Below are 56344 nucleotides of genomic sequence, written 5' to 3'. Positions count from 1 at the left end.
CCCATGACAGCCATTGCACAGCAGGGTTACCTCCTGTTTTTTGATTCCCTGGCCAGGTACACCTACTTTAGTGCAAATTTTCAAAAAGATATAGAAAAGGTATAATTTCCTTATTATAGTTCTATAGTTCTCGTACTTTTTACACTTCAAATCTAACAGGCAACGGAGAATGTGATTATGAAAAAAGTAGCAGGAATCACGCTTATGGTAGCGTTGCTAGGTTTCAATGCATACCTGTGGCCAACATTGATTAAGGAAGTAAAAGCCGATCAGAAAAACACGAATAGCGTCCCAAAAGCAACGCAAACGACTTCAAGGGACGAGGCCAACCAATGTATCAGCGTATCCGGTTGAACAACCAGTAGTTCAGTCAACCCCATCAGAGTTGGTAGGAAGCAAGCCTGGCACAAAAGCGAAAGAGCAGTCATCTACAAAGGCCGTACAGACGGCTTCAAACAAACAACCAAAGAAAACGGTCAAAAAGCCTTCCAAACCATCGAGACAATCGGATGGTCCAGACGTTCAGATGTCCTTTACAGTTGAGCCAACTAGGATACATTATGAAGAGACGACCTATACAACGACGAGCAGCTACGGCGGTGGGTCGTTCAATATGCCGCTCCAATATAATCCGTATACGGGAAAAGTCGAAGAACCATTCAAAATTACTCTAGACAACATATATCCTGATACTCCGACGTTGGACGAACACAAACAGAGACTTGGTATTCCAGTGACTGTTGAACCGTATGTACCTCCTGTAAAAAAGGATCAACAACGACTCGCACCGCAGTCTTATCCAAGATGATAGGATAATGTGGGATCAAATGAGTAGCCTATGATTGGATGGCGATTTATATGAGAGTTTTTGAAAGATGGGGAAGAACTCGGTGTTCAGATTGGTGTTCAGTCTTTGGACTCCTTGCAAAAAACCATTTCACTATATCTCTAAACAAGAGGCATTGACAGAACTGGCTTTCCGAAATGATATACCTAGTAGGGTATGATAAGTAAGGTATTCATTATTTTTTTGTTTAGTAATATACCCATGCCGGTATTCGTAAAATTGATAATTAAAATCTATAGGAGGAACAAATCATGTTGAACATTATGACAGCTGAACAGCTTGCAGAAATTGTAATGCATAAAGAAAATAAATTTACTATGAGTCATGAAAAGATTAGCGAAGTCGACTCGATCTCCGATCCTGAGCGTATAAGTCAGCTTGATCTGGCGGTATTGAACGATTGAACACAGTTGTGCAACGGTATACAATTACATTTTCCAGCCAGTTAGTTAAACCACATGCTATGTTTTTACTCTGAATACAATAGTTCGTGACTTTGATGGAATGGATGATGGTGATCCATCTGTTTCCCCTCAATTTGGTTGTGAATTTTGTGGAAATCCTATGTATCCTGAGTATTATTAATGGTTGCATAGCTATGAGTACAAAATCTCAGATATCCTCTAACGGAAAAGGGCCTGAATTTCGCTCCGGGTTTTCTTAAAAAATAGCTACCAGTCTAAGACTTTATTTTTAGGATAGACTAGTCCAAATTGCATATGTTTGTTTAAAACAGATTATAAAAAAGTTAAAAACCTTTAGTTTCTCAGGCTATCGATTAAGTCGGCAGTCTATTTGCCAGCGCGCATCAAATCCGTCATAAACGGATACATGTCAAAGAACTGCTCAAGAAAATCTGGGACAATTCAATCGTTCAGAGAAAAGTGAGGCGATCTTACGAGTAAAGATTAAATGGAACGCCGTATGCCTCGAAAGTGGCACGTAAGGTGTGAAGTGAGGGAAAAGTAGAATTTAACGGGTCGTTCTGAGGGTCATCCTTACCTATCGCTATCTTTAACGAAAATAACAAATGTAACTAATGAAGTAATATTTGAATATAAATTGAAAACTAGAGGTTTGGAGAACCGAGGGAGCGGGAAAAGTATAAGCAAATTTACTTACTTTTCTGGGAGGATACAAAATGATTAACAATGCTAACACGCGATTTACCTCCATTAAGACTAAAATCATTTTGTTTTCCCTAGCGTTAGCTTTAATCCCTTTGCTGTTCGCAACCTTCATCCTTAGTTCCCAATCATTGTCCGGATTTGAAACAGAGGCAAAAGATAATCAGTTACAAAGTGCGCGTCTTAATGCTCAAACCATCAATGTCTGGTTTGGCAAAAAAATAGATGCACTCGAGAACGTTGTAAAACAACATTCGGAATTTTTGCAAGAAGATCCTAAAGTAATAATCCCAACACTACAATTGTTGGGACAAATTGATAAAGACGTTGAGCATTTCGCTTTTATCAATTCTGAAGGAAAAGCAGTTAGTACCAATGGTGGGAGCTTTGATGCCTCACAATTCACTAATTTCAAACGTGCGAAAGAGGAAAAAACTCTTGGTGTTTCAGAAATTTTAATAGGTGCCCAGACTGGAGAAAAAATTATTATTATCGATAAACCTCTAGTTAATGAACAAGGGGAATTTCGAGGAATTGTTCAAGCTGTACTCAAACCAGAGGAAATTCTGAATATTGTAGGAAAAATTAATTTTGCGTCTAGTGGATATGGGTATCTGGTAGGTCCATCCGGTAAAATCCTGGTACATAGAGACGAGCAGCTGGTCGGTAAAAAAGTGTCTGAAGCCATTCCAGAAATGGGAACTAACTTTCAAGATCCTAGCACACTGTCAGATCGGGGAACGCTTGAGTACACTCATGCAAATGAGGATACAATGGTAGCTTACAGTAAAATTGATCGAACCAATTGGTCACTCGTTGTAACCGCCCCTGCGTCAGAAGTATTTGCTCAAGTTAATCAAATGCGAAATTCATCTATTTTGATCATAGCCATTTCTGTGATTGTTGTCGGAGCGATTGCTTATTTACTTGCTCATCAGATGATTAAGCCGATTTTGATGATCAGTATATTTATGCAAAAGGTCGCTACAGGAGACCTCACTGGACGATTAGACGAATCAAATAAAGATGAGATCGGAATGCTGAAACGGAGCATTAACCAGATGATGGAGAACGTCTCGGAGATCATTCAGCGACTATTTACTTCTATAGAACATTTGGCTTCTTCTGCCGAAGAATTAACTGCGATCTCTGGACAATCATCAGAAACTGCCGATCATATCGCTCAAGCTACCGGAGTGGTTGTGCAAAGCTCCAGAGCAACATTTGAAAGCTCAGAGCAAACGTCACTGGCGATGGAGGAGATGGCGGTCGGGGTTCAACGAATTGCACATTCATCGTCAATTGTATCTGAGTTTACACAAGTTGTAGTAGCTGATGTGAATCAGGGAAACAACAATACGAAAAAATCAATTCAACAAATGAATAATGCGAAGAATACAGTAGAAGAATCGGCGATCGTCGTACATTCCTTAGTAGAAAAGTCTCATGAAATCCAGAATATTGCTCAGTTAATTTCAGAAATTGCCAATCAAACCAACTTACTTGCATTGAATGCTTCTATAGAGGCTGCTAGGGCTGGTGAGCACGGAAGGGGATTCTCTGTTGTAGCTGATCAAGTGAAAAAGCTTGCAGATCAAACGAGCGTGGCCACAATCAATATTACCAAAATCATTAAAGAGATCTTGGGAGCCACACAGTCAGCTTCTCAAACGTTGAACAAAGGATTGGCGGAGGTTGGCATCGGTGTAGAGCAAGTACAACAAGTGGGTAGAATTTTTGATGCGATCTTAAAATCGATCCAGGATGTAAATGATCAGATCCAAGAGGTTTCGGCAGCTTCCGAGGAAATCTCAGCTGGCACCCAAGAGGTATCTGCATCAATGGGTGAAATCGTCTCTGTAGCCAATAGTTCACTTCAGCGCCTCCAGGGCGTGTCACAGGGTACTGAACAGCAACGACATTCCATACAGGAAATCAGTGCAGCAGCAGAAAGTTTATCTGTGATGTCTAATGAGTTATATGAGGTGTCAAGTGCTTTTCGAATTAAAAAGTAGCGGTTTAACTGAAAAATAATCACCAGTAATTCGCCTTTAAATGATTTACTAGGAACCTATAGCAGACTCGTATTGTAATTTCTGACGTTCTCCTTCATTTTGATGTAAGGAGAACGTTTGTTTTTTTTACAAAGGTTGTTGAGATAATGGTATGCTCCCCTTCAGTAGTAGGTTTATTATTATGGCCTGTGTATTCAAGTACGGAGACTTTCACAAACAGTTTTACGTGCAATTGGGGTTGAGACAGACCTCCATTCGATATGACTTTTTTTGGAACGGATGAAGTTAAGGACAATACTCGTAGGTTTCTGTTCCCCTTCTTCGAGGATGTTCAGTTTCATATTGGTTTGCTTGGTGTTGTGGTGCATAGTGGATAGAATGATTCCTTCTTGAGGCGAAATCAAATCAATCATTTAGTCTTTTTTAAAATGGCTACGTGAGAGATCTTGATTTTATCTTCGACTTTCTCGAGATAAGGTATGATCGGATCAGCGACATCCTCCGTTAAACTGAACATTAGGTCATGAATGGTGGTAAATGCAAGAATACGGAATCGCATCAGGGTGAAGCAAATTGTTCAAGTACTTATTGATCTCACTTTTTGGCTGAAACTTATCGGGTTGAAGCAAGTCTGATACTTTTCCTTTAACGGTTGCGACAAGAACGGTATCACCGACGGAAGGGTCGCGGTAGAGGATTTTGATCAAGGTAAATATTCCGGCTTTCCGGGCAAGCGTTTCACTGATCAGAACAACACGCAGTTAGGTGGTACTCAGTGTGCGGTCTGATTCAGTGGTCAGCTTTTAGATGGATTCATGTACAGAAGAAGTTGTTGTCTTAAAGTACTCGTTTTTCTGCTTGGCCGTGTTTTCGGGGCGAGGGGCTGTAGCGATTACCTTGAATTGGAGTATTCCCAGCGTTCCTTTATAATCATCCGTCAGTTACACTAATATCATAAGGGCTAAGGGATTAGACCCTAGCTTAAGATGTGCCACTTTTAGGGATTCGCTTCTTACAAAACAAATAAGCCGACACTTCCTTGTGGAAAGGGGTGTCGGCTTTTCGTATGCTGTTACTTGACCATCCATTGATAAAAATGAACATCGTGCCATTCTCCGAATTTAAACCCCACCTCTTGAAACCTCCCTGCCAATGAAAACCCGAACTTCTCATGCAGCTTCACGCTGGCGTCATTGCCCCCTACGATTCCGCTCACGATCGTATGGTATTCGAGTTGTCTGGCACGCTCCAAAATCGCACTCATCAAGGTCGTGCCGACACCTTTCCCGCTTTGATCGGGGGCGATATAAATAGACAGTTCCGTTGATTTTTGATAGGCGGGCTTCTCACGGAAAACGGACAAACTGCAATAGCCGATCACGTTCCCTTCGTATTCGGCGACGATGATCGGATGTCTGTCACCGTGCTTGTGAAACCACACTTCGCGCTGGGCCAAGGTCTGTGGCTCCAAGTCAAATGTCGCAACCAGATTTTCCACCGCGTAGTTGTAAATAGCGAGCATAGCGGGCAGGTCACTCAGAACTGCGTCTCTGATCTGTAGCATGATATTCTCTCCTCAAGTTGGTTGGTAGGACGTGTTGCACTTGTTCGATCTACTTCTAGCGTACGGCCTCGTAAACCTGCCGCAGGTTTGTAAAGCCTTGGGATTGTGCTTTCACCAAATACTTCGCCCAGAGCGTACCAGCGGCAACAGCGTCACAGTAAGCGTGATGCCTGCGTGAGATCGGGATGTCGTGTGCCGCACAGAGGGCGTCCAGCGAGCCGTTGCCAATCGGATTACTCAACAATCGGATGAGTAGCATCGTATCCAGCATACGGTGGGTAAACGGACGTCGGCTCGTTTTCCAGAGTCCAGATCGTAAAAATTCACGCTCATGGCGAGAGTGATGGGCAACGAGCGGACGATCTCCAACGAATTGAAAAAAACGGGACAAAGCTTCTAGCAGCTCGGGAGCATCGGCAACCATATCATCGGTAATCCCGGTGAGAGAGCGGATGTGTGGAGGAATCGCCCGGCCGGGATTGACCAGCGTATAAAAAGAATCGCCGAGGAGGAGGTGCTCTCCTCTCATGGCGACGGCTCCCATCGATATAATCGCGTCTCCGTGATCGGGATAAAAACCGGTCGTTTCCAGATCGACGACGACAACCTCCAGATCGTGTAGAGGAATATCGGCACTGGAATCGATTGGTTTATTCGTTTTGGAAATGGAGCGCAAATAAGCGATGTGTTGTTTGTCATCTGCTATACCTGGTATAGCCCGGCTCATATGCCAAATGCGACCGAATAAGTCCCATTTTGCCACGCGATCTCCTCCTATCCCCCAAAAACGGACGGGAGCTTTTCTGTCATTTTTTGCAGGCGGATCGCCAGCTTCATCGACTGTCGTACCATCACTTGGGTGTCAGGAGAAAGCTCTCCTAGCTTGATATAGCTATTGCTCGTGTATTGCCCATCTTCCCAATGGAGGGGAGCGATCAGGCGCAAACCTTGAATTTGCCGGAAGTATGCGGCCACCTCGTCACAAAGGCCTTTGCTCCAGACTCCTTTTTCACCGAGTAGATCCAATCGTTCCAAGGTAGAGCTGGCAAAGATGCCATGCGCCAAGGCGAAATGCCGTACGCAATTCACTAGTGGCAAATAAATGCCGTACTTCACATTGATGGCGCCGCGGAAGCGTCCATGGACTTCGGGTAAAACTCTGCCGAATATTCCGAGTGGCACCCGATAATGCAACGTATTGCTTACCAGTCGATTCAGCAAGAAGACATTCCCTGCAAGCAGTTGACGGAAGCGGTCATGGACGGGAGTAAAAATGGCCGATTCGCCCCATAAGACACGCACATCACTTGCGAGCAGTAAATAACGGGCGTTCTCCCAGATGGGGTGAGAGACCCATCTGTCTATTTGGTCCAGCCATTGTTCGGTGCTGCCTCGCCATTTTGGGGAGAGGCAAGTGACATTCCCTTGGCAGGGAGGATAGCCGGCTACCTCCAGACCAGCAACGATCGTCGCCCCCAGCAAATGAAAGTAGCCATGTATCTTTTCTGTTTCCTGTTCGCACAGGTGATCTGGCAGTTGATAGACGAGGCCGTTATCCTGATCGCTGATGAGTGCTTGCTCTGACCGTCCGCCACTGCCGAATTGCAGAAAGGCAAAGGGGACGGGAGGGGTACCCAAGCCCCTTTTGGCAAGGTCGTTCACTGCGAGGAGTACCCCTTGTCGGATAAGATTGTCGTGAATCAGATTGACGACGATGGAAAAAGGGGCCAATTCCCCTGCGCGATTCAATGAACGCAACGGAGAAGGGTCCAACAATTCTCGTCGCAATAAGGCCAGCTCGTCAAAGGAGTCAACATTCCGTATTTTTTCCACTTGTTCAGGTGAGAGAGTGAGAGGTGCTGCTTTGGGTAGATGTAGCCGGTCGTACGCGTTCAGGCTGGAGTAGTTCGGGATAGCCGTATCCCCCATGTTCGCTAAGGTCAAGACCAACCACCTCTTCCTCTTCAGTGACTCGCAGGCCAATGGTTACTTTTAACACATACAAGATGATGAAGGCTACTACGAAAACGTAGAGCGCGGAGCCAGCCAAGCCCAACACCTGAACCCCTAACTGATGCAGGCCGCCGCCATAAAACAGCCCAGGACCGCCTACGCCGACCTTTTCGGCAAGCTCCGGAGTAGCGAATAAACCCGTGGACAACGTTCCCCAAATACCAGCCACCCCATGCACGGAAAAAGCGAAGACAGGATCATCAATCCCCATACGATCAAACCAAATGGATGTATAAAATGTAAGAATACCTGACACAGCACCGATCACAACAGCTGCCCACGGATCGACGAAGGCGCAGGATGCTGTAATCGCGACGAGAGCAGCGAGGACGCCGTTGAGCATGCTTGGAATATCTGCTTTTCCCATGACGATCCAGGAGATAGCAAGAGCGGCGACAGCGCCTGCTGCGGTAGCGAGATTGGTTGTGACGGCGATATAGCCGAAAAATCCAGATGTACTGCCGAGCGTGGAGCCGGCGTTAAAGCCGAACCAGCCGATCCAAAGAAACAGGACACCTAAGACAGAGTAGACTTGGTTGTGACCAGGAATCAGATTGGAGCTGCCGTCGCGATTGTATTTTCCAATGCGAGGCTTCAAAAGGATAGTGGCGACAAGTGCGACGATGGCACCTTGGAGATGGACAACTGTAGAACCAGCGAAGTCTTGCATCCCGAGCTGTGCCAACCAACCGCCGCCCCACACCCAGTGGCCGACGACAGGATAGATGAGGACAGTAAACAGTACGCTGAAAATAAAATAAATGGACAGCTTGGCACGTTCGGCGAAACCACCCCAGGCGATCGCGAGTGAAACGGCTGCAAAAGCGAGCTGAAAGAGGAAGAGTATCGAGATAGGCACAGTTGCAGCGGAAAAAGCGGAGAAAGCGTCTTTTTGCATGCCATCAAAAAAGAATCCGGAAAGTCCGACGAAAGAGTTGCCGTTTCCAAACGTCAGACCAAAGCCAAACGCCCAAAAGGCAATCGAGCAGATGCCGAAGGTAAGGACCGTTTTGCCTGCGACGTGACCAGCGTTTTTCATGCGAGTAGAACCAGCTTCCAGTAGGGCAAATCCAACCTGCATGAGAATGACCAGAATGGCCGAGACCATGACCCATGTGGCGTCAATGGCAGACGAGAGACTTGCGACAGTAGGTTCCATCCATCCACCTCTTCTCTGTGTCATATAACCTGACACAAATTTATTTATGTCAGATTATATGACATGAAAATACCGGTTGCAATTGTTTTTTTGCAAATAATGAGAAAATAACGATGGTAGGTATCACCAGAGTCTCGATACTGAATGATATAATATTTTCTTGAAATCATCACAAAGGGGAAGGGAGACATATGTACACAATCAGCAGATTTTCTCAGCTTTGCAAAATGAGTCCGCGCATGTTGCGACACTATGACAAGGAAGAACTTTTGAAGCCCTTGCATGTCGATGAAACGAATGGATACTGATACTATGAAAAGAGTCAATTAGAAACGGCATTACTTATCAATAAGTTGAAAGAATATAGATTTTCTCTACCGGAGATTAAAACGATCCTTCAGACATCAGACAGGAAATTTTTTATCGAATTATCCACTCGAAAATGAATGAATTGTCCAATGAGGTGAATTGTTATAGACAAAACATTGCAGAAATGCAGGAGATGATTGAAAAAAAGGAAGATATCATTCGATATATTGCTCGGAATGAGAAATGAAGTAAGTATCATCAGTCAAAGCTTGCAAATTCATATTGCGGACATGGACAAGTACATTGATTCTATATACGTGCAGGCGGAAGAAAATCATATTCAGTTACTTGGTGCGCCGTCTGTCTTGTTTTTAGATGAAGAATTCAACCCTGACAACAGTAATATTGAGTTGATGATCCCAAAATAGAAATCCAAATTTTCAGAAGCAGATGTTGAGAAGTATATGAAAGAATATCTTGGGGCGACGAATTTTATTTGGCTAGATGGTGTACCAGGCCTCGATATTACAGATTTTCATATTGATGGTTTTGCCAAATTTTATGATCAGTCAACGATTATTACGATGAAGGAAAATGATTTAGAGGAATGGGGTGTCCCGAATAAGGATATCCAAACATTGCTGAAGGCGAAGATGCCTTGGGCAAGCCGTATAAGTACGTGAATTTACCAATCAGTAAGCACAATGTCATTTTAGAGAATGGAAAGGACTTGGGATACAAAGCCTCCTATGTGAATTTCAATATTGGGAATACCGTTGTCCTTGTGCCGAATTATCATGATCCGAATGACAAAATCGCAAACGAGATCATCCAAAAGCTATACCCTGACCGTGAAGTGATTGGCATTGATGTCAGAGAGCTTTATAAACATGGTGGGATGATTCATTGTGTGACACAACAGCAGTCAGTTGAAATGTAGGAAAACAAAAAGCCGTTGATTCCTTGAAGGAGGAAAAAACGGCTTTTTGGTATGAAAAAAGCTACTTATGCAGACGAGGATTGGTGTTGTTCCGTTGGTTTTCGTTTTTCAATCAGGAAGCCTGCGAAGCTCATGACAGCGAGGAATAGTCCACTAACGAGGAAAAGCTGCTCAACGGGCCATTTGCCCATCCAGATTGCACCGAGGCTGCTGGACAATGTGCAAAAGAAAGTGAACATGAGCATGTTGATCGCAAAAATTTTGCCTGTACTGTTGCTGGATGCTTTGATTTGAATGGCAGTCACGGTCGGGATACCAATGAGCGGCCCTCCGATCCCTGCCACGGCTGCTCCGAGGAAGGCAATCCAGTGAGCGGTACCTCCTGCCGTAAGCAACAGGAATCCGACTGCCTGAAACACCCAACCAATCATAATCACAAACAAATAGCGAATGTAGAACGATCGCGCCATGTACAGGCTTCCTAGCAAGTTCCCGATCCCGTAAAAGCCCAACAAGACAGCTAATGTACTTCCGTTTCCTTGCTGCATGCGTTCGGCCATGAATGGGAAGCCCACCGTGTAAGTGACCTGCCAGACGAGAAAGCCCATATTGCTAAAGAGAAGAATCAAGAACAGAGCACGATTTTGTTTTAGCTCCTGTAAACCTGCGGCAATATCCCGGGCGTACTGCCTGGGTGTCATTTTCGTAGGAGATACTTGTTGTTGATCGGTCAACGAAATACGGATGGCATAAAGGAACAAGACGGAAATCAAATAGCTGCCTGCGTTCACAAAAAACAAAGTAGACAGCGGCATAATCGAAGCGACCAGTCCAATCGACATTGGCGCAATAATCCGAATCGTTCGGAAAGTCGTATCCAAGATGGCATTTGCTCGCCCTAGCTGCTCTTGGGGAACCACTGATTTGAGTGCAACGGTTCGCGCTGGCTGAAACAGACTGGAGAACAACCCCAACAAGAATTGGGCTGCCAGAAAAAAAGCAAACTCTTCTACACCCATGTAGACCAGGATGCCAACCGTGATCGCGACAACAATTCGCGCAACATCCGCACCCACCATGAGCATACGCGGGCTGTACCGGTCAGCCATGACTCCGCCGACGAGGTAAAATAGGAGACCCGCCACCATTTCCGGGATTGCGAGCAGGCTGAGCACCGTACCCGATTTGGTTGCTTGGAGCAAATACCAGAGTAATGCGAAGCTGTAGCAATGATCACCGATGCTTGCTGTCATTTGCGCAAGCCAAAGCTTGAGGAACGAACTGTTTTTCCATAAAGATGGGGATGAATCCACGTTGACCCTCTCCGTCCTGCTGACTGCGATAAAATGAATGTGACCATAGCGTAGCAAGGCGAAGAGGGAAAGTAAAGAACTCAAGCTTGAGAGGTTACATTTAATTTACCCGTCCTCAAAACAAAGAGAAGATAGGCGATAAGAAAAGTGAAGGTGGCGAAGGTGCTGACCCCCACGAATCCAAAAATAGAATACAAATTGCCTGCGAAAGAAGAGGCAATGAAAGTTCCGATGTACATACAGGCGTTGGCCAAGCTCGATATAGTACCGCGCGAGGTGTCGGACAATGATTGCAAGTACCCCATCAGGACAGGCACGAGTACACCGCCGAAGCAGTACATGAAGAAGAGGACAACCTGCAAAAAGCCGACTCCCGGTATGTAAGGCAAAACAAGATAGAGCAGGGCGCTGCCCAGAAACCCAACGGTCAAAATCGTATTTGTCTTCAAACGCTCGAGTAACCAACCGCTGAGTAAGCTGCCAACGGTGTTGCCAAGCCCGATAACGAAAGTGATCAAGCCAATTTGGGTAACGGATTGCTGATATTGATCGGAAAGCCATACGCCATAGAATGAAAAGACTGCATAGACACCCGTCATGAAAACGAAATAGCCGATAAAGCTTCGTGAAGCTTGAGGCAGTCGCAACAGATCCATGTAACGTGCAAAAATAGCCACCCGGGCGTTGTTTGTTCCAAGTCCGGCTATGGCGGTAGGAGGCAATAAATCGGGAAGTTTTCGGATGATGAGTACAAAAGCTCCGAGAGAAGCAATTCCTACAGCCAAAAAAGGAAACGACCAATGATAAGCGGACAAAAAACTGCCTATAGGTACACCGATCACTTGGGAAACCGAAAGACCTGCCATGACAATCCCCATAGCTTTTCCGATACGAGCAGGGGGAAACAAAACAGGAATGGCAGCCCACACTTGAGGACCGATAAAGGCAGAGAAGGTCCCGGCAAGAAAGCGAAAGAAGAGCATCGCGGCGAAACTAGGTGCAAAGGCGCATGCAAGTGTGGAAAGTGCAAATCCGAGCATACCGAATGCCATCACATGTTTCCTGTTTCGATTATCGGATAGCGGACCGGCGACTAAAGCGGTCAATGCAAATCCGAGAGCATACGTTCCGATCAGCCAGGCTGCCTGGTTAGTGGATACGTGATATAACTCTCGCAAGGTTGGCAGCAGTGGGCTAATGATAAATGTATTCGTACCGATCAAACTCATTTACAAATTTGTTTTTAAATGTAATAATTTACAATATAACGTGTTTGAAAAGTGTGAGTTTTTTGAAAAGTTTAGTTTCAACCATTCTGTCAATATGTTTAGTTCTAACATTAAGTATTGATTCTGTTGGAGCACAGTCATCAAATATTGAAAAAGATGAAGTGAAAGTTCAAAAATTCACCGAAAATGAACTTAAGAAGATTGAACAGGAAATGGAAAAATGGTCCAAATTAATAGATGAGAATAAGCGTTATGAATTGCTAGATAAACTACGGAATGGAGAAGTTTGGGATTCAATAAACCATGAGAAGAAAATGAAATCTCTTGTACAACCGGAGGAGAAAAAATTTGAATTTACTGAAGCTGATGGAAGTGTAACTGCAGGCACGATGTTTACATACCCAGATGGATCAATTACGATCACCTCGGTTTCAGGTGGAACATCAACCTGCGGCACTGGATATTGTAACTACAAGGGTAGAAAAGTACTTGAAACTGATTTTACTCAAAGCGGAGAGTTCAAAGCAAACTATACAACTGTACAAGATGACGATGACTACATCTCAAAGGTATACGATTATGTAATTGTTGCTGGGAATGACAGTTATTCTGATGCAGAACTGAGTATTGATACAAAATATGAATCCTATGGTGATCCAGCCTACGCATATTTAAGATGGCAAGCAAGCGGTTATACGCATTATGTTAAATTATATGTTGGGGACGATATAGCCTGGTCGGAAGCTGAGTTTTAATATTTTCTTTAATTAATAATATGTTATCGAAAGGTGCCAATGTATTTGTTGGCACCTTTCGCCACATTTAGAAGGGGATGGGATATTTATGATAAAGAAGAATATTTTAGCAATACTAGCGATTGTATTTATAATTGTTGTAATTATAATAGGATACTCATATTACAATGATAGGTACCCCGATATGGGCTCGAATGTGTTAACTGAATTAGATAATAATGTGAAATTATCATTCGTTAAAATAGAGCAGGGAAATAATGAGGTAGTATATGCTTACCAAATTACAAACAACACCCCTTACCTAATCAAACAAAACAATGTTTATCTTAGTTTTAACATAAAAGAAGAAGACGTGATTAAGCAGAACAATTTTAAAGTTGAAGGTAGGGGAAATAAATTAAATATCACTCCCAAAGAGACAATAAACCTAACATTCTCCGTCCCAAAAAAGATTTTTGATACTAGCAAATCTATGCTGTCAGAGAAGCCTACATTAGAAATGAAATTATATCTTAACGAAGTTGAACAAAATAAGTTTTTTCACATTACACTCTTGGATAAGGCCAACCAATAGGAAATAAAGTTGATCAAAAACATGGTGAAGAAAAAGATCATCAAAAATAGGAGCTCTATTTTATGATTCTATAATTAAATAACTTTTTAACTAATGAGCAAAAAAAGATACCAATCACAAGGTATCTAAAAAGCCAGGCAATATTTGATCGAAGGTTTCTTTATATATGCTCATGTACCGTGCTTGCCCATCCTTTCTGACTTTGATCAGTCCTGCCTCTCGAAGTGTCTTGAAATGATAGGAGGCATTGGACTTGGAGGTGTCGCAGGTAAAGCCCACTTCTGTACAATTTAGCTCGTTGCCGGAATGATACAAGGTCTTTAAAATGGCTAGCCTTGTCTCATCTGCCAACGCTTTAAAAATCTTGATTCGCTTTTCGGCTAGTTCAAGTTGTTCAATATTCATAAAACTATCTTACTAAGGAAACTCTATCCAGGCAACCATTTCATTCCTTTTATTTTTGATTCTTCCTATTTTCGTTGTTGTGTTGATGCAGATAGGAAGATCCTTGGTTGTCTTCGGTATGTGTATCATCCGCAACCGTACTACTGGTTAGCCCTGCTACGGCTAATCCTTTTTGATTCAGGTTTTTGGCACTTTTGAATTTGGACATGTTACTACCCCCTGTTTGTTAATGGATGCTTTCTTAAGATGTCTTGTTTCGAAAGGGAGTAGTCATCCTCATTTTCCTAGGTGAGAGTTGAGGTATACTATAAAAAAACGTGCGTGCGTCAGGAGGATGGGAACGGATGGCAGGGTGTGTCATGATCGTGGAGGGGAAGACAGACAAAGAACGCTTGCTTCGGGTGCTGGCTGAGCCTGTCACTATTCTTTGTACATACGGTTCCTACAGCTTGGAAAAGGGGGAGAAGTTGCTGGCTCAAACAGAAGCAGCAGATGCAGATGAGGTATACCTATTTACCGATGAAGATGACAGCGGGAAAAAATTGCGAACCCATTTAAGTGAAGACTTTCCTGATGCGATCCATCTGCATACGCCGAAAATGTACAGAGAGGTTGCCGACACGCCTCTTTTCGTACTGGCAGAAATTCTGGAGCAAGCAGGCTTTGCGGTTATTGTGCCTCATCCTGATCTTGGAGAGCGGTAAGGGGATAAAACACCGTTTCATCGGCTATAACAGTAGTAAATGGAATGGTGGAGGTGCGAGGTAATTGCGTAGTTTGATGACGTTTTTTAATCGAATGAACATTATGGTGTGGCTGGTAGGTATCTTTGTTGCTCATGCCGCACTTTATCTGGTGCTGGGGACGGCGACGTGGCTGGCTACTTCGCTTTTGGCAACAGCGTTCTATGGCATCATTTTATTGGTAGGCAAATTAATTGCCAGCCGTTATCCAGACAAGGAAGAAAGTAGATGAAAGCCGGCGAGCAAGCAGCCGGCTTTTTTCGCATTACCAGCCCACGAGCTGCATGAGTAAAATTAACCCGCCCAATACCCAGACGTAGATAGCGAAGCCTTTCATCGAGCCTGTACTGATGATGGTAAGCATCCAGCGAATGGCTACATAGCCAGCTAGTCCGGCAAACATGGTGCCCACGAGCATCGGGATCAATAAAGCTGTTTCAAGCGGTGTTTCTACGAGCTTGACTGTTTGCAAGACACAAGCACCCAGAATCGCGGGCAAGGATATTAAAAAAGAAAAGCGCGCAGCATCAGCACGGTCGATTCCGCGCAGGAGAGCACCGGCAATCGTCAGCCCTGAGCGGGAAATAGCAGGCAGGATCGCTGCACCTTGCAGTGTTCCGATGAGGAGGGCGTCCTTGTAGTTGATTTCCTGGAATCTCCGATTTCCACGGCGCATGGACTCCACTGCCCAGAGGATCGCCCCTGTCGCGAGAAATTCCCAGCCGATCGTAATGCCTGTCTGGGAGATTTCTTCAAAATAATCTTCAAAGGCGAGTCCGATCACTGCGGTAGGGATCGTGCCTACGACCAATAGCTTTGTCAGCTTGCTCATCGGATTCATGATGATAAAACGAACTTGTGGCCAAAAGACGATAACGACAGCGATCAGCGTACCGAAATGAAGCATCGTGTCAAATAAAAGGCCTACCTCCTGCATACCAAACATTTTGCGAAACAGGACGAGATGACCCGTGCTTGATATCGGTAAAAATTCAGTCAAGCCTTGTACAATGCCGAGAAAAATATGTTCAAGCAACAACAGCATAGGCAAGAGTCACTCCAGTCTTGGAAAAGTAGGGCCAAGCCAGTCTTACTGTCATATGTATGTCCGTGAATGGAAGACTTGCCTATTTCGTTTCGCATCGTTATTTTGTTAGAAAAAAGTTGTGGTATTTTCTTGCGGGGGATGGGTATAGTTAGTGTGCACAATGGTAGAGAGCGAGGAAAAAATAAATATGTACAAAAGACAAATGCGTGAAAAGCGTGAGCCCCAAATCATTCAGAACGGCAATTTGGAGGCAGGGATGACGCTTACCATGACGGTAGCGCGAAAAACGGAAATCGGCTATTTTTTGCGCGATGGCAAAGATGAAGTGTTTCTCCATGCCAATGAAGCGCACGAGCGTTTACATATCGATGATGAGGTCGAAGTGTTTTTGTACCATGATCACGAAAACCGACTGGCTGCGACCATGGACATGCCTCATGTCGGCATGGGTGAATACGGCTGGCTGGAAGTCGTGGACATTTCTCCGCGCATGGGCGTATTCCTGGACAACGGCATTAACAAGGATCTGCTCTTGTTCATCGATGACCTGCCCAAGCATACTGATGAATGGCCGCGTCCCAAGGATCAAATGCTGGTAGCGCTGAAGCAGGACAAGCTCGGCAGACTCTTGGCAAAGCCAGTCACTGAAAACGAAATTGTCAAGATCGCAGCAATGGCAGATCAGAGTATGAAAAACCAGTCTGTAGAAGGTACGGTCTACAAAGTGATTCAAGCAGGTGCATTCCTGTTGACGGAGGACGAGCATATCCTTTTCATTCATCGTGATGAAATGGTAGGGCGTCTGCGCCTCGGACAAACTGTGCGCTGCCGAATTAGCTTTGTACGTGAGGATGGCCGTCTGAACGGTTCTATGAAAGAGCGCAAAGAAGTGCAGTATGGCGAAGATGCGGACAAGCTGCTGCGCTATATGATCAATCGTGACGGGGCCATGCCTTATACCGATTCGACAGAAGCAGAAGTCATCCGAGAAAAATTCCAAATGAGCAAGTCCAGCTTCAAGCGGGCACTCGGCAAGCTGATGAAGGAACGCCGCGTGGAGCAAGTAGACGGCTGGACCAAAATGATTCGAAGCGAACAAGAAGAATAAAAGAAGAAAACCCTCCTAAGCAAAAGAGCTTCCTGGCAAAAGGAAACGAATGCTTGGGAGGGTTTTTGCTTGTTTTCTTATATTGTCGTTTGCACAGATTGTTTTTGTTTGCGAGCTTTGTAATACGATAAGGAAAAAACGAGCCCTAGCAAAATAAAACCGGCGATATCCGTTTCGATCCCAGGGATGACCGCGAGCACGCCACCTGCAACTGCAAGGATACGCTCCAAGACGTTTAGCTTGGACATCCAATAGCCGATCAACCCTGCTCCCACCCCGATCATCCCAAGCGTTGAAGTCAGCATAACCCAAATCGATTCGAGCAAGGTGGTATTAATCAGCAGCAAGGCTGGTGAAACGACGAAGATATAGGGAGCCATAAAGGCGGCAATCGAAAGCCGCGTGGATTCTACACCTGTTTTGATCGGCTTTGACTTGGCGATGCCTGATGCAGCGAAGGCAGCAAGCGCAACTGGCGGTGTAATGTCTGCAACGATTCCAAAGTAGAACGTAAACATGTGAGCAGCGATAGCTGGTACACCCAATTGAATGAGTGCCGGGGCAGCGATGGTAGAAGTGATGATGTAGTTCGCCGTCGTAGGTGTTCCCATGCCCAAGATAAGCGATGCGATCATCGTGAAAAACAGCGTAAGGAAAAGCTGACCGCCAGCCAAATCAATCAAGCCATTTGCCAGCTTCAATCCGATCCCAGTCAACGTAATCGTACCGACGATAATTCCGGCACACGCAGTTGCGGCCACGACACCGAGAGCCATTCTGGCACCTGAGGCAAGTGCTTCTAAAATATCAGCAATAGACATGCGGGTTTCTTTTCGGAAGGCGCCCACGATAATGGTGGAGATGATGCCGATAATCGCGGAGCGCTCGGCTGATATGTTCATCATCAGAGCGGTAATAATGATCACGATGGGGAGGAGCAAGTACATTTTTTTCAAAACTTCTTTTTTGTTCGGTAGTTCTTCCTTAGAGAGTCCGCGTAACCCGAGGCGCTTTGCTTCGAAGTGCGTCATAATCCAGATGCCCACGAAAAATAAAATCGCAGGAAGGATTGCAGATTTGGCGATTTCCAAGTAAGGAACGCCGATGAATTCCGCCATCAAAAAGGCAGCAGCCCCCATGACAGGCGGCATGATTTGTCCACCAGTAGAGGACGAGGCTTCCACCGCCGCGGCAAATTCGGAACGATAGCCGAGCCGTTTCATCATCGGGATGGTAAAGGCGCCGGAGGTAACGACATTGGCAACGGAGCTGCCGCTAATCGTCCCTTGCAGGGCGCTGGAAAATACGGCCACCTTCGCAGGGCCTCCGATTCGTTTGCCTGCAATGACCAGCGACAAATCGTTAAAATACTCACCGACCCCTGTTTTTTCGAGAAACGCGCCAAACAGCACAAACAAAAAGATGAAGGTAGAGGAAACGGCGAGCGGAGTACCGAGAATACCCTCTAGTGTGTAGTAGCTGTGCCCGATAATCCGTTCGACATCACTGCCGCGATGCTCCAAAAAGCCTGGCATGTAAGGTCCGAAGTAGGTGTATAAAAGAAAAATAGTGGCGATGAGAGCGATTGGAATTCCGACGACTCGTCGTGCAGCCTCTAGGACGAGCACGATGGCAATACCGCCGACCACCATATCCATCGTCGTATAGTTACCTGTTCGGGTTACGAGTCCTTCGTAGTCAATGACCCAATACAGCGATACGAAGACACCCAACAAGGCGAGAATCATGTTCACGAGTCCGATTTTGTTATGGTTGCCTTTGGGTGTTCCTGCATATAACAGATAGACAAGTGCCAGACCGAAGGCCAAGTGGATCGGACGATGAATCTGGGGAGGCAGCGTGAAGAAAAGCGTGCTGGATAACTGGTACAGGGAGAAGAGGACAAGTAAACCAAAAGAAATCCACTTCATGGGACCCGCAAGCTGGCGTGTGGCTGATTCCTTGTCGTATTGCGCGATCAGCTTATCCATCTCTTGCTGGTTCATATTCGTTGTTGTACTCATCTAGTAACCTCCTAACTCGCTCAGAATGGATCGCTTTTCTGCCTGAATCGTGATGGCTTCTCCCGGCTTGTAGATCAAGCTCAACGGAATATCCTGTCCAGCGAAAAGCAACGTATGATTAGCCCGTACTTGCCCGATAAAAAGCCGTAGGGCAGGAAAAGAGCGCTGCATATTGCGAACGTGGAATCGTCCATCGGCCAGAATCAGCTCCTCGCCAGGAGCCAATTCATTTTCCATGCCGATACCGTAGTCGTGAAAGCTCATCTCTGACAAAATAATTTGACCATCGACAATCCGGTATTGCTCCTCGATTGTCGACCGATGAATGGAATGAGTCCAGCGGATGCCAAAGGCTGCTTCATTGTGTATGTTTGCACGCCAAACTACCTGATTCGACTGTGTATCCCGGATAACCAGAGCGGGAATCAGTGGAGTGGCGATGCCCACATAAATGACAATGACGAGAAGAAAGAAGGAGAAAAGGCGGAACAACGTCCGCCCTCTTCGCTTTGATACTTCCTGGATAAAAACCATCTGGCTTTACTTCACGCCTTTTTCGTCAAAGTACTTTTGGGCGCCCGGGTGAACAGGGATGCTGACGCCGTTCTTCACGTTCTCCAGCTTGATTTCTTTGGCTTTGGCGTGACCGAGCTTGTCGCTGTTCTCAAAGATCGCCTTTGTTACTTTGTACACGAGGCCTTCACTGAGATCGGAGCGAATCAAAAGCATTGATTTGACGGAGACGGTGGTCACTTCTTCCGGAACGGTTTGGTACGTATTGGCGGGGACATTCGTTTTCACGTAGTAAGGGTATTTGGCGATGATCGCATCGATTTTGTCCGCGTCAATGGGAATGATTTTTACGCCAGTTGTCGCTGCCAGCTCCGTGATTGCTGCGGTAGGCGTACCAGCAGTTTGGAAGGCAGCATCCAATTGGCCGTCCTGAATGGCTTTGGCCGAGTCAGCAAAGGAGAGGCGCTGGAGCTTGGTGTCTTCAAAGGTCATGCCATATGCTTCTAAAATTTGCTGAGCGTTCACTTCAGTGCCGCTTCCCGGAGCGCCTACGGATACGCGCTTATCTTTCAAATCGCCAACGCTTTTAATATTGCTGTCAGCAGAGACGACGATTTGGATGGTCTCATCGTAGAGAGCGCCCAATGCTTGGAAGGAATCAATTTTACCGTCTTGCTGGAACATGTTCGTTCCCTTTGACGCATACTCGGCAATGTCGTTTTGCGTGAAGGCGATGTCTGCCTTTTTATCACGAAGGAGGCGAATGTTTTCTGCTGAAGCGCCTGTGGCTTGTGCTGTAGCAGTGAGGCCAGCGTTTTTCGTTATATGGTCAGCCATGCCGCCACCGAGTGGGAAATAAGTGCCGCCTGTACCGCCTGTTGCAATAATTAATTGGGAGGGATCGGCGCCTCCACCTGCACCTCCTTGTGAAGAGTTGCCGCCACCACATGCCGTGATGAGCGACATGGACAGAAGCAGTGTGAGCGAGAGAAGAAAATGACGCTTCTTCAAGATAATTCCCCCTAGTCTAAATGTTCTGTTTATATGGCTTTCTTCGGCATTGTAAGGGGAGGTCTATAAAAAACTACAAAAATCTATAGAAAAATATAGTAAACTAAGAAATAAACAGGAAGTGCGGGCAACATTTTATGAGAGAGACCCTTTCGATCCTGCTGCTTATGCTCATTGCTGTCCCGATTGCCGGGGAGCTCAAATTCCACCCGTTTCAAGATGATTTCCGTATTAGCTTTGGTACAACGGCTTTTTTCTTTTTTTTATTGTGGCTGCGTCCTTCTTTCTTGGCAGGGATAGTAACTGGATTAATTGTTGTTCTATTTCGAATAATCTTAGATTTCTTGTATGGAGATGTCTTTTCGTTTCTGCCTTCTCTTCAGATGCATTTCCCTGCCTTTTGCTATTACGCTACCTTTGCTTGTCTATTCTCGCTTTTTCGCGTTAATACACTACATCATCGACCGCTTTGGGTGGGACTGTTGGGGACAGTCTCAGAAATAGCTGCCAATTTGGTAGAGCTGTCCTTTCGTGCTGTATCCTGGGAGGGAGTCTTTCAGCTGGAGGTCGTAGGGCCGATTGCCGTCATTGCTTTGATACGCAGTTTTTTTGTCCTTAGTTTTTTCAATATGATTCAGCTGCGTCAGGCGAAATGGATGGAAAAGCAACAGCGCAATCGAAACGAGCAGATGTTGATGCTCATTTCCAACTTGTACGAGGAATCTGTTCATCTAAAAAAGACATTGCATCAGGTTGAGGAAATCACGCGCAGCTGCTATGAGTTGTATCGCGAGATGAACGAGGTGGAGCACAAGGATGGGACGAGCAAGCGATATGCAAAGCGGCTGCTGTCCCTTGCCGGACAAGTGCATGAAGTGAAAAAGGACAATCAACGCATATATGCAGGCCTTTCCAAGCTGATTTCTGACGAGAACGAACGAGATTATATGCCACTGGGCGAATTGATTGCTATTATAGTTCAGGTGCAACGAAAGTACGCGAGACTGTTGGAGAAGGACATTCAGTTTGAAACGAATGTGGAGGTGCCCTATCTCGCTTGCCACATTTACACGACACTCTCACTCATCAACAATCTGGTCGGCAACAGTGTCGAAGCAATCCGCGACCGGGGGATGATCTCGATCATTGCCTCGATTGACGAGAGTCAGGAGTGGATTCATTTTGATGTGACCGATGATGGGCCAGGCATAGTGGTAGAGGACAAGGAGCTCTTGTTCATGCCTGGATTCACGACCAAATACGATGTATCAGGCAGGCCTTCCACGGGGATAGGACTTTCATACGTAAAGGAAGTGACAGACAATCTCCAAGGAAGGATTGATATAGCCGAGGCCTCGTGCGGACAAACCACACAATTTTGCATTCGCCTGCCAATCGCAACTCTGATTCAGAAAGGGTGACCTAATGCGCTACTTCATCGTGGACGACGACCCGGCGATTCGATTCATGCTCGCTCAGATCATTGAGGATGCTGATTTGGGAGAGGTAAGTGGGGAAGCAGAGGATGGTTTACAGATTGACCACGATTTTTTGAATTGGAAGCAAGTAGACATCTTGTTGATTGATCTTTTGATGCCGAATCGAGATGGCATTGAAACAGTGCGCCAACTGAGGCGTTTTACAGGCAAGATTGTCATGATCTCGCAAATCGAAACGAAGGAGATAATCGCAGAGGCGTATGCGACAGGGATCGAATACTACGTGACCAAACCGGTGAATCGACTGGAGGTCATCAGTGTTCTGCAAAAGGTACGGGAACGCATATTGCTGCAGCAATCCATCGAGGGTATTCAGCGGTCGCTTTCCGTTTTGTCCGGCAGTATGAACGTAACGGCAGCTCTTTCAAAAGAAATAACGTATCATGAAAAGGGCATCTTGTCTTCCGCACGGTTTCTCTTAACCGAACTGGGGATGATTAGCGAAAAAGGCAGCAAAGATTTACTCGACATGATGGAGTGGCTGTATCACTGGGAGAAGGAAAGGGATGGGGAAGTGAATCTCCCACCTTTACGCGATATTTTTTGGGCGATTGCTGCCCGCAAGTTGGGGAAGGGAGTGACTGTCTTGATCCAAAAGGAAACGAAGGCCGCTGAACAACGGGTTCGCAGATCCATTTATCAGGCATTAACCCATCTGGCTTCCCTTGGGCTTACCGATTACAGCAATCCCAAATTCGAGAGCTACGCGACCACATTCTTCGATTTTACCGAGGTGCGAAAACGCATGCTAGAGCTGGAGAATCAGATGGAAATGACGATCTCTTCTACTCGTATCAATGCCAAAAAATTTATTTTTGTACTCTATATGGAGTCAAAAAGGCGAATTGGTGTATTTCAGGGCTGACTTTTGGAGTGGGCATCCAAATGTGATAAGATATTTCTATTGGTCATGAGCGAGGGCTTCGATGTAAGCTGATAAAAGCTTGGGAATGCCTCCGTTTTACATTTGTTTTGGGAGGGAAGTAAGTGAGCGAACTACGTAATCCATGGCAGCTACTTTACCGAGTCTATCGTCATGTGCAACCTGTTCTGGAGCGAGAGTTTGCGGCCTGGTACAAAAGAGCACAGGCGATTCCCAATCCCGAGCTGAGAAAACAGGCACAAGACAGCATGAACTCCAAAAAGTTTCACTGCCAGGGGGGATGTGTTTATGCTGCACAGGTCATCCCACATGTAGAGACAATTGTCCCGCTGATTGTCGCCTACCAAACGATCAGTGACTACTTGGATAATCTGTGTGATCGCAGCACGTCATTAGACCCGCAAGACTTCCGTCAGCTTCACGTGTCGATGCAGGATGCACTGACACCAGGCGCGCCATTGCGCGACTATTATTTGTACCGCGAGGATAAGGATGACGGCGGCTTTTTGGCTGGGCTGGTTCAGAACTGTCAACAACATGTCGTACAATTGCCAGCCTATGAAAAAATCCAGGCAAAGATACTCGAGTTTTCTTGTTTGTATAGCGATTTGCAAGTATACAAGCACATTGCTCCCCATTTGCGTGAGGATCACTTGTTGACGTGGTGGGATCAGTATAAGGAACGCTATCATGATTTGTACTGGCAAGAATTTGCGGCTGTCACAGGCTCGACCATCGGGATATTCGCTCTTTTTTGCTTGTCGACTGATCCAGATGTAGGGGAAGAGCAAATTCAAATGGTAAGTGAAGCTTACTTTCCATGGCTGTGCGGGTTACATATTTTATTAGACTATTTAATTGACCTGGAAGAAGATAAAATGGGTGGAGATTTAAACTTTGTGAGCTATTACGATTCAGAACGGATAGCGACTGAACGCTTGAAGCTTTTCATAGAACAAGCAAAGGCAAGCGTTAAACGCTTGCCAAATCCTGCATTTCACCGTATGATCGTGGACGGGCTAGTCGCGTTTTATCTCGCGGATCGCAAGGTGAATCGGAGCCAGCCACACATTTATACTATCGCTAGACAACTACTGAAGCAGGCAAAGGGCTTGCCCTCTGTCCTGTTTTATGTGAACAGTTTACTTGTACGGCGATAACGGAGAAGAGGTTAGCGCATATGCTTGCGCTTGTACGAAAAGCCAAATCCCATCAACGAGAAGGCAACAACGATACAGCCAAGGATACCGAGGGGGCTTTTTTCCCCAATGGCAATGCCAACTCCGATGAGACAGGCGGTTACCAAAAATGCCAAAGCCAGTGTTACCAATTGATAACGATTCATCGGTCTGTAACCTCCTATCTGTCAATGTTCCCATTATACCTTATTTTCCGCGAAAAGCATCCAGGTAAAGATTTCGGAAATCCCGGTAATATATTTGTGCGAAGTGGTGGAGAACGCAGATGGAAAGCATAATACAAATTAGAAAAGGGAATCGAGTGATAGAAGGTCATGTTACCTATGAAGAAGGAGACTTGATCGAAGCCGTATTTCCCAGCCCATTGGATGTCACTGTAGGGGATCAGATCCCTTGTCTATTGACGGCTGATTATGAAACGATCAATACGTTTGAAGCCGTAGTCGTGGCTAAAGACAAAAATCGCTTGTTTTTGTTCCACTCTCCAACAGCTACTGAGTTTCGGGAACAGCGCAGACGCTATCCCCGTTTCGACATGGAGGTTAAGGGCTGGATCCAGTATCCGACGCAGGAGCCAGACTCATTTTTTTCCGTTTATAGTCAAATGGTGTACTTGGTGAATTTGAGCCTGGGAGGCTTGGCATTCCGCTCAGACAAACATATTCCTGCGGATCAGCAAATTGTTTTTTCCTTTGAATTGTATGGTCGAAATCGCCCGGATGGGGTAGTGAAAACTGACCTGGTTATCATTCATGAACGAATAGAAGGTCCGAACTATTTTTACGGCTGTACGATCAAAGGAATCAATGCACGTCATTTTCACAATTTGCGAAAGTACATTTTGCATCGGCAAATCGAGGAACGAAGACAAGTGAATATCGAGTAGGTCTTTTCGTGAATTGGTTCAATGGGGACCAATTTTTTTTTTGCTCTTTTTTGATCTGCGGCTGTCCGCCTCAGAATAATAGGCGGGAGCGCTTCAAAAGTAGAGGTTCGACGAAGGAATTCAGAGGTTGAAGCTGAAAACCCCCGCCAATTATTCTGAAGCTGAGATGGGCTCCAGAGGCGCTTGGACTGGAAATCCGCTTCTTCCTACGCGGCTTCAGTCAACATTTTAAAGGCATAAAAGAGGAAAAAAAGATAAAGAAAAACGGAAAGACTTCTCTGATTAACTACACAAATGTTCTAAAAAGCTGGACGCCCAACCTCAGCTGTGGAAGCACGGTGATATGTTTGGAAGGAGACCGCCCGAACGGAGAGAGGATACAGGCGACTGGAAAACATGTCACCGGGCTTCGGCCCCGGCACAACTGCTGGAGGATATCCAAACAGATTTTTTGCACAACGAAAAGAGGAACATAAGCGTACATAAGCGAAACTTTGTCTAAATGCTTCCTGGTTCCTACTGGACAAATCGCACAGGGAGGAAAACGTGAGATGTGGAAAAAATGGATGGTGTGTGTCCTTACCTTGATCTTGAGTATGCCGGTTGTGGCCTGCGAGGCGAATCCTGCTCCAGAGTCGCAGCCAGCTCAACAGTCTCTTCCCTATCGGATGGAGGTACTGGCTGATCAATTGGATGTGCCTTGGGCGATGGATATAGCCTCGGATGGTCGAATCTTTTTCACAGAGCGACCAGGAAGAGTGCGAGTGATCCAGTCAGGCAAGCTGTTGCCGGAGCCGCTCATCTCATTCCCTGCCCCGTTCATCAGCGAGGGAGAAGGCGGGCTGTTGGGCCTTGTGCTCGATCCTGATTTTGCGAATAACCACTACTTCTACGTTTACCATACATACAAAGAGGGAGAGGCTACTTTTAATCGTGTTCTGCGACTGCGAGAAGCAAACCATGCAGCACAGATTGACAAGGTACTCCTCGATAAAATCCCGGGAAGCTCGATCCACAACGGAGGACGGATCAAAATCGGTCCGGATCAGCGTCTTTATATTACGACAGGCGATGCGCATGAGCCGATGCTTGCGCAAGATCGGGCAAGTCTCGCCGGAAAAATTTTGCGTATCAATCTGGATGGAACCATTCCTGCCGACAATCCTTTTTCTGGCTCACCAGTATACAGCTATGGACATCGTAATCCGCAAGGCATCGCATGGCATCCGGATACAGGAATACTCTACAGCTCGGAGCACGGCCAGACTGCACATGATGAGATTAATCGGATCGAGCCAGGCGCAAATTACGGCTGGCCGGTCATTTCTGGTGAACAGCAAAAAGAGGGGATGAAACCCCCCCTCCTGCAAAGCGGTGATACGACATGGGCTCCTTCTGGCATGACGTTTGTATCCAAAGTGCCGTGGAAAGGACAACTGCTCGTAGCGAACCTCAGGGGAACGCAGCTTCAGAAAATTAGCTTAGACGCTACTCGACCTCATACGGTATTGGAGGCTGCTACTTTGTTCCAAGACGAGTTCGGACGATTGCGCGATGTGGTCGAAGGAAAAGACGACACACTCTATTTGTTGACCAACAACCGCGATGGTCGTGGAAATCCGAGAGAAGGGGACGATAAAATTATCCGACTCGTTCCGATCCAGCCGTAGCGGTAGCAACAGCCACGTCTTTTGTTCGTTTCCCCCAAATCCATTGTTGTAAGAGAACAGCGGCTCCGCCAATCGTAGCGATTAACATTCCGACCCATAAAAAGGCAGTGTTTGGACCCCAGATGGTCATAATGACGCCACCGAGCAACGGAGCAATAATGAAAGTGGCGCTCGTCAATGAATCGATAATTCCCCTCACACGGCCCAGTGCTTGCGGGGGGCTTTCTTTTTGTACCAGATAATTGACGCCGACCGAAGTCAGACCTGTTCCGATTCCTGCCAATAAAGCGGGAATCAGCAGCCAATACATGCCAGCACCAGCCTGGAAAAATCCAATCCACGAAAAGCTAATTCCGATGAGCAAAACGCCACCGCCCAGCACCCACCCATAGGAACGCATCTCTTTTAAACGATGTAGCCAGGTGACGGTGACAAGTGCGCCTAATCCAATGACACTGACTGTAAACCCGAGCATTTCCGGATTGTCGGGCAGCTTCTCGCGGAAGATCACGGGAAACTGTGTATCCGCCAATTGAATCGCCAACGAGGTAACGGTTGCGAAGATCGTGCTGAACAACAGGACACGGTTTTGCAAAAAGATCCGCCAGCCCTCTTGCCATGCTTGACGGTAAGGGAGAGGCTGCTCTTCTACGGAGGTACGAGACAACGTATTCTCCACTTTCCGAATCGTGAACAGAAATCCAGTAGAGAGAAGGAAGGTCGAAGCATTAATCATCAGACAAATGGCAGGTGCAAAAACGGCCGCTACCAATCCTCCGGCAAGTGGACCAATCAATTTCCCCATCTGATATACGGCTCCATTCAAAGCAGAGGCTTGTAACAATTGATTCTCAGGTACGATTTGACGCGTCAAGGTCTGTTGCGCTGGATCATTGAAGACAGAGGCACCTGAACGCAGGGCAATGACTAGCAGGAACCAGAGTGGAGTAGGCATGGCAAGTAGGAGCAGAGTGAGAGCAGCCTGAATGATATTCATGGTCATGATCATACGTACCTTGTTCACGCGGTCTGCAAGCACCCCGGCAAACTGCCCGAGCAAAATGCTTGGAGCCGCATAGGCAACCGGCAGGAGAGCCATGGTCATCGGATCAACCTTCCACACAAACCCTAACAGGATGGATACCGCAATAAAATCAAACCAATCGCCAAGCGTAGACAGTCCGTAAGAGATGAACAGTGTGCGAAACGTTCTATTTTCCTTTAACAAAAAAATCCCTCCATCGATCTGTTAACTCGATGATAAAAGGGATTTGTCAGAGGAATATCAGATAGTCGATGGGATGATGGCACGAATCTTTTTCTGCAAGTAGTCGAACTTGTACTCTTCGGATAATTCCGCCCACATTTTCTGGTATTTGCGCTCCCATTCCGCATCGTAGCCGAAGTTCTTTAAGAACAACAAGATCATTTGTACGCCATAAATCAGATGGGGGACGAACTTGGTGTTACGTACTACTTCCAGACCTTCATCGACCAATCGGCGCGCCTTGGTTATCTCCTGCCGATGGTACAGACAAAGACCGCGCGCAATGGTAAAGCTGCCGAGCTCACGCTGCATAGGGAGTTCTTGCAAGATTTCCTCAGAGCGTTGAATGACTTTCTCAGCTTCGTCACTCTCACCCATGAGTAGATACAGGAGGGCTTCTTCTGCTTGAAAAAAGAGTCGAAAGCCGGGTGAATTGACTCGGTCGACAACCTCTCTAGCAGGTATTAGCTGTTTTTTGGCTCGCTCCCACTCTTTGGCTTGGGCGTAGACACTGATTGCGGTGATCTGTAGCTCATCCTGATAATTTTCAGGCATACTTTTCGCGTTTTTCAGAGCCCATTGTAAAATTTCTAATGTTTTTTGCGAGTCAAGTTCCGTCATATGGTACAAATGGAACATATAAAACAGCTTGTCGGAAATGGGTGTAGCTTTATCCTCTACAAACCAGTTGAAGTCACCGACAACAAATCGCAAAAAGGTAGCGTAAAATGGGTCCATCTGAATGCCCAGTACCTTCTGATGAGTATAAAGGGTCTGCAACGCGGCCCCCATTCCCATACCGTGATAGGTGCTCAGCATTTTATTGATGGTTTCTGAGAAGTTGCTGTTCAATATCGTTGGACTAGGTGATTGCTGCTCTTTTAGCGTAAGCCGATAGCCGACTCCTCGGACCGTATCAATCGTGAGCAGATGCGACCACTTTTGTAATTTTTTCCGCAAGCGGTAAATGTGATCGTCGACAGTACGGTCAGTAGGCTCTTCCAGCGGCCAGACGCGATCCAGCAAATCACTCCTTGAAAAGGACCGATTTTTCCACGTGTACAGAAATTGAAACAAGGCGTATTCCTTCGGCAAAAGGACAATCGTTTCCCCGGCATAATGGATTTGATACGTATTATCATCCGACCATGTGATCAATCCCATTTGAAAGACTCCTCGTTTATATTGAACTTCTTCATTTTATTGTAAAGGGTTCCGCGAGATACGCCGAGCAGCTCGGCTGCTGCCTTTTTGTTGCCATACGTGCGCTCCAATGCTGCCAGAATGCGCTCTTTTTCGTTCACAGGTGGAGCAGTGTACGCAATCGACGGACGTAGGATTGACGGCGGCGTCGGAGTCGGCGGCGCATACGTTCCCCCAATCGGTGTGTGCACAGAAACATGGGTGGGTTCTGCGTGACTGCGAATGACAGTCGGCAGATGCTCAGGCAATATAACACCGTTTTCTTGCAGGATCGACAGACGTTCGATGACGTTGCGAAGCTGTCGGATGTTCCCAGGCCAATTGTACTCGAACAACGCTTGCATGACCTCGGGAGAGATGCGTGGTACGGAGTGGTCATGGGCCACGGAATACTCATGAATGAAAATTTGCACGAGCTCTGGCAAATCTTCGCGTCGTTCACGCAGCGGCGGGATTTCCAGAGAAAAGACGTTCAGCCGATAATACAAATCCTCGCGAAAACGACCGTCTGCAACCATTTGCTCCAGCTGTCTGTTTGTCGCTGCTACGATCCGTGTGTTAACGGTGATCGGCTCTGTTCCGCCTACACGGTAAAACTGCCGTTCCTGTAAGGCACGAAGCAGCTTGACCTGCAATTCTAGCGGCAGCTCCCCAATTTCATCGAGGAAAAGCGTCCCGCCATGCGCCAGCTCCAGCTTGCCAGGCTTGCCTTTTTTCTCGGCTCCAGTAAAAGCACCGCCCTGATAGCCAAACAGCTCACTTTCGAACAGCGCAGCAGGAATGGCACCGCAGTTGATCGCGATAAAAGGCTTCTCATGTCGGCGACTTGCCTGATGAATCGCTTTGGCAAACAGTTCTTTCCCGACGCCGCTTTCTCCATAAATCAGTACAGTCGCATCCGTCTGCGCCACTTTTTTTGCGGAACCAATAGCGGATTGTATCGAGGCGGAATGCCCCTTAATTGCATAAAAAGGATCGTCTGCTGCCTGAAACCGACTCATCTCTTGCTGCAAATTGTGGAGATGGGCCGTCGTATGTGCTAATTCTTCATTGAGACGAACCAGCTCAGTAATATCCTGTTCAATGGAAATCGCGCCGATAATTTCACCCTCGCGGCGAATCGGTGCCGCATTAATGAGTACATGACTATCAGGACGAGGAATGTGATAGACACGTTGAACAGATGTCCCTTGACGCAGGGCATCGAGCAGGCGGATCGATTCACTGGCGAAGTGCTCATCGAGAGAAGTTCCGACGACTTGCTCGCGATCGATTTCATAAATTATTTCTGCTGCCCGATTCCAGTGTTGGACAACATTGCGAGAGTCCACGATAGTGACGGCCTCACTCATCGTACCCATCAACGTACTGAGCAGGGCAGACTGGTTTTGGGTCAACACGGCAAAGGCAGTCATGAGCTGGTATGGCTCAACCATTCCCGTTGGAGTCCCTTGTTCATCCACGATGACGAGTGTAGGCAGATCGGAAACGCCTGGGCTAGCGAGAATGTGGCTGATGGTTTGTTCGAGCGTAGTTGTAGGAGAGACGATGACGACTCTGCCTTTTTGTTCTTTATCAACCCATTCACCTAGGTTTTCACCTGCGCGTATTTTGACCATATCAGGTGGAATCGGAATCGCAAAGGAAGAGAGTGTACTGTCCAACGAAAATAACGGTTTCAAATTGTCACCTCTTATCCAAACTAACAGGAAAAGGGATCGTCCCTGTTGTACATCTAATCAAAAGTGTACAAGAATAAACACGCAATGTACATATGTGTTGAAAGTGACGTAGAGACTTCAGGATAGCGCTTACGAGAATAAGTTGGCACGATTCATGCTAGTAGAAGTGGACAGAGTACGTTGAGGAGGAGACAGTCAACGATGGAACAAGCTATGAAGGATTTCTTTCTATTTTTATCTAAAAACAAAACCTTAAATTCTGCCGCGAAAAAGTGGGGTCTGCGCTTTGGAGCGAGTCGCTTTGTATCCGGTCAAACCATTGCGGAGGCAATTAGCGCCGTACGTAAGCTGAATCAGCAAGGTCTCGTGTGCACGCTGGATCATCTGGGCGAATTCGTGTTCAGTGTAGAGGAAGCAAACGAGTCTGCTGACTATTGCATCAAAACGCTGGAAGCGATCCACCAATCCGGTGTCGATTGCAATCTCTCGTTGAAAATGACTTCGCTCGGTCTGGACATCAGTCGTGAGCTCTGCATGAACAACATGAGACGCATTTTGGATTCGGCTAAGAAAAACGGAAACATTTTCGTTCGTATCGACATGGAGGACTATGCACACAATCACGTGACCATGGAGATTCTGAACGAATTACTGCAAGAGTACGACAACGTAGGAACCGTTATTCAGGCGTATCTCTACAAAGCAGCGGATGATATCGACAGCCTGAAGGACAAAAAAGTGAACTTCCGTCTCGTAAAAGGAGCTTACAAGGAGTCTCCTGAAGTCGCTTACCCGAACAAGCCAGATGTAGATGAGAACTACAAGAAAATCATCAAGCAGCATCTGTTGAACGGTGGGTACGCTGCTGTGGCAACCCATGATGACAACATCATTGATTTTGTGAAAAAGCTGGAAAAGGAACACAACATCCCGCGCACACAGTTTGAATTCCAAATGCTGTATGGCATTCGTACGCAGTCCCAAATTGACTTGGCTCGCGAAGGCTATAAAATGCGTGTTTATGTACCGTATGGAAACGACTGGTATGGATATTTCATGCGCCGTTTGGCAGAAAGTCCGGCTAACGTAAAATTTGTTCTCAAAGGGATGTTTACGAAATAAGCTTTGCGAAGTATACTTGACACCTTCGGAGGATTCTCCGGAGGTTTTTATTTTATCTGGAAAGGTGAGAGTCTTGTGAATTATTCGATTATTTCGCTTACTCCCCCGTATTCTTTTGACCGGTTGCTTCGGCGTCTTGAGACACATCCAGATACGCAGATACGTGTGAATAAAGAAAAAAATAGCCTAGAGCGCGTCTTTCGTATCGGCATACGGCCTGTTCTGGTCCAGATGCAATTTGTGGGCAGCTTGGAAGAACCCGCATTGCGCTACGAGACACAGGCGATTTTGTCCACGACAGACCAGCAGCTGCTAGAAAAAATGATCCGCCGTACTTTTAGTGCCGATTTGGATCTATCCGTTATTTACGAGCAAATGAGGGCGGAAAAGGAACTCGCCATTCTGACCGAGCGGTTTCGCGGTCTTCGTCTTATGCTGGATGCAGATTTATTTCAGTGTATGGTCAAGACCATTGTCGGGCAGCAGATCAATCTGACCTTTGCAGCCAATTTGACCGAGAGGCTGGTGACACTGGCAGGTGACCCAGTAGAAAAACCAAACGGCGAGGGCATCATCGCTTTTCCGACTCCTGACGCGGTAGCGAGATTGACTGTAGAGGATTTGCGTACACTGCAATTTAGTCAGCGAAAAGCAGAGTATATTATCGATTTCGCCCGTGCCATTGTGAATGAAACGGTAGATTTGGAAAGACTATGGACAATGGGTGACGAGGAAATCATTACGTACCTCACTTCGCTGCGAGGAATTGGACGGTGGACAGTAGAGTGCCTTCTCATGTTTGGGATGGGGCGTCCAGACTTGTTGCCGGCTGCTGACATCGGTTTGCGAAATGGAATTGTTCACCTCTATGGAATGAATTCGAAGCCAAATGAAAACGATATTCGCAAGATAGGGGAAAAGTGGGCTCCATGGCGTAGTATCTATTGTCTCTACGTATGGGAAGCAGTGGGGGCGATCAAGAGAAAAGAGGTATTTGACCTGTAAAAACTTTCATTTTTAACAAAAGTTCAATAATTTTAAAAAATTAAAGGTTGAATAGTGAGTTAATTTTAAGTTATACTAATGAAAATTTTATTTTATTAAACAATATTGAGAGGATTCATATGAAAGAACTTTCAACGAAAGAAACAATTACAATTGGTTTGATGCTGTTTGCCCTATTCTTTGGAGCAGGGAACATGATTTTTCCGCCAGCTCTAGGACAAGCTGCAGGAGATAATGTTTGGGTCGCGATGGCCGGCTTTTTGATTACCGGTGTAGGTCTGCCTTTACTGGGAATCATTGCGGTAGGCTTGGCTGGTGGTAATTTGCAGACGATGGCGTCAAGAGTCCATCCAATGTTTGCAGCTGTGTTCACCTTTATTGTGTATCTGTCGATTGGTCCATTCATGGCGATTCCGCGGACAGGTACAGTAACCTTTGAGATGGGCGTGTTGCCGTATTTGCCTGAATCCATGAAAGGCAGTTGGGTACCGCTTTTTGTGACCACGATCGTCTATTTTACCATCACCTTCTGGTTGAGTCTGAACCCGAGCAAGCTGGTGGATCGAATCGGTAAAATCTTAACACCTGCTCTTTTGATCATCATTGGTCTGATGTTTGTCAAATCACTCATTTCGCCTTTGGGTGAGGTAGGACAGCCGACAGGCGCCTATCAGGATACAGCATTTTTCAAAGGATTTATCGAAGGCTATCTGACACTCGATGCGTTGGCTGCGATGGTATTTGGTCTGGTAGTAACATCGGCTGTTCAGGATAGAGGTATCATCGATCGCAAAAAAGTGATGTGGTCTACGATCAAAGCCGGAATTCTCGCCGCTACGGGTCTCGGACTCGTATACCTTGCCCTCAGCTATCTGGGAGCGACGAGTGTTTCGATTGCGAAATCAGCAAACGGCGGTCAGATCTTAACTGGGGTTGTGCTGCAACTGTTCGGTCCATTAGGCTCACTCCTGCTGGGAGCAGCTGTTACGCTTGCTTGCCTCACGACTTCTGTTGGACTCGTCACAGCGTGCAGTCAATTTTTCTCGAGTCGTATTCCTAGCATCTCCTACAAGAAAATGGCTGTGATCCTGTGTGTGTTCAGTGCTGCGGTAGCAAACGTAGGCTTGACGCAGCTGATTACCTTCTCAGTGCCTGTCTTGATGGCGATTTATCCGCTGGCGATTGTGCTGATGCTGCTGACGTTTTGTGATCGGATGTTTAATGGACATCGTGCCGTATACGTAGGCGCGATCACGGCAACGGCTGTCATCAGTCTGTTGGATGGAGCATCTCAGCTTGGATTGTCTATCGACTCTCTGACGCCAATCTTGGAACAATTGCCACTGTACAAAGTAGGAATTGGTTGGCTGGTGCCAGCCTTTGCAGGCGCACTGTTAGGGTTGTTGTGGGCTAGCCTCACACGCAGTGTCCCGATTGTAAGAGAAACGAAGTAAAGAATAAAGAGCGAGTGGGCTTTAGGTCCACTCGCTTTTTTCATGTCGCAAACAATTCTTGTCCTGCTTTTACCAGCTGGATAGGACTTCTATCCGTCCACAACACGGGTGATCTATGTTACCATGGAAAAACGTAAATTGTCTGAACGACATGTTTCATTCTATGTCGTTTTGAAAGAAGGGAGGTTATTGGCTATGTCCACGATGAAAGTCTTGGTTGCCGATGACGATCCAAACGTACGCGAAATTATTCGCCTTTATTTTGAAAAACAACAAATCGAGCTTATCTCAGCAACAGATGGAAGAGAAGCTCTTGAGATGATGGAAAAGGAACAGCCGGATGTGGTGATTCTCGATGTCATGATGCCACAGGTGGACGGCTTTGAAGCATGTCGGGAAATCCGCAAGAAGTGGGATACGCCGATTATTATGCTGACGGCAAAGGATGAGGAGTTTGATCGTGTACTCGGCTTGGAGCTCGGAGCGGATGATTACGTAACGAAGCCGTTTAGTCCACGTGAGATCGTTGCTCGTATCCGCGCGATTATGCGCAGATTGCAGCCAAAGCCAAGAGTAGAAGATGAGGCAGTGCTTCGGACATTTGCTTTTGATCAATTGACGATTGACCTGGATAAACGAGAAGTGATCGTTGCCGGGGAAAAAGTGAGCTTTCGCCCGAAGGAGTTTGATCTGCTCGTTCAACTTGTCAAATCTCCGGGAAGTGTATGGTCACGGGAGCAATTGCTGGAACAAGTGTGGGGCTTCGATTATTTTGGCGATGTTCGAACGATCGATGTTCATATTAAAAAGATCAGACAGCGATTAGATAAGCTCCCTTATGAATGCATTCAAACAGTTTGGGGGATCGGCTACAAGTTTGGGGTGGATAACTGATGCTAGGCATGTCGAAAAGTATCTATCGCAGACTGCTGGTCAGCTTTTTGGCTACCGTTTTGGTGGGGCTGGGGATTACCGGTATTGTTCTCTCCTTTTTTACGAAGGAGTACATCTACAATGCCAAGGAAGAAGAGCTTTTGCGGATGGCGAAAAAAGTGAATGCCGCTATCCATAACAGTAATGAAGTAAACAAACAGCTCTTGGACAAGCTGGCGATGCTGGACGAGTCATTTGATACCCGCATCTGGTTATTTGATACGAAAGGAAAAATCGTCGCGACTTCGATGAAGGATGAGATGCTTACGGGCAAGTCCGTGGCAGTTTCCATCGCGAGTAACGTGCTTCACGGAAAAAGCGCGGTAACCGAGCTGCAAATCGAAGGTCTGGATGACCCGATGTTGTCGGTCTCCGTCCCGTGGGGCGAGGGCGAAAACGTCTATGGCGGAATTATTTTGCACGCGCCGATTGAAGGAATTGAGAAAACCTTTGGTCAAATGCGCGAGTCGATTCTGTGGGCGACATTGTTTGGGGTGCTTCTTTCTACGATCATGGTTTCGTATTTGTCATGGTCAATCTCCCGCCCATTGCGAACCATTGAGAGAACAGCGGCTGAAATTGGTCGCGGGAATTATGCAGAGCGCGTTCAGGTCGATACGTCTGACGAGATCAGCGACTTGGCGCAGACGATCAATACAATGGCACAGAAGCTGGAGAAGGTAGAGCAGGAGCGTCATCATCTGGAGCAAGTGCGCAATGATTTTTTGGCGAATGTCTCCCATGAATTGCGGACGCCTCTCACCGCGATCCAAGGTTTTCTCGAGGCGTTGCAAGACGGCTTGGTAGAAGAAGAAGAGGCGCGACAGAAGTATTACGCTGTGATGTACACCGAAACGATGCAAGTGAATCGCTTGGTGGATGACCTGATGGACTTGATGAAGCTGGAGAACAACGAAGTAAATCTGGCCAAGTTCCCTGTCGATGTGGCAGATGTCATGAATCGGGTTGCTTTTTCCTTCCATCAAGAAGCAGAGGAAAAAGGGCTTCGCATGGGAGTAGAGGTAGAGGACGAGCTTCCGCGAATTTATGCTGACAAGGACCGGATCGCGCAAATTCTGAAAAATCTGGTGAAGAATGCGCTCAAGTTTACGACTACAGGTGAAATTCGCATGCGTGCTTCGCTGGAAGAGGAATACGTACAGATTCAAGTGATCGATACAGGGATGGGGATTGCCGCAGATGACCTGGATCGCATCTGGGAACGTTTTTTCAAAGTAGATCGGGGACGTTCCAAGAACAATAAAGGGACAGGACTTGGTCTCGCCATTGTAAAAGAGCTGGTAGAACTGCATGATGGCAAATGTAGAGTAGAGAGTACGCCTGGGAAAGGCAGTACTTTTACGATATGGCTTCCAAGGATTAAGCCGGAGAACTAAAGCATGATCCACTCCAAATGATCATGGTCATACTTTTTTCATATTTTGAACATCGTTTTTTCCCACTTTCCTTACAGAATGGTTATCTTTGCCCGTTACGATATAGGTGTGACAGCGAGAAGGTCACGAAGCCAAGGAATGAAAGGGGAATGAACATGAACAAAAAATGGTTCTCCATTGCCACTGTCGCATTACTCCTGTCTGGCAGCTTGGTTGCCTGCTCTGACACAACAGGAACACCTGAACCGGCGACACAACCAGAGGGCACGACAAGCGAAACCGCTCCGGGCTCCTCCACTACTGATAGCGGACAATCGACCGATAGCTCGGTTTCGCAAGATCAGTCTACAACGGATGCCTCTGCGGACAAAGGTTCGTCTACGGAAGCACCTGCGACAGATGCCAATTCTGATGCAGGTACCAGCACTGGATCGCCTGGTGCTGCGGGAACTGACAACAGCGGTTCCACTGGACAGGCTGCAACGACTGACGCCAGCAAGAAGTAATCATTCACGAACTCAAAACACGTTCGTTTGAACTCCTCTACTTCCCTCCCGTTTTATATAACTTGATGACGGCCATAGGTCGTCTTTTTTTTGTCTAAGAAAAGTAGTCGTAGTGATGAGAGCCTGGAAGATACTTTGGTGGTATGTGGTATGATTATCCAAAATCATACAGAGCGAGCGGGAGGGAGAAGCATGATCACGTATCCATCGTTAAAAAAGGGCGCTACTATAGGGGTAACTGCGCCATCATCTGGTGTACCAGCGTATTTGCATGAACTAATCAGACTGGCATGTAGTCGTATGGAGAGCAGGGGGTATTCCATCGTTTGCAAAGATACAGTCTGGACACAGGAAAAAGCCAAGTCAGCTCCTGCCACAAAACGCGCAGCCGAATGGAACTCCCTGATGCAAGAGGAAGACGTCGATATCATCATCCCTCCCTGGGGTGGCGAGCTGCTGATTGAGATTTTAGACAAGCTTGATTTTCAGTCCATGCAACCAAAATGGGTGTTAGGCTATTCAGATGTGAGTGTGCTGTTGCTCGCGATTACATTAAAAACGGGGATGGCTACTGCCCATGGGACGAATCTGGTGGATTTGCGTGGAGCAGATATGGATGAGACGACCGCCATGTGGGAAACGGTTCTGTCAACGAAAGAGGGCGAATCTGTGTTGCAGTACTCTTCCCCGATGTATCAAAAGGAATGGCAGCATACGAATCCTTCGCCGCATATCTTTCACCTGACAGAACCGACTGTATGGAAAACCACAGAGACTACTCCCCACGTAAACATGCAGGGCCGGCTACTTGGCGGCTGTATCGATACCATTCGGCATGTGATCGGCACACCGTATGGGGACGTGCAAACGTTTCAAAAAGAACAGATCGGGAATGAAGCGATCATCTGGTATTTGGAAAACTGTGAGCTTTCTACGACCGATCTGCGCAGATCTTTGGTACAGATGAAGCTGGCCGGATGGTTCGATCATTGTGCGGGGATCATGTTTGGGCGCAGTCCAGCGAATCAGGCGGTCGACGGCTATACCGTGGAAGACGTCTATCAGGAGTTGGCTGCTGAGCTGCAAGTTCCTGTCCTCTACGATGTAGATTGCGGGCATATACCGCCACAAATCACGTTTATTAATGGAGCATTTGCTGAAGTGGAGCTATCTTTCGAAAAAGGAAGCGTCCGACAATATTTTCGTCCATAAGCATAAGAAAACGAGGGCTTCCCAACGAATGGGAAGTCCTCGTAGCATGTAAGCATACATGATTTTTAGCCTTGCTTCTCGTTGTAATGGGGGAGAGGATGTTCCTTCGTCGATTCACGTGTTCGCAGAGTGGACAAGGCGACACCAAGGAAAATAAATGCGCCGCCAGCGAAAAAGCCAACACCCAAATGTTCATGTAGCAACAGCCAGCCTAAACATGCACCGACAATGGGCTGAACAAAAAAGAACCCAGCCCCACTCCCTGCGGGTATCAGCTCGAAGCCTTTGTTCCACAAATAAAAAGCACCTGCGGTAGAAATCACCCCGATATAGAGGACGCCTGCCCAGATGTCCCAACCAAATTGCCAGGAGACAGGCGTGGCAGACAGCTCCCAAAACATGAGCGGACTCGTAAAGATGATGCCAAACAATGCAACGTAGGTAGTGACTAGCAGGGACGAATAGCGCAGCGTTGCCTTTTTGCTGAGAACGGTATACAATCCCCAGCTAATCGCTGCTACGAGCAAAATCAGGTTGCCTGTCAGGGAAGACTGGGCGTCAGCTTGATCTGGAACACCGATGACGATGATCACACCAATCGTCGCTAACAAAATACCCGCTGCCTGCTTCAGATGGATGCGCTCCTTTAGTAGCCAGACCGCAAAAATGGCAATAAAGGCAGGCGATGCGGAGGTAATCAATGCACCCATGTGGGCAGTAGACAGCTTGGTACCAAGAAATTGCGCGGCGATTGAGATCGTGACCCCGACGAATGCGATGGCCATCAGTAGAGGATAATCCTTTTTCGCGACACGCTCCTTGTGAGCAACGGTAAATGTCCCCAACACGACTAAAGCAATGAAAAAGCGCAAAATCAATAGTGTGAACGGTGGAATTACTTCCAACACGACCTTGCTGACTACATAAACACCGCCCCAGATCGCTGCCGCGAGCGTTAGGCAGACAGCACCCAAAAACATTTGCTTCCATTGTGATTGTGACATAACAAGTCCCTCCCGGAATAATGAATCAATCATTCGAGCGTTATTCCGTAGCCGGGAGGCAGTAAGAGAACCGCTTCCTCACCGACTAGGAGAGGAGGCAGGGCACATCATTTTCAAAAAGGCGACGGTTCATATATTTCACCTCCTTACTTTGTAGGGGTTAGCCACTTGGCTACCAGCAGCACCGGTTGTGTCAGACGACCGACTGGTGCCTTCACCTGACGATACTGCTCATAGCCAAGCCGCCCCCAGAAAAGAAGAGCGGGTTCATTATGCGCAATGACACCGTGATGAACATGCTGACTGCCATGTTGGATGCAGTAGTCTTCTATGAGCGCCACTGCCTCTTTTCCAAAGCCCTGCTGCTGATAGTCGGCATGCAGTAGCAAGAGACTAATCCAGCTTTTTGGATCGTTTTCACTGGAGAGGACGATATGGATGACTCCGATGATCGTACCTTCACGAGTAATGGCGAGCCAATGTCCGGAAGGTATGCGTATGGTGGCGTCATATTCGGCTTCCAGTTCAGCAAGACTTACTGTACTCATGCCGTTTCGAAGCTGATTGTACTTTGGATTACTGTTGTAGGTGGCGAGTAAGTCGGGTAAGTCCTCGCGCAGCAATTCGCGAATGATGAGCCGCTCACCTGTCAGAATGAGACTCATTGAGGTCCTCCGTACTTGCGGATAAGTCCAATCTGCCCGCCGTGGTAGCCCATATGATAGATCAGACGACCAAGTGCCTGACGGGGAGTCAACGTGGCAATCGGTGCTTCACAGGGGATGTCCCACGCGTCTTTTGGCAGGGTAGCCAGAGAATCCAGCAAGTGATGGTAGGCAGCCTCTTTGAAAGCAAGCAAGGCAGACAAGTCGGTAAAATTTCCTTCATCCTTTACAGGTCCAATTGTAGTGAGGGTGATTTCGGACGGGATTGCTCTGCCGAAAAACATCATACAGAATCGATATTCAACTTCCGCGATGTGATGAATCAAAAATCCGATGGAATTGGAGCCCGGGGCCAGCTTCCAGCCAAGCTCGGCTTCATTCAAATGGACGAGTGCATCCTGATACCGGGAGCGAGCTGTTTGCAAGGTCGGCAATAGTTCTTGTTCGAACATCCAATCTTCCTTTCTGGTGTTTATTTTTATTATAGGAAAAAGATCAGGAAAGAACAGCATGATCATTCGGAATATTTTGAATGAATGTTCACTCAGGTAGCTGAATTCGTTATACTGAAGAAAAACAAGGAGTGAGAACGATGGCTCATCGCTATAATTTAACTGTGCGTTCTACTGATATTGATGTAATCGGACATGTGAACAATGCTAAGTATTTAGAGTACATGGAGTGGGCGCGTTTTGAGTGGATATGGGAGCAAGGATTTACACTGGATGAATTGAGGCGACGGGCCATCATGCCGGTAGTGGTCAATATAAATATTAACTACCGCAAAGAGTTGAAGATGCGTGAAGAGGTAACGGCGCTTACTACGGTGATCAAGGTGGGTGAAAAAAGCTTCGTCATCCGCCAAGAGCTGTACAACGCTGCAGAGGTATTAGTGGCGGACGCCGATGTGACAATGGTCATGATCGATGCGAATACACGCCAGTCTATTTCTTTGCCAGTTGAGTTAAAAGAGACACTGCTTGTAGAATTGCCTAAAAGCTAAAGGCATCAGGATGACTTGCGAATGAAATCTCGGCGGAAATTATTCCATTCGAGAGCGCGCAGCGCCAATGTCTCCAAGATACGCTCATGGCGATCTTGACCTTCCTTTAACTCAGCAACATCCTGCTTTAACGCAGCAACATCCTGCTTTAGTTCGGCAACATCGTTTTTTAACTGGTGAACGTCCATAGTCAAAGCTTCCATCTTGGCATCCAATTCGTCCTGCCGATCCATAAGAGCATGAGCAACCAAACGCAACTCATTCATACCCTCTATCAAAATATCCAGTTTTTCGTTAGACATGTTTCCACCTCCTTTTTCCGTTACAATGATCATAACAAAAGACAGAGTCATATGCACAATGAAACAGCAAGAAAAAGGGAAGGGGACGCAACTCAGCCATGTCCAAATTTACAACAATCCTATTTGATCTCGACGACACTCTCTTCGATTTTTCAGCTTGCTGGGAGAAAGGGATGCAGCAGACGATCGCGGCCCATGCACTTACAGCAGAACTAGACCAAGAGAAATTCCTTGAGGCTCTGCGGCGCCACGGAGATGATTTGTGGGTCGATGTGATTGCCAAACGCTACGATTTTACGCAATACAGAAGGTTACGTTTTCAGCGAGCCATGGCTGATTGTAACCGACAGATTGAAGTGGAGCAGGTCGACGATTTTCAACGCGCCTATCAGGCGGCATGTATGGATGCAGTCCAGCCAGATGTCACTGTTCAGTCTACCATTGCGAAGTTGGCAGAAGAGCATACGCTAGGGATTGTCACCAATGGCCCTGTCGATATGGCTCTTATCAAAGTGGAGCGGTTGGGTTTGTCTGCGTATTTTCCTCGGGAGCGGGTGTTTATCTCCGAAATCATCGGACATCATAAGCCTGATCTACGCATATATGAACATGTTCGTGAAAAACTCGGTGTTGAGAGCAAACAGGTGCTGTTCGTTGGAGATACGTGGGAGGCAGATGTAGCAGGCGCGATGGACGCAGGCTTCTCAGCGGTTTGGATCAATCCAGGTGGGAAGAAGCCTACTTCCGAGCATCAGCCATTCGCTGTCATTGAACGACTGGATCAACTTCTCGCAATCTTGTAGAAAAAAGCAGCCCGTTGCCCCATAGCTGTTTTCGGTGGCAATCAAGCTGCTTTTTTCTAAGTATTTTCTTGCTTCTTTTGTTCCTCACGTTTTGCGTACTGCTTTCTCATGAAAAGGATGAGAGTAACAATAATCAGCCCAATTAAAATCCCAATAGCTCCCGGTGTAAGATTTCCCCAAAAGATTTTATACAGTAACATCCCTGTCAGGATAACGGCAAACTCCAGATATCTACTGGCCATGCGAATCTTCCCCCATTTACATGAGCCTGATTATCGATGGTTTCTACTAACCTGATCTTTCATTTTTTCATGCTGACTCTTCCTGTACTTTGTGATGAAAAAGATGAGATTGAGGACAATCAGGCCAATCGTGATTGACATACTTCCGGTGGTCACGCTTTTTCCTATCGAGATGTTGAAAAGCAGCATCCCGGATAGAAGCAGGGCAAAAACGAGATTAAGCATCATGAGCTTCTTCCCCCATAAAGATTCGTTCGAGCGAAGGTACTTCAACGTTCACGCCATAAATATCCACGCGTCCCTGAACAAGAGCACGAACGAGGGTTGCCACTTTTTGATCATCATCGACCTGGATCGAGAGACGCCCGTCTTCCCAAATCGTATTGCGCCCGAGTGACTCAATAAAGGTGCGCAGGTTTCCAGAATCCTCTGTAGCAAAAGCCGAGTGGCGCACATGCACAGATCGCCATGCCTGATGGGCAGCTTGCAACTCATCGAGAGTGCCGAGTGAACTGATATTTCCGCTTTTCATGATGGCGATGCGGGTACAGATTTTCTCGACTTCATTCAAATTGTGCGAGGTCATGAAGATCGTTTTACCTTTTTGATGGAGCTTGCGCAGCAAATTTTGAATATGCAGGGCTGATTCGACGTCTACGCCAGAAGTAGGTTCATCAAGGAAGATGAGCTCTGGGTCTCCGACTAATGCTTGGGCAATACCCAGCTTCTTTTTCATCCCGAAGGAAAAGGTTTTGGCTTTGCGGGATGCATGCTCCTCAAGCTCAACGGCTGTCAGGATACGCATGCATTCTTCCTTTGTCAGTGTGACGCCTTTTACCTGAGCGAAATAGTGCAGGTGCTCCGCAGGAGAGAGATGGTCGTAGAAGGTGGAGTAATCCGGCAGTACGCCAATTCGTTTTTTCCATCCCTCTGTATGGGCATCTTCTCCAAACATGCGAATGGTGCCTGCTGTCGGAATCAGAATACCTGTCAGCATATTGATAAAGGTCGATTTTCCTGCGCCGTTTCGACCGAGGAATCCGAAAATCTCCCCGCTGTGCACAGTAAGACTGACGTCATTCACGACCGTGCGATTGCCAAAGCGCTTGTTCAACTGTATGGTCTCGATTATTGCCATTAACAATCCCTCCGTCGGAATAAGTACATAGAAGCGATTAGGAAAGCTGCTGCATAGAGCCATATGAAGCTGGTCCAGGCGCCACCTTTTTCCATAAATGAAAAGGGTGTCAAATATTTAATCCATGGTGCTGCTGGGTGACTGGAGAAGGTGCTCCACAGACCGAGACCTGGCATAATCAGTGCGATCACAATTCCCAAAAACATTGTGTAGCTGGGGCGAGGTATCACGAGCGAGAGCAGCAGTGCCAGCGAGATGCAATAGATAAGCAGGGATACGCAGAGGTAAAAGGTCTTGGCGTCAAACGTTTGCACGGTGGCTAAAACTACGCCAAACGTAATAAACATGCAGGTTAGCCAGAAGAACGCCACTCCGAGAAATTTCCCTAAAATGATCTGATTGCGTGAAGTCCGGGTAACGAGAAAGCGAATCGTCCTGCCCGCTAGCTCACGATTTATGACATCATGGGACAGGCTGAATACAAACAACGGCCCAAACAGCATGATAAGTACAAAGATACCAAGCGCATGTCCCTGCGCCAGCTCCTGTTGTGGCAGAAAGCTTGCTGCCTGATTGACGAGGTCAGAAACCAAGTACGAGATGCCTACGATAAAGGCAACGGTAATTAACGATTTGATACTTTTAAACAACCGAAAAAATTCGTGTTGGCAAATAGCCCACATAGGTGAATCCGCTCCTTTCTCCTTCATCATAATGGCCAGACCTTTCCCCTACTAAAACGCTACCTTACCATTTCCTTATCTTTTTTGTTGGCGTCGTTTCTCATGGTAGAATGAATGACAGCAGGGGAGGGAACGGATATGGAGAAAGAAGCAAGAATCTTGCTGGTAGATGATGAAGAAGCGATTTTGCAGATGCTCCAAACAGTGCTGAAAAAGGAAGGCTTTGTCAAGATCGATACATGTACGACAGCAGCAGAGGCGATTCGTCTTGTGGAGGAGAAGACATACGACTTGTTGATTCTGGATGTGATGCTGCCTGATAAAAATGGATTTGAGCTGTGCGGAGCAGTGCGCCAGAGAACAAAGGCACCGATCTTTTTTCTGACAGCAAAGGGCACAGATTTTGATAAATTAAGCGGATTCGCTTATGGAGCGGACGATTATATTACGAAGCCGTTTCATCCGTTAGAGGTCGTGGCCCGGATGAAGGCTCATCTGCGCAGAACCTTGGGGGGATCTGTTCCATCGACGGAAGAAAAACGCTTTGATTTTGGACGTTTTCACGTAAATGTGGAGGCAGCCGAACTATTCGTGAACGGAGAGCGAGTAGACTGCCCGGCGCAAGTATTTTCCTTGCTCGTCTTCTTCTGCCAGAATCCAAACCGAGTATTTACGAAAGAACAAATATACGATCATGTATGGAAAGACGAGTACGGAATGTTTGATGAAAATACTGTCATGGTGCACATTCACAAGCTGCGCCAGCGCATAGAAGAAAATCCGGGACAGCCAAAGCTCCTGGTCACGGTGAGAGGGCTGGGCTACAAGCTGGTTAGCCCGGCAAGACAGTCATGAATTTGCGGAATAAGCTGATCTTTCAATATGTCCGGCAGCTGTTCGGATTTCTCCTCGTTTTACTGCTATTTCTGATTATCGCGATGCTGGGGTTAGGCTGGCGGATCATGAACGAGCAATTGTCCATCGATTTGTCCAGGCTGGATGCGTCTGATTTGACGTTGAAGATTGATTATGAGGGGGAGCGTATTCACGTCGAGCCGGAAATCGAGAAAAGCGTGGCGAGACATCAAGGCTGGTTGCAGATCATCGACAAGCACGGCAAAATTCTGTACAACTATCGGACACCTGCTGATGTTCCCAGTCAATTTGGGCCAGGGGAGTGGATCGCTTATGTAGAAAATCGTGATGCTTCTCGTTATCACATTACAAATTGGGTCATTAACCAATCTGACGAGAACATTATTATCCTCTATGGAACACCCGCTCCCGAAAAAGAAATGATGAAGCGCCTGATCGCAGCAAAAACGGGAAAGAGCAAGGAGACATGGGATGAGTTGAACGAAAGCTTTTCCCAAGAAAAGGCATGGTACTTGGTATACGATCGTGCGGGGAAACTCATCCATCAATGGAATCACCCGAACGCTTCCGCCCAGTTAGATATGACGGAAGTTCTTCAGAATGGTGAGACAGCCAAAAATGTTCCTGTTCATATCACTAGCAGATATGACAAAAATAGCGATTTGACATACGTAGTGGGCATTCCGAATCCAACCTATCAGTCTGGTGTCCAAGAGACGTCTGAGGATGCCATGGTCAAGGAAACGTTCCTTCAGATCGGTATTGTTTTGATCCTGGTCGTTTTATTCGCAGGTAGCTGGTATGCGTGGCGGGTAGGTAAGCCGCTCTTGCATATGGTGAATTGGCTGGAAAGACTGGCCCAAGGTCGCTATGAGGAGCCCATCGGGAAAAAAGGAAAACCAATCGGAAGGAATTGGCGTGGGAAAGAAAAGAAGTCATTTCGTGTGTTCAAGGATGTGTTTGACGCTCTCCGGCATCTGAGTGAAACCTTGCGTTCCAATGAAAAGCTTCAACGAGAGATCGAGCAGACGCGAGAGGAATGGATTACCGGGCTCTCCCATGATCTCAAGACACCTCTGAGCTCGATTTACGGTTATGCTACCTTTTTGGAGTCCGACCAGTACGAGTGGGACAGAAAAGAAGTCAGCGAATTTGGGAAAACGATACGGGAAAAGTCAGACTACATGAACGGGCTGATTGAGGATTTGAATTTGACCTATCGACTTAAGAACCAAGCTTTGCCGATGGTCAAACAACCTGTCGCGATCGTAGAAACCATTCGCAGGATTGTGGTGGATATGGTGAACGATCCGAGCTCTTCTTTGCATGACATCGAATTTTCGGCGAATGTCCAATCGATAACAGCCGAGGTCGATCCAATCTGGTTTCGCCGCATCATCGTCAACATTTTGACAAACGCGATCAAGTATACCCCGACAGGTACACACGTGCTCGTAGAGGTGCAGTCGATTGCAGCAGATCAATTTATGGTCAAAATTGCGGACGATGGTCCGGGTATGGATGAGACGACGCTGGCCAATCTGTTCGAAAGATACTATCGAGGTGGGCATACAGGAGAGAATACTAGTGGAACGGGGCTGGGCATGGCGATAGCCAAGCAGCTGGTCTTGGCTCACGGGGGAGAGATTACGGTGGACAGCAAGCTGGGTAGCGGAACTGTTGTCGTAATGACGTTTCCTGCGGTCACCAGCTAGCTGGTTTCTATAAGGAAAGCCAAGGGATTCGCATTGTCCCTTGGCTTTTTCTAGTATTACGGTTTCGAAATAAACGTTTGAATGACTTTGCCATCCTCTTGACGCTCTTGATAGTGATTGGCTGTGTAATCTCGGATGCTGGCACGCCAAAAGCCGATAGCAGGCATGTTGTTTTCCAATTGAAAGACTTCCCAGGCACCCGGGAACATTTTGAAGATTTGATGGGAGGCCGTTTTTCCGATCCCCAGCCGACGGTAGCGTTTCATGATAAAAAACTCGGCAATGGAGTGGATCGATGGCAAATTTGGACCAGAGCTTGTGAGCATGCGGACAAGGACAAACCCGGCCAGCTTACCATTTACCTTGATAAAAAAGGGATGGCGTTCTGGTTCTACCCAATACTTCTCAAAGTAGTCATAGCCAAACAAGCCGTTGTCATCTACTTCGAAAGGCTCAAACTCAGTGAAATCGTACGTATACAGCTCCAACAGTTGCTTGAGAGCGTGCTTCTGTTCAAAAGGAACTCGTTCTATCGAGAATGCGTGATTCACTGAGAAAACCTCCTTCATCCATGAGTGATACGAATATCGTACTCTATTTATCAGCTTGTGGAAACAAATGGTAGACATTTCTTTACAGAACGTAATTACAAAAATACCCTATAGAACGACTTTTTCAAAAGTCTGCTCTATAGGGTACACTTTTTTCCCTCTAATGAATCGCATTCTTCTTAAACTGCCCGCCGCGCACATCGTGAATATTGCCGACAGCCAAGAAGGCATTCTCGTCAACTTCTTCCACGATCAGCTTCAGCTTGGCTTCTTCTAATCGTGTAATAATGCAGAAAATTACTTTCTTGTCGTCTCCAGTATAGCCGCCTTCACCATTCAAATAGGTCACACCACGTCCCAGACGAGCAACAATCGCATCTCCCAAATCCTTGTGATTGTCGCTAATGATCCATACCGCTTTCGACTCCTGGAAGCCTTCGATGGTCAGATCGATCATTTTGAATGCAATGTAGTAGGCGATCAGCGAGTACATCGCGCGATCCCAACCGAATACAAATCCGGCACTGCTCAAAATGAATAAGTTCATGAACATAACGATCTCACCAACGGAGAACGGAGATTTCTTGTTAAGTAGTACAGCGACGATCTCTGTACCATCCAGAGAGCCTCCATAGCGAAGAACAAGTCCTACACCAATCCCGAGAAGTATGCCGCCAAATACAGCTGCAAGCAGGGGATCATCCGTTAGCCCTGGGACAGGGTGAAGGAGTGTCGTTCCAATTGACATGATCGTAACCCCAAAGAGGGTCGAGAGTGCAAACGTTTTTCCGATTTGCTTGTACCCTATGATTAAGAAGGGCAAGTTAAGCACGAAAAGGAAAACGCCAAGAGGCAATCCAGACAGATGCGAGGTAATAATCGAGATACCTACGATTCCACCGTCGATAATATTGTTCGGTACGAGAAAAATCTCGAGTGCTACCGAGAACAGGGAAGCACCAATCAGGATACCGAAGACCCTCTTGAGCAATTTTCCAATGGGTAATTTCTGATGAGTCGATTTTGCAAGTGGTTGTTCCATCGTTCCTCTCCCCATTGTGAAATTTTTTACTTACTTAGTTATTATAGCATTCATTCTTATGCGATTACTGCACAATTACACTTTTTAGTAAAAAATATTCCATTCAGACTTGTTCAGACTCATTTATACGCTTAAAATCTCGTTCAGGCATGAAATTGGAGATAGCGAGTGTTTGTATTGACTGGATATACAGAAATTGCTATTTTCAAACTGTTAGGAAAATAGTTGGGGGGAAGTTTAATGGGTTTCCTCAAAGCGGAGATAGAAGTATCATCATCCATAGAGCTGGTTTGGTGGGCATGGACACGAAAGGAACGGCTTGTTCAGTGGTTTGCGCCTGATGCAACGATTGAGCCGTATCTGGGCGGAACGTACGAATTATACTTCAATCCAGTCAATCGCGACCAAATGGGGACGAAAGGGTGCATCATTACCCATTTTGAACCGAAGGAGCGTTTGGGCTTTACATGGAAGGGACCGGATGAATTCGCAGATACCATGAATCACGAGGATGCCTTGACTTACGTGCTTGTCACCTTGTCTGAAGCAGAGGGGAAAACGCAAGTATTGGTCGAGCATTTCGGTTGGAAAGAGGGAGAGGAGTGGGAAAAGGCTCGGGGCTGGCACGAAATGACTTGGTCTCATGTTTTGGGGAGCCTGAAATCTGCACTTGAATCGGGAAAGGAGATCTGTGCTGCTCTCCACAGGCTGCCCATCAAGGGTAGATTTTGAAGATTCGTCCGTCATGGCGAGCCAATGTGATGATTACATATACAGACTATGAGGGACAATCAGATAATAGACGTGATCTTTGCACTTACTCGTTTTGATAGGAAAAGAGGAAACATGGATGACGGTATCGATACTATTGTTTATTTTAGCGGGATTGGCCGAAATCGGCGGGGGATATTTGGTATGGCTTTGGCTAAAGGAGTCCAAGCCATACTGGTACGGTATCGTCGGGGCGCTGATCCTGGTGTTGTACGGAATCATTCCTACGCTTCAAAGCTTCCCTTCCTTCGGGCGGGTATATGCCGCCTATGGAGGGGTCTTTATCATTCTTGCTGTTTTTTGGGGATGGCTGGTGGATAAAAAGACACCTGATTTGTATGACTGGGTAGGCGCTATTATCTGCCTGATCGGAGTGAGCGTCATCTTATGGGCGCCGCGCCAATAACTTTGGAGTGGAGGCTGAAACGAAAAGCTTCGAGGAATTGTACTGCGAAAAGGATTCAGCGATCGAAGAGATAAAAAAATGGCAGTCAGCATCAGACCGAAAGATTACCCTTCTTCCATCTGAACAGGAGAAAGGGGAAAAACAGCTTGTTGATTTACAAGTAACGACGAGGTCAACTCTAGGGGCTGTTGCTTTTGAAACAGGCGGGATTCTGATTCACCAAGGCTGGCTGAGGATTCTAGGGTCAGGTCATCCGAATTTACCCCGTTCCATCACTTCTTGGAATCAGCAATGTGCCATGAATCAGATGCTGTTGGTAGCAGACGATGTCATAGGGGGATTCTTTGCGATCAATGGTGGAATGTTTCCAGATTCGGTAGGCGGTATATGGTATTTTGCTCCGGACAGTCTCGCGTGGGAGGATCTTGAGATTGGCTATACCGACTTTTTGCACTGGGCAATGACGGGGGATATCCACACGTTTTATGCGACATTTTTCTGGAAGGATTGGGAGATGGACGTTTCCAAGCTAAAAGGGGATGAAATGTTCGCGATCTATCCTTTTTTGTGGTCAAAAGAAGCTCGTGAATTAACGATGGAGGGGTGCTCAAAAAAGCCAGTACCTGCATGGGAAATTTGGGAGATGAACCAGAAGGTTGTGTAAAGGAAAAAAGAGCGGCCCACGAAGGACCGCTCTTTTGCTTTTATTGTTTGGTTGCTGCAACTTCAGCTTGAGCGCTATTATGATGATCCAAGTACTCATCTGGACCGATAATTCCTGCAGCACGATCTTGTTTTTCTAGTTCAAGTGCTTTCGGAACGGAGAGCCAGTAAGCAAAAGCAATCCCGATGATACCTGCACCCAATTTACCAATCATAACCGGCAAGATAATGTTCGGTTGGAAGTTTGCCGAGAAGGACAAGTGGTCACCCAGCAAGAAAGCGGAACAAACCCCGAAGGAAATGTTGATAACTTTGTCTTTTGGCGGCATGGAACGAATGAGACGGAACATAGCCAGGATGTTCGCGCTAGTTGCGAGCAAGCCTGCACTACCAGAAGGGCTCATGCCCAGCTTATTACCCAATGCTTCGAGTGGCTTCGCTGCATATTTACGCAGCATGTAAACCATTGGGAACGCACCTGCGAGCATGATACCGATGTAACCAGCGGTCTCCAACGCACGGTATTGATCGGTTGGATCGGCGATGATTGGATCGAAGCCCCAAGCTCCGAAAATCTTTGTAAAGATGCCAGTAAAGTGTTGCACGATCGAGAATACGAGAACGAGCTTGATAGCTGCATCCATTGTCTTCCCGAAAATCATGAAGCCTTTAATCATCAAGTCTGGCAGGAAACGCAGACCAGCAGCAATCGCTAGTACGAAGAACAAAATCGGTGAAAGGTTCAGAAGTACCTGTCCGAAGCCAATGGCAAAAGCATAAGTCGATTCAGCGTTCGTCGAGATTTCAGCACGAACCTCTGCATTTGTCAAAACAAGAATGGCACTAGAGATAAAAGCACCAATCGGAACAGTCAAAATACCGGACATTACGCCAAGCGCCATGTATTTATGGTCGCGCTTGTCCAACATAGCAAGTCCCATTGGGATGGAGAACACGATCGTAGCACCGGCCATCAGACCGACGATCATCGCCATAACCCATCCTTCTGTGGAGGTCTTCAGGAGGTTTGCCAACTGATAGCCACCCATGTCAGATGCGAGAATCGCAGTTGCCGCAATCGCAGGATCTGCTCCAATTTTGTTGAAGATGGGTGATACCGCTTTTTCTACGAACCAAGAGATGTACGGTAGGGATGCCATAATACCGGCAGCAGGAACGAAGATGTAACCTGTTGAGTGAATCCCTTCCATGAACTCCTTACCGAGACCCTCATCGGCGTTGCGAATCGCGGCAATGGCACCAATCACTGCACATAACATGATGATGTAAATAATGACGCTTCCAATGTGCTCCATGGATATCCCACCTTTTTGCGGATGTAAACAATAAAAGCACTTAGGATCTCATCAATGAATGAGATAGATCCTAAGCGCCTTTGCTTACTTTGTATGAACTTGTTTACAGGTAATGGCAATAACAACCAGCTGGAACCGCTTTCATAGCTCGCTAAAAATAAACAAAAAATACAAATGGCGTTTATTTTATTGTGTCATTTTAGAAACTTATGCTAGAAAGCGCCGTTGCTTTACTCTGCATTATAAAGTGATTATATGGGGAGGCATGGCTATTGTCAACTGCTCTTTAGGAACAAAGAACGAATTTTGCGAAGAAAAAAAGTTGGAAAAAAAAGCCGCCCTTGTTATTCGCAAGGGCAGCTTTATGTTTAATTTACAGTTTTGTTACGTTCTCAGCTTGTGGTCCACGGTTGCCTTCAACCACGTTGAATTCAACGCGTTGGCCTTCTTCGAGGGTTTTGAAACCGTCGCCTTGGATTGCGCTGAAGTGAACGAATACATCGTTTCCGCCTTCAACTGCGATGAAGCCATAACCTTTTTCTGCATTGAACCATTTAACTGTACCTGTTTGCATGGGTGTTACCTCCAACAAAATAAAATGAATATGTAACTTTTATTTATGGATAAAATAAAATTCACACATTGTAAAAGGTTCAAACATAAGTGTAAACCCTTTACAATATGTGAACGCTTTAAATAGGAATCTTTTGTTTAAGCTAATACTATCACAGAAGAAAGAGGAAAGCAATCGCTCAATAAACGAAAAGACGGCCCGAGTACGAAATAATCAGAGCCGTCCATTACGAACATTGAACAAAATGTTACTTAGGAAAAGAACTTCACTCTCTCATCCAAAGGCTGGAATTGTTTTTCACCTGGTTGAGCGGTTGGTTTGCCAAAAGGCATTTGTGCTCGCAGCTTCCATTCGCTCGGGAGGTTCCACGTTTGTTGGACTTCTTCATCGATGAGTGGATTGTAATGCTGCAAGGAAGCACCGAAGCCCTCGATTTCCAGCGCAGTCCACACAACATATTGAAGCATACCGGAAGATTGCTCGGACCAAATCGGGAAATTATCTTTGTACGCTGCGAATTGCTGCATGAGGTTTTCGACGACGCTCTGGTCTTCAAAGAAAAGAACAGTGCCGTAGCCGCTACCGAAAGCGTTCATTTTTTCTTCCGTGGCCCCGAAATTTTCAGCGGGAACGATTTTACGCAGTGTTTCTTTGGTAATGTTCCACAGCTTATCGTGCTCCGCACCCAAGAGGACAACAACGCGAGCGCTTTGGGAGTTGAATGAGGATGGTGTGTACTTTACTGCTTCCTGCACGATTTCTTTAATACGCTCGTCAGATACAACATTTTCCTTGCTGATCCCATAGTACGTTCTTCTGTCTTTTACGGCTGCAATAAAATCCTTACCCACTCTGCATTCCTCCTGCAACTTGATTTTACACTAACATGATGCATTGAAAGGGAGAAGGTTATTCAATGCATGGTTCCTTACATTTCGTAATTAAATATAAATTCTTATGAAACTGATGTCAACATTTGGGTGTGCTGATAGCGATAAGTAAACTTTTTTTCGGTTAGAATGGGATGATAAGGTTCGAGTTAGTAAGGAGGAAATGATGATTACCAAAATGGCAACGGTAGCTGTTTACGTAGAAGATCAACAACGCGCAAAAGTGTTCTGGACAGAAAAGGTTGGATTTGAAGTCAAGCAAGAGCACCCGATGGGACCAAACAGCAGTTGGCTGGAGGTAGGACCAGCAGGTGCACAGACTGCTTTGGTACTCTATCCGAAAAGTATGATGAGCAACTGGCAGGAACAAAAAGCCTCGATCGTTTTTGAATGTACAGAAATTGAAAAGACGTACGAAACGATGCGCACAAACGGTGTTGTTTTTCAAGGAGAACTGAACAAGATGCAGTGGGGGACCTATGCGACTTTTCAGGATGAAGATGCCAACAGCTATTTGCTAAAAGGATAAGCGGAGTGAAGACCTCTGGCCAAATGCGGCTGGAGGTTTTTTTATAGGACGAATCAAACAATCGTGCGAACGAGGTAATACATGTGCGTAGTTGGTAGACCATCAGACGTCGCATAGTGGTCAAAAATCGGCATAACACTCTCCATGTGCTGTTCGATGGCGGACGAGAGAATAGTGGGACTTTGTCCGAAGCAACGCATGCGAATGACATCGAGCGGGGTCTGAAGATACTCGGTGGCGATCACCGTCTGAATATCCACTCGCTGAAAAGCAGCTTGTCTGAGTCTCTCTTGCAAATTTTGCAGGATCGGAGTGTCCACTGGACGTGAACCAAATAAATGAGGAAACCATTCGAATAATTCGGCGGACAACTGATCGCCCGGATGTAATCCGATGAAGGAGCCTCCTCTTTTAACGACGCGTGCTATATCTGGATAGGCGGAGGTAGGTCCCTTGCGATTGTAGGCGCAATCGAACGTATCGTCATGGAAGGGGAGAGTATATTTCGTATTGGTGACAACGAAGGAGACGTTTTCGGGTGTTTGCGTGCGGGCCTTTTGCACAAAGTTTTCTGTCACATCCAAGCCGACAATTTCTTTGACAGAACGGGTCCAGTGCAGTGTGAATGCACCATGTCCGCAGCCGATGTCGAGAACGGATTGATTCGGAACCATGCGACTAATTTCTTCCATAAAAAGCGACTCGCCATTCGGTTCCGTAATGGTAGAGCGCCACGGGTATACGTGTTCACCAGTCATTTCGCCCAGCTGAGTGTACCAGGCCAAAGAGTGGGGGGCGAGCCAGTCGGGATGGGTGTTTGGATTCGGTGGATGAAGCATGATCGGTCACCTCTCATCTAACGAAAATGCACAACAGGTATCATTGTAATAATTTCCCTGTCTTTTGACAAACTCTTTAAACGGCTTTACACGAACGAAAAGTAGCGATAACGTGGAAGATGGAAAGCGGTTGAAAGGAGCCAGGGCAAATGATTTTGTCACAACAATATAGAAGCATTCTGATCGTGACCTCCGTTGACGCAGAACGGGATGCAGTAATGCGCGGCATTCAAGGGGATGAGCGTTTCACAGTCATCGCTGGGGGAGTAGGGCCAGCGGCAGCCGCAGCGAGTACAGCCAGAGCGCTTGCTTGCGCGGACTACGATCTGGTCATTTGTGCAGGAATATGCGGTGGATTTGTGGGAGAAGCAGAGATTGGGTCGCTGGTTGTCGCGACAGAGATTATTTGTGCGGATTTGGGGGCAGAAACGCCTGAGGGTTTTTGCAGTGTGGACGAGCTGGGATTTGGATCAGCTCGGGTAAGTGTCGATCAAGAGATGGTCGAACGGGTCACGGAAGCAATGAAGGTGGCAGGCTTGGTCGCCAAAAAAGGCATTGTACTCACACTATCAACCGTGACGGGAACAGCGGAAACAGCGGCGGCTTTGGCACAGCGGATGCCAGACGCGCTAGCTGAAGCGATGGAGGGGTATGGGGTTGCGACTGCTGCCCAGGCTGCCAGACGACCTGTTCTGGAAATTCGCACGGTATCGAATGCAATTGGACCGCGGGATAAATCCGCTTGGCGGATAAAAGATGCGTTGGAATCTCTGGAAAAGGGAAGCTCTGTACTACGGGAGGTACTATCATGAAAATTGCGTTTTCACCATGTCCGAATGACACTTTTGTTTTTCATGCCTGGGCACATGATTTAATTCCGGGAGCGCCAAAGCTCGATATTATGTACGCAGATATCGATATTACGAATACGCTTGCTGCACAGGGGGAAGGCCCAGAAGTAATGAAAATCTCCTATGCGGCATTGCCTTGGGTGATGGACAACTACTCGTTGCTTTCTTGCGGCGGTGCACTGGGCAGAGGATGCGGGCCACTTGTTTTGACCCAAGGAAATTCTGGCGAGAGTGCGAACGCTCCTGCACGCCTGTCCAACAAACGTGTAGCAGTTCCGAGTGAGCGCTCCACAGCTTATTTACTGTTCCGGCTCTGGGCTGCACAAAATGTCCCGGGTGGTGTAGGGGAGATCGTCGTCATGCCGTTTCATGAGATTATGCCTGCTGTACGTGACGGCAAGATCGATGCGGGACTCGTGATCCACGAGGCGCGTTTCACGTATCAAAACTACGGGCTGTCTCTTATGACTGACTTGGGCAACTGGTGGGAGTCTGATACGAATTTGCCGATTCCGTTGGGGGCCATCATCGCGAAAAAATCAATGGACATCGAGGCTCTGACCAATTGGACGCGCTCCTCTGTGGAATATGCTTGGGCGAATCCGACCGCATCACAACAATATGTCATGTCCCATGCCCAAGAGCTGTCCCTGGAGGTAGCGCAAGCACATATTAACTTGTACGTGAATGAGTTTACAAGAAATTTGGGTAACGATGGTTATGCAGCAGTCGAGGCTTTGCTCGGTCGTGCAGCCGAGGAAGGGCTTGTACCAGCATTTGATTTGTCGACATTACGGCGATAACTGATTTAATAATCGGAGGGGGCAGCTTGCAGAGTTGCCCCCTTTTCCGTGCGCCCAGCATGG

General features: G+C 46.7%; 63 protein-coding genes and 2 pseudogenes (1 of these 65 cut by a window edge). 33 read left to right on the top strand and 32 right to left on the bottom strand.

Annotation, left to right across the window (positions count from 1 at the left end):
• A protein-coding gene (locus C7R92_RS07185; protein WP_106833716.1) for an MDR family MFS transporter crosses the window boundary here: on the bottom strand, positions 1 to 19 show its start. 1235 nt of this gene lie to the left of the window's left edge; 19 of the gene's 1254 nt are visible here — the first part of the coding sequence; the start codon lies at positions 17 to 19; its stop codon lies beyond the left edge, outside the window.
• A 158-nt stretch (positions 20 to 177) separates the two neighbouring features.
• Between C7R92_RS07185 and C7R92_RS31970 the strand changes: the two genes are divergently transcribed.
• From C7R92_RS31970 to C7R92_RS07170, 3 genes are all read left to right on the top strand, one after another.
• The gene (locus tag C7R92_RS31970; protein WP_158265727.1) at positions 178 to 354 is read left to right on the top strand and encodes a hypothetical protein; all 177 of its coding nucleotides are present in this window, start codon (positions 178 to 180) and stop codon (positions 352 to 354) included.
• Positions 355 to 1098: 744 nt separating this feature from the next.
• Positions 1099 to 1251: a hypothetical protein gene (locus C7R92_RS32765; RefSeq protein ID WP_244195679.1), complete on the top strand. Its 153-nt coding sequence runs from the start codon at positions 1099 to 1101 to the stop codon at positions 1249 to 1251.
• A gap of 737 nt (positions 1252 to 1988) precedes the next feature.
• Positions 1989 to 3989: a methyl-accepting chemotaxis protein gene (locus tag C7R92_RS07170; protein ID WP_106833714.1), complete on the top strand. Its 2001-nt coding sequence runs from the start codon at positions 1989 to 1991 to the stop codon at positions 3987 to 3989.
• 521 nt (positions 3990 to 4510) lie between these two features.
• Here the strand turns inward: C7R92_RS07170 and C7R92_RS33495 are convergent.
• The 5 genes from C7R92_RS33495 to C7R92_RS07150 form a co-directional block, all read right to left on the bottom strand.
• Positions 4511 to 4738 carry a Ger(x)C family spore germination protein gene (locus C7R92_RS33495; RefSeq protein WP_459553864.1) on the bottom strand — a complete coding sequence of 76 codons (228 nt, stop codon included), beginning with the start codon at positions 4736 to 4738 and terminating at the stop codon, positions 4511 to 4513.
• A 323-nt stretch (positions 4739 to 5061) separates the two neighbouring features.
• Complete coding sequence (locus C7R92_RS07165; RefSeq protein WP_106833713.1) at positions 5062 to 5553, bottom strand: GNAT family N-acetyltransferase; 492 nt, start codon at positions 5551 to 5553, stop codon at positions 5062 to 5064.
• A gap of 55 nt (positions 5554 to 5608) precedes the next feature.
• Positions 5609 to 6316: a 3'-5' exonuclease gene (locus tag C7R92_RS07160; RefSeq protein WP_106833712.1), complete on the bottom strand. Its 708-nt coding sequence runs from the start codon at positions 6314 to 6316 to the stop codon at positions 5609 to 5611.
• Between the two features lie 11 nt (positions 6317 to 6327).
• Entirely contained in the window at positions 6328 to 7497 is a 1170-nt protein-coding gene (locus C7R92_RS07155; protein WP_244195678.1) for a DUF294 nucleotidyltransferase-like domain-containing protein, read from the bottom strand.
• A complete protein-coding gene (locus tag C7R92_RS07150; protein ID WP_106833711.1) occupies positions 7391 to 8725 on the bottom strand; it encodes an ammonium transporter in 1335 nt (444 codons plus the stop codon). Before C7R92_RS07150 ends, C7R92_RS07155 begins: the two co-directional genes overlap by 107 nt.
• A 191-nt stretch (positions 8726 to 8916) precedes the next feature.
• Between C7R92_RS07150 and C7R92_RS33255 the strand changes: the two are divergent.
• From C7R92_RS33255 to C7R92_RS07140, 3 genes and pseudogenes are all read left to right on the top strand, one after another.
• A pseudogene (locus C7R92_RS33255) lies at positions 8917 to 9233 on the top strand (MerR family transcriptional regulator); the annotation flags it as partial.
• Positions 9232 to 9462: a hypothetical protein gene (locus tag C7R92_RS32755; protein WP_244195677.1), complete on the top strand. Its 231-nt coding sequence runs from the start codon at positions 9232 to 9234 to the stop codon at positions 9460 to 9462. The pseudogene C7R92_RS33255 and the gene C7R92_RS32755, both read left to right, overlap by 2 nt.
• Positions 9452 to 9974, top strand: a pseudogene (locus tag C7R92_RS07140) (agmatine deiminase family protein); the annotation flags it as partial. The gene C7R92_RS32755 and the pseudogene C7R92_RS07140, both read left to right, overlap by 11 nt.
• 65 nt (positions 9975 to 10039) lie before the next feature.
• Here C7R92_RS07140 and C7R92_RS07135 read toward each other — a convergent pair.
• Both C7R92_RS07135 and C7R92_RS07130 read right to left on the bottom strand, forming a co-directional pair.
• Entirely contained in the window at positions 10040 to 11287 is a 1248-nt protein-coding gene (locus C7R92_RS07135) for an MFS transporter (protein ID WP_106833710.1), read from the bottom strand.
• Positions 11288 to 11367: 80 nt separating this feature from the next.
• Entirely contained in the window at positions 11368 to 12516 is a 1149-nt protein-coding gene (locus tag C7R92_RS07130) for an MFS transporter (RefSeq protein ID WP_106833709.1), read from the bottom strand.
• A gap of 62 nt (positions 12517 to 12578) precedes the next feature.
• Here C7R92_RS07130 and C7R92_RS07125 point away from each other — a divergent pair, with 62 nt between their 5' ends.
• Entirely contained in the window at positions 12579 to 13271 is a 693-nt protein-coding gene (locus tag C7R92_RS07125) for a hypothetical protein (RefSeq protein ID WP_106833708.1), read from the top strand.
• A gap of 88 nt (positions 13272 to 13359) precedes the next feature.
• Positions 13360 to 13845, top strand: coding sequence for a hypothetical protein (locus tag C7R92_RS07120; RefSeq protein ID WP_106833707.1), 486 nt, complete (start codon positions 13360 to 13362; stop codon positions 13843 to 13845).
• 114 nt (positions 13846 to 13959) lie between these two features.
• On the opposite strand, the gene C7R92_RS07115 is transcribed toward C7R92_RS07120, so the two are convergent.
• Positions 13960 to 14250, bottom strand: coding sequence for an ArsR/SmtB family transcription factor (locus C7R92_RS07115; RefSeq protein WP_106833706.1), 291 nt, complete (start codon positions 14248 to 14250; stop codon positions 13960 to 13962).
• Positions 14251 to 14299: 49 nt separating this feature from the next.
• Entirely contained in the window at positions 14300 to 14458 is a 159-nt protein-coding gene (locus C7R92_RS32270; RefSeq protein ID WP_167403191.1) for a hypothetical protein, read from the bottom strand.
• A 136-nt stretch (positions 14459 to 14594) separates the two neighbouring features.
• On the opposite strand from C7R92_RS32270, the gene C7R92_RS07110 reads away from it, so the two are divergent.
• Both C7R92_RS07110 and C7R92_RS07105 read left to right on the top strand, forming a co-directional pair.
• A complete protein-coding gene (locus C7R92_RS07110; protein ID WP_017250026.1) occupies positions 14595 to 14954 on the top strand; it encodes a toprim domain-containing protein in 360 nt (119 codons plus the stop codon).
• Between the two features lie 64 nt (positions 14955 to 15018).
• Complete coding sequence (locus C7R92_RS07105) at positions 15019 to 15225, top strand: hypothetical protein (RefSeq protein ID WP_017250027.1); 207 nt, start codon at positions 15019 to 15021, stop codon at positions 15223 to 15225.
• A gap of 33 nt (positions 15226 to 15258) precedes the next feature.
• Here the strand turns inward: C7R92_RS07105 and C7R92_RS07100 are convergent, their stop codons facing one another.
• Complete coding sequence (locus C7R92_RS07100) at positions 15259 to 16038, bottom strand: undecaprenyl-diphosphate phosphatase (RefSeq protein WP_167403190.1); 780 nt, start codon at positions 16036 to 16038, stop codon at positions 15259 to 15261.
• Positions 16039 to 16228: 190 nt separating this feature from the next.
• Between C7R92_RS07100 and C7R92_RS07095 the strand changes: the two genes are divergently transcribed.
• On the top strand, positions 16229 to 17149 hold the full coding sequence (locus C7R92_RS07095; RefSeq protein WP_069846846.1) for a CvfB family protein: 921 nt from the start codon (positions 16229 to 16231) through the stop codon (positions 17147 to 17149).
• A gap of 77 nt (positions 17150 to 17226) precedes the next feature.
• On the opposite strand, the gene C7R92_RS07090 is transcribed toward C7R92_RS07095, so the two are convergent.
• Genes C7R92_RS07090 through C7R92_RS07080 form a run of 3 tightly spaced genes read right to left on the bottom strand, consistent with a single transcriptional unit; the run spans position 17227 to position 20697 of the window.
• Complete coding sequence (locus tag C7R92_RS07090; RefSeq protein WP_106833704.1) at positions 17227 to 19173, bottom strand: TRAP transporter permease; 1947 nt, start codon at positions 19171 to 19173, stop codon at positions 17227 to 17229.
• Positions 19174 to 19707, bottom strand: coding sequence for a DUF1850 domain-containing protein (locus C7R92_RS07085; protein ID WP_106833703.1), 534 nt, complete (start codon positions 19705 to 19707; stop codon positions 19174 to 19176).
• A gap of 6 nt (positions 19708 to 19713) precedes the next feature.
• Entirely contained in the window at positions 19714 to 20697 is a 984-nt protein-coding gene (locus C7R92_RS07080; RefSeq protein ID WP_106833702.1) for a TAXI family TRAP transporter solute-binding subunit, read from the bottom strand.
• Between the two features lie 137 nt (positions 20698 to 20834).
• Here C7R92_RS07080 and C7R92_RS07075 point away from each other — a divergent pair, with 137 nt between their 5' ends.
• The 3 genes from C7R92_RS07075 to C7R92_RS07065 all read left to right on the top strand — a co-directional run bounded on the left by C7R92_RS07075 (position 20835) and on the right by C7R92_RS07065 (position 24239).
• Entirely contained in the window at positions 20835 to 22118 is a 1284-nt protein-coding gene (locus C7R92_RS07075) for a sensor histidine kinase (RefSeq protein WP_106833701.1), read from the top strand.
• Between the two features lie 4 nt (positions 22119 to 22122).
• On the top strand, positions 22123 to 23061 hold the full coding sequence (locus C7R92_RS07070; protein ID WP_069846835.1) for a response regulator: 939 nt from the start codon (positions 22123 to 22125) through the stop codon (positions 23059 to 23061).
• A 122-nt stretch (positions 23062 to 23183) separates the two neighbouring features.
• Complete coding sequence (locus C7R92_RS07065; protein ID WP_106833700.1) at positions 23184 to 24239, top strand: tetraprenyl-beta-curcumene synthase family protein; 1056 nt, start codon at positions 23184 to 23186, stop codon at positions 24237 to 24239.
• 11 nt (positions 24240 to 24250) lie between these two features.
• Here the strand turns inward: C7R92_RS07065 and C7R92_RS31965 are convergent, their stop codons facing one another.
• The gene (locus tag C7R92_RS31965) at positions 24251 to 24424 is read right to left on the bottom strand and encodes a YlaF family protein (RefSeq protein ID WP_007722723.1); all 174 of its coding nucleotides are present in this window, start codon (positions 24422 to 24424) and stop codon (positions 24251 to 24253) included.
• Positions 24425 to 24543: 119 nt separating this feature from the next.
• Between C7R92_RS31965 and C7R92_RS07060 the strand changes: the two genes are divergently transcribed.
• Both C7R92_RS07060 and C7R92_RS07055 read left to right on the top strand, forming a co-directional pair.
• Complete coding sequence (locus tag C7R92_RS07060) at positions 24544 to 25164, top strand: PilZ domain-containing protein (protein ID WP_069846830.1); 621 nt, start codon at positions 24544 to 24546, stop codon at positions 25162 to 25164.
• Between the two features lie 551 nt (positions 25165 to 25715).
• Positions 25716 to 26834: a PQQ-dependent sugar dehydrogenase gene (locus C7R92_RS07055; RefSeq protein WP_106833699.1), complete on the top strand. Its 1119-nt coding sequence runs from the start codon at positions 25716 to 25718 to the stop codon at positions 26832 to 26834.
• On the opposite strand, the gene C7R92_RS07050 is transcribed toward C7R92_RS07055, so the two are convergent.
• From C7R92_RS07050 to C7R92_RS07040, 3 genes are read right to left on the bottom strand one after another with little or no spacing between them, the layout of a single operon-like run.
• Positions 26806 to 28062: an MFS transporter gene (locus C7R92_RS07050; RefSeq protein ID WP_106833698.1), complete on the bottom strand. Its 1257-nt coding sequence runs from the start codon at positions 28060 to 28062 to the stop codon at positions 26806 to 26808. The genes C7R92_RS07055 and C7R92_RS07050 overlap by 29 nt on opposite strands.
• Positions 28063 to 28119: 57 nt before the next feature.
• Positions 28120 to 29265 carry a winged helix-turn-helix domain-containing protein gene (locus tag C7R92_RS07045; protein ID WP_106833697.1) on the bottom strand — a complete coding sequence of 382 codons (1146 nt, stop codon included), beginning with the start codon at positions 29263 to 29265 and terminating at the stop codon, positions 28120 to 28122.
• Complete coding sequence (locus C7R92_RS07040; RefSeq protein WP_106833696.1) at positions 29256 to 30986, bottom strand: sigma-54 interaction domain-containing protein; 1731 nt, start codon at positions 30984 to 30986, stop codon at positions 29256 to 29258. Before C7R92_RS07040 ends, C7R92_RS07045 begins: the two co-directional genes overlap by 10 nt.
• A 201-nt stretch (positions 30987 to 31187) precedes the next feature.
• On the opposite strand from C7R92_RS07040, the gene C7R92_RS07035 reads away from it, so the two are divergent.
• The 7 genes from C7R92_RS07035 to C7R92_RS07005 all read left to right on the top strand — a co-directional run bounded on the left by C7R92_RS07035 (position 31188) and on the right by C7R92_RS07005 (position 38615).
• Complete coding sequence (locus tag C7R92_RS07035; RefSeq protein ID WP_017250041.1) at positions 31188 to 32108, top strand: proline dehydrogenase family protein; 921 nt, start codon at positions 31188 to 31190, stop codon at positions 32106 to 32108.
• Positions 32109 to 32183: 75 nt separating this feature from the next.
• Positions 32184 to 33113: a DNA-3-methyladenine glycosylase family protein gene (locus tag C7R92_RS07030; RefSeq protein WP_106833695.1), complete on the top strand. Its 930-nt coding sequence runs from the start codon at positions 32184 to 32186 to the stop codon at positions 33111 to 33113.
• Between the two features lie 119 nt (positions 33114 to 33232).
• Positions 33233 to 34567, top strand: coding sequence for a branched-chain amino acid transport system II carrier protein (brnQ, locus tag C7R92_RS07025; protein ID WP_106833694.1), 1335 nt, complete (start codon positions 33233 to 33235; stop codon positions 34565 to 34567).
• Between the two features lie 195 nt (positions 34568 to 34762).
• Positions 34763 to 35461: a response regulator transcription factor gene (locus C7R92_RS07020; protein ID WP_017250044.1), complete on the top strand. Its 699-nt coding sequence runs from the start codon at positions 34763 to 34765 to the stop codon at positions 35459 to 35461.
• Positions 35461 to 36897, top strand: a complete 1437-nt coding sequence (locus C7R92_RS07015) for a sensor histidine kinase (RefSeq protein WP_106833693.1) — start codon at positions 35461 to 35463, stop codon at positions 36895 to 36897. Before C7R92_RS07020 ends, C7R92_RS07015 begins: the two co-directional genes overlap by 1 nt.
• A gap of 155 nt (positions 36898 to 37052) precedes the next feature.
• Entirely contained in the window at positions 37053 to 37403 is a 351-nt protein-coding gene (locus C7R92_RS07010; RefSeq protein ID WP_017250046.1) for a hypothetical protein, read from the top strand.
• Positions 37404 to 37595: 192 nt separating this feature from the next.
• Positions 37596 to 38615 (top strand): S66 family peptidase, encoded by a 1020-nt coding sequence (locus tag C7R92_RS07005; protein WP_106833843.1) that lies wholly within the window; start codon positions 37596 to 37598, stop codon positions 38613 to 38615.
• A gap of 65 nt (positions 38616 to 38680) precedes the next feature.
• Here the strand turns inward: C7R92_RS07005 and C7R92_RS07000 are convergent, their stop codons facing one another.
• The 3 genes from C7R92_RS07000 to C7R92_RS06990 all read right to left on the bottom strand — a co-directional run bounded on the left by C7R92_RS07000 (position 38681) and on the right by C7R92_RS06990 (position 40736).
• Positions 38681 to 39619: a DMT family transporter gene (locus C7R92_RS07000; protein ID WP_106833692.1), complete on the bottom strand. Its 939-nt coding sequence runs from the start codon at positions 39617 to 39619 to the stop codon at positions 38681 to 38683.
• A gap of 146 nt (positions 39620 to 39765) precedes the next feature.
• Entirely contained in the window at positions 39766 to 40284 is a 519-nt protein-coding gene (locus tag C7R92_RS06995; RefSeq protein ID WP_106833691.1) for a GNAT family N-acetyltransferase, read from the bottom strand.
• A complete protein-coding gene (locus C7R92_RS06990; protein ID WP_017250050.1) occupies positions 40281 to 40736 on the bottom strand; it encodes a DinB family protein in 456 nt (151 codons plus the stop codon). Before C7R92_RS06990 ends, C7R92_RS06995 begins: the two co-directional genes overlap by 4 nt.
• Positions 40737 to 40876: 140 nt before the next feature.
• Here C7R92_RS06990 and C7R92_RS06985 point away from each other — a divergent pair, with 140 nt between their 5' ends.
• Positions 40877 to 41287, top strand: coding sequence for an acyl-CoA thioesterase (locus C7R92_RS06985; protein ID WP_017250051.1), 411 nt, complete (start codon positions 40877 to 40879; stop codon positions 41285 to 41287).
• Positions 41288 to 41292: 5 nt separating this feature from the next.
• Here C7R92_RS06985 and C7R92_RS06980 read toward each other — a convergent pair whose 3' ends face one another.
• A complete protein-coding gene (locus tag C7R92_RS06980) occupies positions 41293 to 41589 on the bottom strand; it encodes a hypothetical protein (protein ID WP_106833690.1) in 297 nt (98 codons plus the stop codon).
• A 98-nt stretch (positions 41590 to 41687) separates the two neighbouring features.
• On the opposite strand from C7R92_RS06980, the gene C7R92_RS06975 reads away from it, so the two are divergent.
• A complete protein-coding gene (locus tag C7R92_RS06975) occupies positions 41688 to 42392 on the top strand; it encodes an HAD family hydrolase (RefSeq protein WP_106833689.1) in 705 nt (234 codons plus the stop codon).
• Between the two features lie 56 nt (positions 42393 to 42448).
• Here C7R92_RS06975 and C7R92_RS06970 read toward each other — a convergent pair whose 3' ends face one another.
• From C7R92_RS06970 to C7R92_RS06955, 4 genes are read right to left on the bottom strand one after another with little or no spacing between them, the layout of a single operon-like run.
• Entirely contained in the window at positions 42449 to 42634 is a 186-nt protein-coding gene (locus C7R92_RS06970; RefSeq protein ID WP_106833688.1) for a hypothetical protein, read from the bottom strand.
• 30 nt (positions 42635 to 42664) lie between these two features.
• Positions 42665 to 42862 carry a hypothetical protein gene (locus C7R92_RS06965; protein WP_069846795.1) on the bottom strand — a complete coding sequence of 66 codons (198 nt, stop codon included), beginning with the start codon at positions 42860 to 42862 and terminating at the stop codon, positions 42665 to 42667.
• Entirely contained in the window at positions 42852 to 43772 is a 921-nt protein-coding gene (locus C7R92_RS06960) for an ABC transporter ATP-binding protein (protein ID WP_106833687.1), read from the bottom strand. The genes C7R92_RS06965 and C7R92_RS06960 overlap by 11 nt, the downstream gene beginning before the upstream one ends.
• Entirely contained in the window at positions 43772 to 44485 is a 714-nt protein-coding gene (locus C7R92_RS06955; RefSeq protein WP_106833686.1) for an ABC transporter permease, read from the bottom strand. Before C7R92_RS06955 ends, C7R92_RS06960 begins: the two co-directional genes overlap by 1 nt.
• Before the next feature lie 108 nt (positions 44486 to 44593).
• Between C7R92_RS06955 and C7R92_RS06950 the strand changes: the two genes are divergently transcribed.
• Together C7R92_RS06950 and C7R92_RS06945 are read left to right on the top strand one after the other, a co-directional pair.
• Complete coding sequence (locus C7R92_RS06950; RefSeq protein ID WP_106833685.1) at positions 44594 to 45310, top strand: response regulator transcription factor; 717 nt, start codon at positions 44594 to 44596, stop codon at positions 45308 to 45310.
• Positions 45307 to 47046, top strand: coding sequence for a sensor histidine kinase (locus C7R92_RS06945; RefSeq protein WP_106833684.1), 1740 nt, complete (start codon positions 45307 to 45309; stop codon positions 47044 to 47046). Before C7R92_RS06950 ends, C7R92_RS06945 begins: the two co-directional genes overlap by 4 nt.
• 56 nt (positions 47047 to 47102) lie before the next feature.
• Here the strand turns inward: C7R92_RS06945 and C7R92_RS06940 are convergent, their stop codons facing one another.
• A complete protein-coding gene (locus tag C7R92_RS06940; RefSeq protein WP_069846785.1) occupies positions 47103 to 47597 on the bottom strand; it encodes a GNAT family N-acetyltransferase in 495 nt (164 codons plus the stop codon).
• A gap of 160 nt (positions 47598 to 47757) precedes the next feature.
• Complete coding sequence (locus C7R92_RS06935; RefSeq protein ID WP_106833683.1) at positions 47758 to 48639, bottom strand: YitT family protein; 882 nt, start codon at positions 48637 to 48639, stop codon at positions 47758 to 47760.
• Between the two features lie 240 nt (positions 48640 to 48879).
• Between C7R92_RS06935 and C7R92_RS06930 the strand changes: the two genes are divergently transcribed.
• The 3 genes from C7R92_RS06930 (at position 48880) to C7R92_RS06920 (ending at position 50480) form a co-directional block, all read left to right on the top strand.
• Complete coding sequence (locus C7R92_RS06930; RefSeq protein ID WP_244195675.1) at positions 48880 to 49371, top strand: SRPBCC family protein; 492 nt, start codon at positions 48880 to 48882, stop codon at positions 49369 to 49371.
• A gap of 118 nt (positions 49372 to 49489) precedes the next feature.
• The gene (locus tag C7R92_RS06925; RefSeq protein ID WP_106833682.1) at positions 49490 to 49816 is read left to right on the top strand and encodes a YnfA family protein; all 327 of its coding nucleotides are present in this window, start codon (positions 49490 to 49492) and stop codon (positions 49814 to 49816) included.
• 37 nt (positions 49817 to 49853) lie between these two features.
• On the top strand, positions 49854 to 50480 hold the full coding sequence (locus C7R92_RS06920; protein ID WP_244195674.1) for a DUF2625 domain-containing protein: 627 nt from the start codon (positions 49854 to 49856) through the stop codon (positions 50478 to 50480).
• Positions 50481 to 50520: 40 nt separating this feature from the next.
• Here C7R92_RS06920 and eutH read toward each other — a convergent pair whose 3' ends face one another.
• The 3 genes from eutH to C7R92_RS06905 form a co-directional block, all read right to left on the bottom strand.
• Positions 50521 to 51795 carry an ethanolamine utilization protein EutH gene (eutH, locus tag C7R92_RS06915; protein WP_017250064.1) on the bottom strand — a complete coding sequence of 425 codons (1275 nt, stop codon included), beginning with the start codon at positions 51793 to 51795 and terminating at the stop codon, positions 50521 to 50523.
• Positions 51796 to 52168: 373 nt separating this feature from the next.
• Positions 52169 to 52369 (bottom strand): cold-shock protein, encoded by a 201-nt coding sequence (locus C7R92_RS06910; protein WP_007725380.1) that lies wholly within the window; start codon positions 52367 to 52369, stop codon positions 52169 to 52171.
• 251 nt (positions 52370 to 52620) lie between these two features.
• On the bottom strand, positions 52621 to 53220 hold the full coding sequence (locus C7R92_RS06905) for a nitroreductase family protein (protein ID WP_106833680.1): 600 nt from the start codon (positions 53218 to 53220) through the stop codon (positions 52621 to 52623).
• A gap of 205 nt (positions 53221 to 53425) precedes the next feature.
• On the opposite strand from C7R92_RS06905, the gene C7R92_RS06900 reads away from it, so the two are divergent.
• Positions 53426 to 53788 carry a VOC family protein gene (locus C7R92_RS06900; RefSeq protein ID WP_106833679.1) on the top strand — a complete coding sequence of 121 codons (363 nt, stop codon included), beginning with the start codon at positions 53426 to 53428 and terminating at the stop codon, positions 53786 to 53788.
• 53 nt (positions 53789 to 53841) lie between these two features.
• Here C7R92_RS06900 and C7R92_RS06895 read toward each other — a convergent pair whose 3' ends face one another.
• Positions 53842 to 54627 carry a class I SAM-dependent methyltransferase gene (locus C7R92_RS06895; RefSeq protein ID WP_106833678.1) on the bottom strand — a complete coding sequence of 262 codons (786 nt, stop codon included), beginning with the start codon at positions 54625 to 54627 and terminating at the stop codon, positions 53842 to 53844.
• 149 nt (positions 54628 to 54776) lie between these two features.
• Between C7R92_RS06895 and C7R92_RS06890 the strand changes: the two genes are divergently transcribed.
• Both C7R92_RS06890 and C7R92_RS06885 read left to right on the top strand, forming a co-directional pair.
• The gene (locus tag C7R92_RS06890; protein ID WP_106833677.1) at positions 54777 to 55439 is read left to right on the top strand and encodes a futalosine hydrolase; all 663 of its coding nucleotides are present in this window, start codon (positions 54777 to 54779) and stop codon (positions 55437 to 55439) included.
• Positions 55436 to 56281 carry a 1,4-dihydroxy-6-naphtoate synthase gene (locus C7R92_RS06885; RefSeq protein WP_106833676.1) on the top strand — a complete coding sequence of 282 codons (846 nt, stop codon included), beginning with the start codon at positions 55436 to 55438 and terminating at the stop codon, positions 56279 to 56281. Before C7R92_RS06890 ends, C7R92_RS06885 begins: the two co-directional genes overlap by 4 nt.
• Positions 56282 to 56344: the final 63 nt, after the last annotated feature.

The organism is Brevibacillus porteri, assembly GCF_003013475.1.
GTDB classification, from domain to species: Bacteria; Bacillota; Bacilli; order Brevibacillales; family Brevibacillaceae; genus Brevibacillus; species Brevibacillus porteri.
The sequence above is the reverse complement of the archived record's forward strand: the minus strand, read 5'-3'. Positions and strand labels throughout refer to the sequence as shown.

Bases quoted from the DNA above. Each gene is read 5' to 3' on its own strand.
- C7R92_RS31970 (WP_158265727.1), top strand. From the start codon at position 178: ATGAAAAAAGTAGCAGGAATCACGCTTATGGTAGCGTTGCTAGGTTTC.
- C7R92_RS32765 (WP_244195679.1), top strand. From the start codon at position 1,099: ATGTTGAACATTATGACAGCTGAACAGCTTGCAGAAATTGTAATGCAT.
- C7R92_RS07170 (WP_106833714.1), top strand. From the start codon at position 1,989: ATGATTAACAATGCTAACACGCGATTTACCTCCATTAAGACTAAAATC.
- C7R92_RS07165 (WP_106833713.1), bottom strand. From the start codon at position 5,553: ATGCTACAGATCAGAGACGCAGTTCTGAGTGACCTGCCCGCTATGCTC.
- C7R92_RS07150 (WP_106833711.1), bottom strand. From the start codon at position 8,725: ATGGAACCTACTGTCGCAAGTCTCTCGTCTGCCATTGACGCCACATGG.
- C7R92_RS07130 (WP_106833709.1), bottom strand. From the start codon at position 12,516: ATGAGTTTGATCGGTACGAATACATTTATCATTAGCCCACTGCTGCCA.
- C7R92_RS07120 (WP_106833707.1), top strand. From the start codon at position 13,360: ATGATAAAGAAGAATATTTTAGCAATACTAGCGATTGTATTTATAATT.
- C7R92_RS07115 (WP_106833706.1), bottom strand. From the start codon at position 14,250: ATGAATATTGAACAACTTGAACTAGCCGAAAAGCGAATCAAGATTTTT.
- C7R92_RS32270 (WP_167403191.1), bottom strand. From the start codon at position 14,458: ATGTCCAAATTCAAAAGTGCCAAAAACCTGAATCAAAAAGGATTAGCC.
- C7R92_RS07110 (WP_017250026.1), top strand. From the start codon at position 14,595: ATGGCAGGGTGTGTCATGATCGTGGAGGGGAAGACAGACAAAGAACGC.
- C7R92_RS07100 (WP_167403190.1), bottom strand. From the start codon at position 16,038: ATGCTGTTGTTGCTTGAACATATTTTTCTCGGCATTGTACAAGGCTTG.
- C7R92_RS07095 (WP_069846846.1), top strand. From the start codon at position 16,229: ATGTACAAAAGACAAATGCGTGAAAAGCGTGAGCCCCAAATCATTCAG.
- C7R92_RS07090 (WP_106833704.1), bottom strand. From the start codon at position 19,173: ATGAGTACAACAACGAATATGAACCAGCAAGAGATGGATAAGCTGATC.
- C7R92_RS07085 (WP_106833703.1), bottom strand. From the start codon at position 19,707: ATGGTTTTTATCCAGGAAGTATCAAAGCGAAGAGGGCGGACGTTGTTC.
- C7R92_RS07075 (WP_106833701.1), top strand. From the start codon at position 20,835: ATGAGAGAGACCCTTTCGATCCTGCTGCTTATGCTCATTGCTGTCCCG.
- C7R92_RS07070 (WP_069846835.1), top strand. From the start codon at position 22,123: ATGCGCTACTTCATCGTGGACGACGACCCGGCGATTCGATTCATGCTC.
- C7R92_RS31965 (WP_007722723.1), bottom strand. From the start codon at position 24,424: ATGAATCGTTATCAATTGGTAACACTGGCTTTGGCATTTTTGGTAACC.
- C7R92_RS07060 (WP_069846830.1), top strand. From the start codon at position 24,544: ATGGAAAGCATAATACAAATTAGAAAAGGGAATCGAGTGATAGAAGGT.
- C7R92_RS07055 (WP_106833699.1), top strand. From the start codon at position 25,716: ATGTGGAAAAAATGGATGGTGTGTGTCCTTACCTTGATCTTGAGTATG.
- C7R92_RS07045 (WP_106833697.1), bottom strand. From the start codon at position 29,265: ATGGGATTGATCACATGGTCGGATGATAATACGTATCAAATCCATTAT.
- C7R92_RS07035 (WP_017250041.1), top strand. From the start codon at position 31,188: ATGGAACAAGCTATGAAGGATTTCTTTCTATTTTTATCTAAAAACAAA.
- brnQ (WP_106833694.1), top strand. From the start codon at position 33,233: ATGAAAGAACTTTCAACGAAAGAAACAATTACAATTGGTTTGATGCTG.
- C7R92_RS07020 (WP_017250044.1), top strand. From the start codon at position 34,763: ATGTCCACGATGAAAGTCTTGGTTGCCGATGACGATCCAAACGTACGC.
- C7R92_RS07015 (WP_106833693.1), top strand. From the start codon at position 35,461: ATGCTAGGCATGTCGAAAAGTATCTATCGCAGACTGCTGGTCAGCTTT.
- C7R92_RS07010 (WP_017250046.1), top strand. From the start codon at position 37,053: ATGAACAAAAAATGGTTCTCCATTGCCACTGTCGCATTACTCCTGTCT.
- C7R92_RS07005 (WP_106833843.1), top strand. From the start codon at position 37,596: ATGATCACGTATCCATCGTTAAAAAAGGGCGCTACTATAGGGGTAACT.
- C7R92_RS07000 (WP_106833692.1), bottom strand. From the start codon at position 39,619: ATGTCACAATCACAATGGAAGCAAATGTTTTTGGGTGCTGTCTGCCTA.
- C7R92_RS06995 (WP_106833691.1), bottom strand. From the start codon at position 40,284: ATGAGTCTCATTCTGACAGGTGAGCGGCTCATCATTCGCGAATTGCTG.
- C7R92_RS06990 (WP_017250050.1), bottom strand. From the start codon at position 40,736: ATGTTCGAACAAGAACTATTGCCGACCTTGCAAACAGCTCGCTCCCGG.
- C7R92_RS06985 (WP_017250051.1), top strand. From the start codon at position 40,877: ATGGCTCATCGCTATAATTTAACTGTGCGTTCTACTGATATTGATGTA.
- C7R92_RS06980 (WP_106833690.1), bottom strand. From the start codon at position 41,589: ATGTCTAACGAAAAACTGGATATTTTGATAGAGGGTATGAATGAGTTG.
- C7R92_RS06975 (WP_106833689.1), top strand. From the start codon at position 41,688: ATGTCCAAATTTACAACAATCCTATTTGATCTCGACGACACTCTCTTC.
- C7R92_RS06970 (WP_106833688.1), bottom strand. From the start codon at position 42,634: ATGGCCAGTAGATATCTGGAGTTTGCCGTTATCCTGACAGGGATGTTA.
- C7R92_RS06965 (WP_069846795.1), bottom strand. From the start codon at position 42,862: ATGATGCTTAATCTCGTTTTTGCCCTGCTTCTATCCGGGATGCTGCTT.
- C7R92_RS06960 (WP_106833687.1), bottom strand. From the start codon at position 43,772: ATGGCAATAATCGAGACCATACAGTTGAACAAGCGCTTTGGCAATCGC.
- C7R92_RS06955 (WP_106833686.1), bottom strand. From the start codon at position 44,485: ATGATGAAGGAGAAAGGAGCGGATTCACCTATGTGGGCTATTTGCCAA.
- C7R92_RS06950 (WP_106833685.1), top strand. From the start codon at position 44,594: ATGGAGAAAGAAGCAAGAATCTTGCTGGTAGATGATGAAGAAGCGATT.
- C7R92_RS06945 (WP_106833684.1), top strand. From the start codon at position 45,307: ATGAATTTGCGGAATAAGCTGATCTTTCAATATGTCCGGCAGCTGTTC.
- C7R92_RS06935 (WP_106833683.1), bottom strand. From the start codon at position 48,639: ATGGAACAACCACTTGCAAAATCGACTCATCAGAAATTACCCATTGGA.
- C7R92_RS06930 (WP_244195675.1), top strand. From the start codon at position 48,880: ATGGGTTTCCTCAAAGCGGAGATAGAAGTATCATCATCCATAGAGCTG.
- C7R92_RS06925 (WP_106833682.1), top strand. From the start codon at position 49,490: ATGACGGTATCGATACTATTGTTTATTTTAGCGGGATTGGCCGAAATC.
- eutH (WP_017250064.1), bottom strand. From the start codon at position 51,795: ATGGAGCACATTGGAAGCGTCATTATTTACATCATCATGTTATGTGCA.
- C7R92_RS06910 (WP_007725380.1), bottom strand. From the start codon at position 52,369: ATGCAAACAGGTACAGTTAAATGGTTCAATGCAGAAAAAGGTTATGGC.
- C7R92_RS06900 (WP_106833679.1), top strand. From the start codon at position 53,426: ATGATTACCAAAATGGCAACGGTAGCTGTTTACGTAGAAGATCAACAA.
- C7R92_RS06895 (WP_106833678.1), bottom strand. From the start codon at position 54,627: ATGCTTCATCCACCGAATCCAAACACCCATCCCGACTGGCTCGCCCCC.
- C7R92_RS06890 (WP_106833677.1), top strand. From the start codon at position 54,777: ATGATTTTGTCACAACAATATAGAAGCATTCTGATCGTGACCTCCGTT.
- C7R92_RS06885 (WP_106833676.1), top strand. From the start codon at position 55,436: ATGAAAATTGCGTTTTCACCATGTCCGAATGACACTTTTGTTTTTCAT.